We start from the raw sequence: 57,671 nt of genomic DNA on the forward strand, positions 1-57,671 counted from the left end.
CAATCACCGGTTTACCATCCGCTACTGCCAAAATTGTCGGTTTTCCCGGCTTGATGGAGATGCCGTGAACAAATACGCCAGGCTCGCCTAATGACTGAATCACTTCGGTGGTATAATCCTTGGCCCCTACGGAGCTGCCGCCGGACATAATTAAACAGTCAACCTGTTCATACAGTTCACGGGCACGCTGGCTAAATTCCTCATAATCATCCTTGACGATTCCGCCGTAAATGACCTCGACGTTCCAGTCGCTGGCCAATCCGGCAATCGTCAGTCCGTTGATGTCGCGAATTTGGCCCACCCGAAGGGATTCCGTGCTATAAGGAACAATTTCATCCCCGGACGACAAGTAACCGGCTTTGAGTTTTCGATAGACAGTGACATGGGTGATTCCTAAGGAGGCGAGTGCTCCCAACTCCTGGGCGCGCAGCTTCGTCCCCTTTTCGAGAAGAACCTCCCCTTTACGGATATCTTCGCCCGCACGAATCACATTTTCTCCAGGCGCTATCTGCTTATATGTATTCAAAAGACCGTCAACATCCTCGACATGCTCAATCATGATGACGCTGTCACTGCCGGCCGGAAGCATGCCGCCGGTCGGGACGTATACCGCCTGCCCTAAACGGACCGCAACGTCAGGGACCTCGCCCATCTTGACTTCACCGGCCACGTTGAGGAAGCCAGGCATCGACTCGGATGAACCATACGTATCTTTCGCGCGGACTGCATAGCCGTCGACAGTAGACCGGTCAAAGCCCGGGACATTTTCCTTCGCGGTCACCGGTTCGGCGAGAATATAATGGAGGGCTTCCGCAAGCTCCTTCACCTCGGTTCGTTCCAGCGCCGCAACCTGTTCATCTATTAAAGCAAATGTCTCTTCGACTGTTTTTACTTTGAAAAATTGCATGGTTTCCAAGTCCCCCTTACGTTCAGCTTTTTGCCCAGTTCTTCGCGTCCTCGTACTCGTTCGGATGATTCATGTTGAAAAAGACCCGGTCCAAATCCAACTGGTTAAAGCTTCCAAGCTCTGTTTCTGTTAAATATAACACATTTAAGCGGTCGAGCAGGTGTTTCATGCGCAAATTACCTGCTTTAATGCATTTCGCCGCCTCTTCGGCCGCTGATCTTTTAAAAACAGCAAATAGCGGATGCTGTTTGCCGCCTATAACCGGAATGACGGCATCGTATTCCCCGCATTTTTCTGCCATTGCCGCCGCTAGCTCGCCGGAAACAAACGGCATGTCGCAGGCAACGAGAACGTTTACCTCATGGGAGCTTGCCTCCAATCCAGCATGCAGTCCTGCAAGTGGCCCCATTCCCGGATAATGGTCTGAGGCCATTTTTACCCCTAGGAATTGATAGGCAGCCGGGTCATTTGTGACGAGAATCGTTTCGGCAAAATGCTCCGCAAGGATGTCTCGAATTCTTTCAATATTAGTTTTTTCATTTATTTTTAAAAGCGCTTTATTGGTGCCCATCCGGCTGGATTTGCCTCCGGATAATAGAATGGCTGCAGCGTTCATCAACAGCACCTCTTTTTCATATTTTAAAAAGCGATTCCTCTCCAGAACCAAATTGGATACCGGAGCGGAATCGCTGCTTAATTTGGCTGTTTCTTTTCTCCGACTGCCTTGTAGCCGTTTTCCTGAGCGACAAAATCGAGGTGAATCGAATTTAAGTCAAGCAGGGCCGCGCTCGGTTTTTCAATGTATTGTCTTGTATCAATAATTTTAATATAGCCGTTACAGTCTTCGCAAACCTGGATTTGCGAAGTGGCGTCTCCTTCAATCGTAAGAAACTTGATTTTTTCATAATCTTCAGTACCGCAATGCGAGCATTCCAGGCGCTTTGCTCTCCAATGCGCGAGACAGCGCGGACAGTGAAGGACCTTTTTGCCCTCATCCTCGAGGGCAGCCAGCCTGACCGGTTCGCCGCAGACAGGGCAACCAGCGCCAGGAACCCCGCGGTCAAGCTCAGGCTGGATCATTTCTGCGGTTTTCTGCAGATAAGGTCTTAGTGCAGTCTCCGCAAGGAATTGCGGAATCCATGGCTCAAGTCCATGCTCTTCGGCAAAGCTTTCAAAGTAAACATGATTGAAGGAAAAAGCTTCCTCAATCCAGCGAATCGCAGTTTCTTCGTTCAGCAAGCCCTCAATGCCTGAAAGCTTTGCCTCTAGCTCTGGATTGTGGTTGATTAATAATGTGTTTATATCCTCTATCCACTGTTGGAATAGTGAAATTTCAAAGTCAATAGCCGTTAATGCGGCCGCCGGCACCCCTGCAGCCATTGCCGCTTTGTCTAGGTTCGGCTTGATTGTTTCCGGATTAATCATCCCTTTCCACTGTGCCTGAAGCCGGATGAGTTCTTTTTGCAGATTTTGATATTCCTTCGAAACAACGGACTTAATCATGTCGCTTCACCTCGTTTTCTTTTTTTGAAGCCTTTATTAAAGCGGCCATCGGCCGTTCGCCGCTTGCCAATTATCTTCTAGTTTATCATTTGTTAGATAGTGAAAATCTATAATTTTTTGAAAATAGTCTTTTTTTAAAGGGAAAGGCTGTCCGGTAACAGACAGCCATTCCCGTTTATTAAAATTTCAATTGTCTAGTTGCGTTCGCTATTATGCGCCTTTTTTATGCTTTGGATCATCAAGGTTAGGAAAGTTCCCCTTCTTGACTTCTTCATCATACCAGTCGGCATAGTGGCCTTTTGCCCACCAAGCAGGAACCTTGCCGGTTACAACGCCAGACCAGCCTGGACGTGAATGCTTGTGGATGACACTAAGATAAATGTGTCCGACAATAACAGCGATTCCTAATGCGAATCCGATGTTATGAAGAACATAGCCCCATTGAACTAATGCTCTTGGGAAGTACTCAGGAAACCACATTGTAAATCCGGAAAAAATGACCAATATAGCACAGAACATCTGAAGGATTGAGTTAATCTTCTCTCCAGCGTTAAAGAAGGTCTGTCTCACATGATCAAACTTTAAGCCAAACAATTCTTTCACAAAGTTTCCAAAGAACGCTATATCTCGTTTCTTCCATGTGATCAATTCTTTCATCCACAACATGAACCACTTCGGGCTGAAAATCAGCAAAATAAACGTCGGCGTGATGAAAGCTACGGCAAAGATTCTGTGGAGCAACCGTGCATTGGCTGGGCCGCCAAGAACCGGATACAGCCAGTCAAAGAATTCGGTGTACATTGGCAGCGCCGTGATGTAAAGAGCAAAGAATGAAAGACCATTTATAGCGTGGGCCCAAACAAATGCTTTTGGAAAACGTCTGATCTGTTGGTTTGCCTTCGGGTGCTTCTGAACATTACTCATGGCTCTCACCACCATTCTCTTGCTCTGTTTTTTTGCTGAAAAACTTATTCGTTACAAATGCACCGACAAGGGCCATTGTTGTTGCACCAAGCATCAACTTGCCGACTGGCTGGGCATAATCCTTCCATACTACTGCAGAGGTCGGCACTTTTGGATTTTCAGGCAAGCCGTATACAGACGGTTTCTCTGCTAACACGTATACAGTATGCGTTCCGCCAACGCCTTGTGGGTTGTACACTTGGGCGTTAGGGTAACGGTCCTTGATTTCCTGAACGCGTTTCTCCGCTTTTTGAATCATGGCATCTTTATCGCCAAACTCCATGGCACCTGTGTGGCAGGTTGTTACGCAGGCAGGCTGTAACCCTTCTTCCAAACGGTCGGTACACATGGTGCATTTGTGTGCTTTACGGTATTCTTTACCGTTTTTATCTTTGTACTCTTTCAAAGAAATGACTTCGAACGGACAGTTTTGGACGCAATAGCCGCAGCCTACGCACTTGTCGTGGTCAATAACTACAGTTCCAAATTCCGTGTAGCTGATTGCATTCTCCGGGCAAACCTTTTCGCAGGCTGCATCTGTACAATGGAAGCAGGATGAATGGCGGAACAAGTAATCCAGGCCGCCCTTGGAATTCTCGTGCTCGACAAACTGGAGCACGTTCCAAGTATCCGCTGTAGTCTTTGCATGTGACTGAGAACTGCCTAAGAATTCCGTTTGTTCAGCAGGAAGGTCGTTCCAATTTTTACAGGCTACCATACACGCACGGCATCCGTCACATTTTGTTACGTCGACAAATTTTACATATTCTTTCTTAGCCATTAGTCAGCCCTCCTTATATCGCAGAGGAATGCTTTGTATTCTGGAATCTGTGTGTTGGCATCTCCGATATGCGGCGTCAGGCGGTTTGCTGTATCCCCTGTAGCATATCCTTTGAAGCCGAAATGCCATGGCATCCCAACTTGGTGCACTACCTTACCTCTTACTTTGAAAGGCTTATAACGCTTCGTTACCATCGCGTAAGCAGTGATTTCTCCTCGTGCTGTAGAGACTTTAATTTTGTCTTTATTCTTAATGCCTTTTTCCTTAGCCAGCTCTTCGCTAATTTCTACATACATAAAAGCGGAAAGCTCTGACAGCCATTCTTGGTTACGGGTCATCGTGCCGGATTGCCAATGCTCTGATACACGGTAAGTTGTCGCGATAATCGGGTAATCCGCTTTAAAGCCTTTTTTGTTGAAGTCGCCTTCATGAATCACGACAGCCGGGTTTAATTCTACAGATGAGAACGCATTTGGCACTGGGCTTTCAAATGGTTCATAGTGTTCAGGGAACGGACCTTCATTCATGGTAGGTGCGTAAAGCAGTCCTACACCATCTTTGTTCATCATGATTGCGCCTGTTCCGCCTGGTGCTGATGGTGCTATTGTCGCATTAAAGTCCGGTACGTCGGTTCCGACCCATTTATTCTGAATCGCATCCCAATGGATAACTGCTTTTTCTTTGCTGTATGGTACACCATTGGCATCAGCAGATGCACGGTTGTATAGAATCCGGCGGTTCATCGGCCAAGCAAATGACCAGTTCAAGAAGTTGCCGCCGCCTGTATCTTTGTTGTCACGGTTCTTGGAACGGTTCTTGCCTTCTTCCGGATAGAAACCGCTGTAAATCCAGTTGCCGCTTGATGTGGTTCCATCGTCTTTTAAGGCACCGAATCCAGGAAGCAATTTGCCTGTAGTCAGGTCATAACCGTTAATTTCCTTACAAACCAGATCGATATCCGGCTCATGGCCATCGCCATAGTTCCAATCAAGTGCCAAGAACGGTGCAGCAGCCGCACTTGTGTCTCCGGCATACATCTTTTTGAGTCTCAGCGCCAGGTCATGAACCATGTCAAGGTCTGGGCGTGAATCTCCTTTTGGTTCAATCGCTCTCCAGCGGTATTGCATCCAGCGTCCGCTGTTCGATACACTGCCCTCTTTTTCATATGAAGAACATGCTGGAAGGAAGAACACTTCTGTGTTGATCTTAGATGGGTCGCTGCCCGCTTCTTTTTTCCAGAATGCTGCTGTTTCGGTTTCCCAAAGGTCTACAGCTACCAGCCATTTCAGGTTGCCAAGGGCTTCTTTTTCTCTGCCGGCGTTAGGTCCGCCAACAACTGGGTTTGTTCCCCATAGGAAGGCTCCCTCAAGCTCCTTGTTGAACATCGCTTTGAATAAGAAAATGTGCGAGTAGTTCTTTGCACCTGGTTTTGGCAGGAACTGATAGCCAAACTCGTTTTCTGCAGTTGCATTTTGCCCATACCAGGATTTCAATAAGCTGACCACGAATTTTGGTCTGTTGCTCCAATAACCTGATGGAGGTGTTTCTTTTTTCAAATATCCTTCAAGTGTCGCATGCTCAGGTACAGATTGCTTAGGAATCGCTAGGTAACCAGTTAAGTTATCCCAAAGTAATCCGAAGTCAGTAGATCCTTGTACGTTGGACTCACCGCGCATGGCGTTGATTCCTCCGCCAGGGAGACCAATGTTGCCAAGCAGCATTTGGATGATTGCGAAAGCACGTACGTTTTGTGAACCAACCGTATGCTGGGTAGTGCCCATTGCGTACAAAATAGTGCCGGACTTGCCGACTTTTCCTGTTGCGCAGAATGCTTCATACACTTTTAGCAAATCTTCTTTTGGTGTACCTGTTACAGATGAAACTGTATCTACATCATAGCGTGAATAATGCTTCTTCATTAATTGGAACACGGAACGCGGATGCTCCAATGTTGGGTCTTTAACCGGCTGTCCATCCGGACCGACTGCAAGCGCCCATTTTGTTTTATCATAGCTGCGTTTTGCTTCGTCATAGCCAGAGAACAGGCCGTCATTGAAATCATAGCCATCGGCAACAATAAAGGATGCATTTGTATAGTTCACGACATAATCTTTGTGAATGAGATTATTGTCCAAAGCGTATTTAATCATCCCGCCCATAAAGGCAATATCTGTACCGGAACGAAGCGGCGCGTAAATATCAGAGACTGCTGAAGTGCGAGTATAACGCGGGTCAACACTGACGATCTTTCCGCCTTTTTCCTTTGCTTTTGTCAGCCATCTAAAGCTGATTGGGTGATTCTCAGCAGGGTTTGCGCCCATGATGAGAGCACAATCTGTCCACTGAAGGTCATTCCAGTGGTTGGTCATTGCGCCACGACCAAATGTAGGTGCCAGACCGGCAACCGTAGAGCTGTGTCATATTCGTGCCTGGTGTTCCAGGTAAACAACGCCAAGCCCTCTCATTAATTTAGAAACCAAATATGTTTCTTCGTTATCGAGTGCCGCACCGCCAAGGCTGGCAATCTTTTCTGTTCTATTTACAGTGATACCGTTATCTGTTACGACAAATGACTTATCACGAGTTTCCTTAGTTCGTTTGGCAATGGTGTCCATCATCCATTCCCAGTCTTTTTCTTCCCACTTATCGCTGCCTGGGGCACGATAAAGCGGCTTCGTAATACGCTTCTCAGAAGTATAAACTTGTCTGATTGTTGTTCCTTTGCTGCAAAGCTTGCCTTCGTTGATTGGGTTATCCGGGTCCCCTTCCGTATAAACCACAGTGTTGTCTTTTGTATGGACTAAAATTCCACAGCCCACACCGCAAAAGCAGCAAACGGTTGGTGTTACTTTTGATGAGGCAATTTTGAATTCTTTTGATTTCGCATAGGCCTTTTTCTCATTGAAGCCCAGTTCAACAACAGCCAAAGTGGCAGCGGTTGCACCAGACAGCTTTAAAAATTGCCGGCGATTCAGGTTCAATTCAACCATTTTCAATCTCCTTCCCTTTTACATAAATAGAGCATCCCATTTTTTTCTTTTTATCTGCCAACTTCTGCCGGTTGATTCCCCCCTTCAAGGATTGCCTCCAAAGCCGGTTCGACAGTTAAGTCGTTTTCAATTCTTCCTGCCGAGGTATAAATAGTCGCCATTTTCCCTCTTAAATAGCCGACTACATCAATATTCAAGTACCTGGCTAGTTGGACAGCTTGTTTGGTGGCAGCCGTCCGTGAGCCGATGACTGGAAAGCCAAATTTGGCAGCCTTAGAGAGCATTTCATATGAAACCCTTCCGGTCGTAAGCAGCACCAACCGGCCGGGATGTAACCGCTTTCTGATAGCATGGCCAATAATTTTGTCGACCGCATTATGCCGGCCAATGTCCTCACGAATCGTGATATTGCCTGCTTCGTCAACAATACATGCCCCATGCATTCCGCCCGTTTCTAGATAAAAACGGGAATTTTGGGCAAATTCAGCACGCTTTTTTAATAGATAGCTTAGCTGATAGGTTTTATTCGAAGATACCTTATCGAATTGTTTGACATCGGTCATTGAAAAGAATGTTACGCCTCTGCCGCATCCAGCTGTATAATGCTTTTTCTTCGAAAAGATTTGCTCTTCGTCAAAGTCTGAGCGGAGCGAAACATGGATGCTGCCCTGTTCTTCGTTGATCACGATGGAGTCAATATCGGCTGCATCCTGAATAAATCCTTCAGAAAACAAATATCCGTATGTCCAATCCTCGAGGTCGAATTTTGTCAACTGAAAGACTGCTATTTCGTATCCATTGATGATTAAGGAAATCGGATATTCATCGGGACAACCCTTATGAATCATTGTTTGTTCCCTCCTCTAAAGGAATAATCTTGTTTCTATACTTTACATTGTAAAAATGGCAGGTATCCGATACAGCGACATTCATCACACTGTCGAAATTTGTCCCTTATCTCAGTAGGACTATTGGAGGATATCTACCATTTTAAAGCTAAATTAAGTCTTGAAATGGCGCGTTTTTGACAACTTTCTTTCATTCCTGTCACAGAATTTCAACAATTTTGTGAACGCACAACTTTTGTAACGTGGTAGTAGTATTTACCCAGCCTTTTGCGGGTGATTTCACTCATCGAACCAGGCATGACACTTACCTCGCCTATTCCCATCGTACCCCCCTAACCATCAAATGAATGTGACAAAAATCACGTTCACACCCTTCCAAACCCATCAAACACAGAATTGTCATTTTCCTGTCAAAAAAACGTTTACAAACATGAAATTGGTGGTAGTGGTGTTTTTGGTGTCAGGCACCAGCCGTGGACATTTTTGCAATTTTGTCCACCTGGGGCGGACAAAACCACTCCACTCTCAATCCGTTCCTTTCCGAATGAAATTGTTATGCCTGTGATTATGTTATTTTTTTGTTGTTGCATTATAATAAGAAGGTGGATTTGAGGCATATAAGGAGGCTTATATAATGACGATTAAGAAGGTAATGACGATTGCTGGTTCCGATACAAGCGGCGGCGCCGGGATTCAGGCTGATTTAAAGACATTTCAGGAGCTTGGCGTTTATGGCATGAACGCCCTGACTACGATTGTGACAATGGACCCAAAAAACAATTGGTCGCACAGCGTGTTCCCAATTGATGTATCGATACTTGAAAAGCAGCTGGAAACCATCCTATCTGTTGGCATCGACGCGATGAAAACAGGCATGCTTGGCACCGTGGAAATTATTGAGTTAACCGCGAAAACGATCGATGAGAACAAACTCGAGCGTGTAGTGATTGATCCTGTTATGGTGTGCAAGGGCGAGGATGAGGTGCTCAATCCGGAAACGGCCGATGCGATGCGTGAGCTACTGTTACCTCGTGCATTAGTTGTTACTCCGAACTTGTTTGAAGCCGGACAGCTTGCCGGAATGAAGACTCCGAAAACTGTTGAAGAAATGAAACAGGCTGCTGTCAAAATCGTTGATTTAGGTGCCAAAAATGTTGTCATTAAGGGCGGCAGCAAGCTTCAGGCAGAGGAAAATTCCGTTGACCTTCTTTATGATGGGAAAGAGTTTAGGATTTATGAAACACCGAAGTTTAATACAACCTATACGCACGGCGCAGGCTGTACCCATTCGTCTGCGATTACAGCCGGTCTGGCCAAAGGCCAATCCGTCTATGAGGCAGTTGAAGTCGCCAAAGAATTCGTTGCTGCCGCCATCTCTGAGGGCTTCCGCTTGAACGAATTTGTCGGCCCAACCTGGCATGGCGCTTACCGCAGCGGCAAGTCTGTCACCGAGTATTGTGAAGATTGCGAAGCATAACTTTTAAGATAGAGTCGATCCTTTTGATCGGCTCTTTCCTTTGGTATGGGGTTATGCGCAAATAAAACCTCTATTTTCGTAAATAAAATAGGGATATTGACAAATAAAATCGCTAAATCCGCAAATAGAATCAGAAAAAGCGCAAATTATAGCGGCCACTCTTTTTCAGGCACGATTTTAGCATTTTTTTACTTATTTTAGTATGATAAGTACATTATTAATAAAATTAAAGCGAATCCTAAATTGCTTTTAACTTTATTGGAAGGGAAGGGAGTCAGGTTTGGAGTCTGTTGATATTAAAAAGGTTCAAGAAATCATCAACCATTTTGCTGGAAAAGATGTCTACATCTATCTCGAAACGACGAATGGCGCCTACGCATCTCATCATAATCAACAATTCTTTTCGGCAGGAGCCTACATCCGCAACGCTCTCGTCCGCTACGAATTGGGGAAAATCACTGGCAATGGTCCCTTTCGCGTCGGTCTAAAAATCGATCTTGGCTGGGTGTACGCCGAGGGAATTACCCATTATGAATTCGATGAGTTCGGCCGATTGCTAATGGCCGGCCATGACTATAACGGAAAGCTTGCGGTTGCGCTGGAAATCAGCGAGACACCATTTGAATAGAAAGGAGTGCATATTATATGGAAAAAGAACGTCATGTTCTCGTGGTCTTTCCGCACCCCGATGACGAAGCCTTTGGTGTATCCGGAACGATTGCCACCCATGTGAAAAACGGTACACCGGTCACCTACGCTTGTTTGACTCTCGGAGAAATGGGGCGTAATATGGGAAATCCCCCATTTACCAATCGGGAAAATCTCCCGAAAATCCGCAAACAAGAATTGAAGGAAGCCGCAAGAGTGCTCGGCATCCAAGACCTTCGCATGCTCGGATTCCGCGATAAAACCGTTGAATTTGAAGATGATGAAATGCTATCAAACGTCATTTCCGGACTAATTGAGGAGTTAAATCCATCTCTCGTCATCACGTTTTATCCCGGATATTCCGTTCATCCCGACCATGAGGCCACCGGCGCGGCCGTCGTCCGTGCCGTCGGAAAAATGCCAAAGGCCGTACGGCCAAAGCTGCACTGCGTCGCCTTTTCCAACGACTGCGTCGAAAAGCTTGGCGAGGCGGATATCATCAACAACATCAGCCCTGTTGCCGAAACAAAGCTTGCCGCAATTAAGGCCCATCGGTCACAAACGGAGACAATGTTCAAAGACATGGAGGAAAAACTTAAAAATCAGGACCCGCAAATCATGGTCTGGGTCAATAATGAACGGTTTTGGACATACAAATTTTCCGACTAATAGAAACATGCCATTTGGCGAGTCTAGTAAAACAAAAAGGGGGCAGAACCCGCGTGCTTTGAATACTTTCCAAGCATGTGGATTCTGTCCCCTTCCTTATTAATAATCCCGCTGCATTAACGTGCAAAACTTGCACGTGTCGAGAATGATAATTTTTCTTGACCTGATTTCAATCAGTTCTTCCTTTTTTAATCTCGAAAAAACCCGGATGACACTTTCCCGTGTTGTCCCGACAATCGTAGCAAATTCCTGAACCGTCAACGGAATTTCAATGCCCCATCTTTTGCCTTCATGATTAAATTTTCTGCCAACCCGCTCAAGTGTGCGAACCGTTTTGGCATATTCGTCCAACAGGGCGGTATCCCGCAATTGCGAGGTCATATCGCGCAGCGCAGCGCTCATATAGCTGATCATTTGTATCGCCAGCTCGGGGTGATGGGAGATTTCTTTTTCCAGCTCCAGCTTATCCAAAAAGAACAGCGTTCCGGCTTCAAGCATGGTGGCAGTCGCCGGATAATATTCCTCCTTTTGCGTAAACAAACAAGCCTCGGCAAAGACGGTCTTCTCACCGGATTCCGCAACAGGTTACGGCTTTGACGAGCATTCCAAGAAAATGATGGATGATTATACGTGGGGCGACCTGCACCACCCGGCATTCTCCGAGACAAATGGTGATTATGACGGTAAATGGATGTTCGCTACTGACGTCGGCAACAGCCGTGCCGCTGTTATGGATTTAAAAACGTTTACTGTCAAAGACATTATTAAGGTTCCAAACACAAGCGGCCCACACTGTGCGGCATTTGTAACGGAAAATACCGAGTACATGTTCCTGCCGACACGCTTTGCTGTACCAATTGGACAAAAGTACGAAGATCTTGATGATTACAGCACGAAATACCGCGGCGTCATGTCTGCCGTAACATTTGATGAGAAAAATGTGAAGCTGAACATTGACTATCAGGTTGCCCTGCCGCCATGGTCCTATGACCTGTCCGACGCCGGCAAGAAAGGGTCTGCCGACTGGGCTGTTATGACGACCTATAATACAGAAGAAGCAACAACCAATCTTGAAATCAACGCGTCACAAGCTGACCGTGACTATATTGTCCTGTTCAACTGGAAAGAGCTTGCGCAAATGGTCAAGGACGGAAACTATGAAGATGTCGATGGCCAAAAAATGATTCTCCCTGAAAAACAAAAGGGCGGCATTTACCTGGTGCCTGTAGCCAAATCGCCGCACGGTGTTGACGTTACTCCAGACGGAAAGAATTCGGCAAAGATAAGTTTTGGGCTACAGAGAGGAAGCAATATGAGATGATCGTCCTATCGAAAAAGGTCCAAAGCGACCTCGTTACCAAGGTCAAAAAAGAAAATCCTAGCTACGGCGAGCAGGAAGTTCTTTTCCAAGCGCAAAAACAATACGAAGATCTGCTTGTTTCGCAGGTGAACTCACTCGAGATTGAAATCTTGTAAATTCTAGGATCGCAAATAAAAGTGAGATTTGCGCAAATAAAACGGCTTTTCCCGCAAATAAAACTGGGTTTTCCACAAATAAAATAGCATTTTCCGCAAATAAACCAGCAATCACATGTCGATTGCTGGTTTATTTTAGATTCCGCACCAGCACCCGGTACAGTTTATCGTCCCCCTCGTCGGGATTTCCGCGGCCGTCGGTGTTGTTACTAACGAAGTACAAATACTCGCCGTCGATATACACATCACGGATGCGGCCGAGTCCGGTGATGACCTTCTTTGTCCGGCCCTTCTCAAGATCAAATTCGCGGACAGCATTGCCGCGCAGTGCCGCGACATACAGCTTGCTGTCCTTAGCAGCGGCCATCCCCGACGGCGCCCACGTTTCCTCGCCTGATTGAAACAGCGGTGTTGCCATTCCAGCACGCTTTTTCCAACCCTCAATCTTCGGCCAGCCATAATTGGCCCCCGGCTTGATCAAATTAATCTCATCATGCGCCGATTGCCCGTGCTCGCTGGCATACAGCGTCGAGCCAATCCAGGCCAGCCCCTGGGGATTCCGGTGGCCGTAGCTGTATACATAAGAATTGGGACCAAAGGGATTATCAGCAGGAATACTTCCGTCCAAATTCATCCGCAAGATTTTACCGTTAAACGAATCTCGTTTTTGGGCGGATTTCGGCACGGTGGCGTCGCCTGTCGTTATATACAGCTTGCCGTCAGGGCCGATTTTCAGCCGCCCGCCATGGTGGTACGCTGCACTCGGGATTTTATCCAGAAGGATTTCAGCTTCCCGCCACACTGAACCGTCCGTTTCCAACACGACAACGCGGTTAAATTGGTCGTCCCCTTCCAAATAGGTGTAATATGCGTATGCTTGTTGCGATTCTACAAAATCAGGGGCCGGCACAAACCCCAATAGCCCGGCCTCTGCGGTCTCTGCCAACGGCTTTTTCAACTCCACCGGCTGCCGCTCCACTTGACCATCTGCAATCACTGCGATACTTCCTGTCCGTTCACTGATGTAAAATGCCCCGTTGACCTTATTAATTGACCAAGGCACAGATAAACGATCCGCCACTACTTCCACATCATGCTGCAGGACAATCGCCTCATCCTCAGGCGGTTCCGTCTCTTTTTTTTCAAAAATAGCACAGCCTGACGCAAGCAGCACCATCAGCAACATCGAACACAACCGCAACATCCGCTTAACCCTTACCCCCTTCACAGACTATAATACTTCCAAAATCGCCTGCGCCACGCCGCTGTTTTCATTGGTGTCGGTGATCACATCACACATCGATTTGATGACCGGGCTGGCATTGCCCATCGCCACGGCCCGGCCGACTTTTTCAAACATGGACACATCGTTGAAATTATCGCCAATCGCCATCGTCTCATCCAGACCAATCCCGTTAGCATGGACAAACGCCTCAAGAGCAATTCCCTTTTGGGCATCCTTATGGGTGATTTCAATATTTTCATGGCCTGATTTTGTTACGGTCAATTCCGCAAATCCCGAAAGCGATTCCTGTGCAACAGCCAGATGTTCCTCATCAAACGAGAACGCGAGGAATTTGTAGACTTTGTATTGTTCACTGTCGAACAGCACACCATAGTCGTCCACCGGGTGAATCAGGTTATCGCGCAGTCTCGCCCCCGCAGCATATTCAACAAATTCACGGTCCGCTTCCGGATTGGCTGTCAAAACAATGTCGACCATAATGGAAACAGCCTTGGCGGCATCGATTGTGAACGCGCCTTTATCGGTGTAAACTTCAAAATAGACATCCGTTTCAGCCAGCCTGGCGGCAATATCCCTGGCGGCATCTTTTTCAATCGGCGTAGCCGAAATCATTTCTCCATCTCGCCCGCGAACCTCGGCCCCGTTGACACAAATCAGAGGACAAGTCAGCCCGGCTTCATCAAGCACATAGGTTGCCTCTTGGTAAGCCCGGCCGGTGGCCACGACCACTTCAATCCCGGCAGCCTGCGCCTTCAGGATTGCCTGCTTATTTTCCTCACTGATGGTTTGCATCGCGTTCAATAATGTTCCATCCATGTCTGTTGCAATACATTTAATCATAATGGTCTCCTTTAGTTTCATTCATTAGTGCCATTCTAACAGAAATAATCGTATTACGTCAGATACTTGCTTCCCTCCCTGACGCTCAACGGTGCCAGCCGCTCCCCTGAGATAAACGCCTTGACCGAGGCCGGATTGGATTTTGAATATTCCCGTAACGCCCAGCCAATCGCTTTTTGGATAAAAAATTCCTTGCTGCCTGCATTTTCCCGTATGTATCGATAAAGCAGCTCCTCATCCGTTTGCTGCTTGTATTTTAATTGAAAAAGAATCGCGGCCCGCCGCAGCCACATATTGTCACTGACGGCCCAGCGGTCAATCGTTTCTGTGATCACTTCAGGATATCGGGCAGCTATTTTACCGACCGGTTTGGGTGCAATCGCATCAACACTATCCCACCATGATTTCGTCAGTATTAGTTTTTCCATAAAAGGCAAGTCCGTTTTTTGCAGCTTCTTTAGCGATTTTTCAAGGTATACAAGCGCTGTATATTGATATTCCCGCTCCTCCTTTTGCCAAAGCTCCCAAACAAAATCCTGCTGAAACGGCTCCTTCAAGATCCCCGTCTCTTTAAAAAATTGCTTTTCCAGTTGTGATCGCAGCGGCTTTTTTATCCCGAGAAACGGAAAATGGTCTTTCATATATTTCCGCATTGGACCGGCATTTGCTTCATTTCTATTTTTTTCAAACAGGTTTGTTAAACTTTTCATCGTATCTGACAATGGACTCACTCCCTCTCCTGTTACCTTTTATTGTAAAAAATATCCCGCGCATAAACAATCCCCGTGGCGCCAAACTATTTGTGATAAGGAGGGATTACCAGATGACGAAAAAATACAATAAAGGCAGCCGCAACCAAAACTCGCCGAGAGCAGGGCACGCAGAAGCTGAATTTGCTGCAGAATTTGTCAGCGGCGATAACAGCAAAGGAAACAAACGCAATAAGGACCAGCAAAGCAAGACGAATCCTCATAAATAAAAACACGCTGATTGGCGAGCCCGTTACGTCAAAAAATGCCGGGGGACCTCTCCACCCGGCACTCTTTTTTTAACTATTTGCTTCAGCCAACACCTTAATTTCCTCAGCAATTTTCTCATGAATTTTATCGACGACCGAGAAATCCATCGCTGCAATATAAATTTCCTCAAGCTCGTCATGCAGTTCTTTTGCCTTGGCGAGCCAGCCGGTCGCTTCCTTCATTTTTTGGCGATACTTGGCGGAAATTTTGCTGATGATGTCCGCAAAAATATCATCCGTTCCCGGCTCAATTAAAATTTCATACATATCAATGATTTCATCGCCGTCCCGGCTCGGGAAATATTCATGCGGCGCCGTGCTGTCAAAGATAGCAATCCCGAGCTCCCGGAAAATCAACATATCCAGGCTGTTCGGGTCAAAGCCGCAATGGTAGATTTCTGTGTCGATGCCACGTTCCTCGGCGGCTGCGGCCAATTTTTTCAGCATTGTCGATTTGCCAGAACCGGGGCGACCTTTAATAAAATAGCGTTTTGGGATTTCTTCGGTTAGATTTGGGACAAAATCGACGGCACCCGTTGGTGTTGCCGCCCCGAGGAACCGGTGGCGAATATCCGGCTTCTTATTCAACTTCATCTTTCCAAAAAACGAATCAATCAATTTGTTCGTCAACTGGTCTGCTTTTTTGAAATCCATGCTGTTTATATAAATTTTTTCCCAATCATCATGTACTTCCAGCGCTTCCTTAAAAGTGGCGTAAGCCTTGGCAAAGGCATCGCTGATTCGGGCGGTCAGCTTTTGAATGGTGTTTTTGTGGGCGGCGAGGGTTTTTGCATCCCACGCTTCACCGAGATTAATATATTCCTCAACGGCCCCGGGCGCCTTCGGTTCAATCACATGCGGCGCGGTGCCGTCAACAATCCCCACCTTCAGGGCGGGAATCAGCACCCCATCAATCGAATTGTTGTCAGACGAGCAATGGAGAAATTCAATATTATAGCCCTTTTCCAGCCACTCGTTGCCAATCTTCCTCATGAGCGAGGACTTTCCGGTTCCAGGTCCGCCTTTTAAAATAAACAAGCGGTCAAGCCCCTGCAGATTAGAATCGTACAAACTGTGGAAGCCCTTGGCGGTATTGCCGCCGGCGAAATAGTTTTTCACTTTTCCTGCCATTCATCAACACTCCCTTTATAAACAACCTTGCCGTTCACGGGGCAAAGCTTCATGAGCCACTGCAAAGATTATGGTCACCATATCTTATGCATCGGGTGTTTATAGGTGAATGCCCAAGGAAAAATCTTATTTGATTGGGGTTATCGGCAGTGCTTATTTAATCACGTCAACGAATACCGCCCCGGTTACCTCTTGCAAGTGGGCTGGTTTTAGCACAATTTGCATGCCGATTTTACCAGCGCTTACGACCATAGAATCAAGCGCGTGGCAGCTTTCGTCGAGAAAGGTCTTGTATTGCTTTTTCATGCCGATCGGCGAGCAGCCGCCACGAACGTAGCCGGTCCATTTTTGGATATCTTTCATCGGCAGCATCTCCATGTTTTTTTCTCCGGCCGCTTTGGCCGCTTTTTTCAAATTTAACTCCTCGAGGACGGGAACGACGAACACATACAGAGTTTTGCTGGCACCCTGAGTAACGAGTGTTTTGTAGACTTCCTTCGGGTCTTTGCCGACTTTTCCCGCAACCGACACCCCGTCGATTTTTCCATCCTTATTTTCATAGGTCAGAACCTCATATTGGACCTTTTGTGTGTCAAGAATCCGCATTGCATTCGTTTTGGCATGGGCCATGGGTATCATCCTTCTGATTTTTGTATCTATTTTATCAAAAAGAGGGCCGTTTTTTAATGGCTGTGTGATTTACTAGTCCGTTTTGAGGTTTTATTGGTCGGTTTTATCATTTTATTGGTCGGTTTCCGGATTTTATTGGTCAATTTCCGAATTTATTGGTCAACTTTTACATTTTTCTGGTCAAATGAAAATTTACCGGCGGGTTTTGTCTAGTTTACTGGCACTTTTTGCTACTTTACCGGTCGATTCCACCCTTTTACCGACATCCCCATAAAAAAGAGCCCGCACTACACGTACGAGCCCTCTTTCCTAATCCTATTTCGCCAACACGCTCCCAAAAAAAGCGCGTAACAATTACCTTTTTTAAAAACCAAACATCACCTTGTGAAGCGCATTATAGGCATTCACGTAACCGGCCCCGACTTCCCATGATTCGCAGCCTGGCATGCCGGTGGCGGTATTCTGAAGCACCTGCTTGATCTGGCCAGGTGTCAGCAATGGATTAGCCTCCAGCATGAGGGCGACAATCCCCGCGACGTGCGGCGTGGCCATCGAGGTACCGCTCATCGTAGTATAAAATGGCAGATACTGCGGTTCAACTGAACTAATATCTGTCGTCAGGCCCAGCAACGCCACCGGCCCCAACACACGGGTAGAGATGGTATCGACCCCCGGAGCCGTGATGGCGGGCTCATCCTTCCATATCCAAGTTCGGCCGTCCATTTAGCTTTTCCAACAAAGTCAAATGCGCCTTTGTAGGCGGTCCGTCACCTTCAAAGGTAACAACTACCTGTACAGGCTGGATTGCTGTTTTTAATACTTTCACTAGGTCCAAATCCAGGACAGCAACAGGAACCACCTCTGCCTTGGCCTTTGATAGATTCGGCAGTACCAGCGATAATAATAGAGCAAAAATAAGGAATCCCGATAACCACTTTTTCATCTCCAAAACCCCCTTCAGAATCGGTATACCTATCATTGTCCGAAAATTCAAAAGGGAACACCATTCACCAAAGGTAGTAAATCTCGCAAAACTGGTACTAACTTTCCATCCTACTGAGGTTTTACCCTCCAGAACCAGTCAACCAACCACAAATAAAACCAGGTACAAAAGCACCTGGTTTATCCCTGCAAAAGAGCTTTGTCCACCCCACGTGGACAAAACGGCGGAATTGTCTTTTTGTGGTGCCTGACACCACCCTAGCTCAACGGTACCAACTGGTTCTGTACCGCGTAGATGACGACCTGGGATCGACTTTTGACGCCCAACTTTTTGAAGATGTTGCTGACATGGATTTTGACGGTTTTGTCGCTGATGAACAGGGTTTTGGCGATTTCTTTGTTGTTCATGCCCTGGACCAGGCAAAGCAGGACTTCTTTTTCCCGCTCGGTCAGCATGGAATCGGCCGGCTTCTCTTCTTCCACCTCTTCCACCTTAGGCTGCATGAAGCCCAGAAATTTTTTGGTCATCGACGGGTGAATCACCGACTGGCCATTGGCCACGGAGCGAATCGCATCGACGACATGCTGGGACGGGGCATCCTTCAGCAAATACCCATCGGCCCCTTCGCGAATCGCCGACATAAAATACTCGTCGTGATCAAACATCGTCAAAATTAATATTTTAATAGACGGGTAAAGCTTCTTAATCACGCTAGTGGCTTCAATCCCATTTTTCTCGGGGATATTAATATCCATCAAAATCACATCTGGCATTGCTTCCTTGACCTTGGCAATCGCGTCATTGCCGTTGACCGCTTCGGCGATCACTTCAATATCCGATTCCATATCCAAAATATTTTTCAATCCGTCCCGTAATACAGCGTGATCATCGACTAGCATAAGCTTGATCATGTAGCTCTCTCCCTTCAATTCCCATTCTTGGAACTGTTAACGTAATCTCCGTTCCGGACCCCTCACGGCTGTCGACCTGAAGCATGGCCTGAATCTTTTCTGCCGCTTCATTCATATGAAGAATCCCAAAATGCGGATGCTCCCGCGCTTTTATCATCGCCTGAAACAGCGAAAAGCCGCGGCCATCATCCTTCACCTTTAACAAGACATTCTCTTTCTGAAAGCTTAACAAAATGTCGATTCTTGATGCCTCTGCGTGTTTAATCGCGTTTTGCACGCTTTCCTGGCAAATATCAAAAATAATTTTTTCCACCATTGAGCTCAGGTTGAACTCGGGCCCCCGCGTCTCCAAGCAAATCTCGAGCCGGTGTTCCCGCCGGAGCATGTTAATCTTTACCGTAATCGCCGCCAGCAGTCCGACGCGCTCAGTCGGATACGGCCTTAATGCATAAATGGATTCCCGGACCTCTTTCAGGCTTTTTCTCAGCTTCTCGGTACTCTCGACCATCAAGCGGAACGAATCATCGGGAGCCTTGGTAAATTTCCGCTGCGCCGTTTCCAAATTCATAATCGCACCGGCTAGCGACTGGGCAACCCCGTCATGGATATCACGGGCAATCCGGTTTCGCTCCTCCAAAATCAGCCGTTTCTCCTGCTCGGCAAACAGCCAGCGCGTCTTAATCAGCACCGCCAGCTGATTTCCCAACGTCGCCGCGGAGCGATGGTCCTCTTCGCTGAAGCTTCTCGTCCGGACCCGGCCAAATACAAACATGCCGACCAGCTCGCTTTCAATGATGAGCGGCGCATATAACAAAGACCCGACCTCTTCTGTAAAAAATTGGCCTGCAGGGCCCGCATCTTTTTTGGCATAGTCATAGACAGTGACCCTGGTGATGGAGTCAAACGCGGAAGCAATATCGTATGATAACTGCGGTTTTGTGGCTACCGGGCCGTCGGCAAAGCTCAGCTCCCAGCCGGTCTTTTTCTTTTTCCAGAGAATCCAGGCATCAACATCTATAAATTCCTGGAGATTATCGGCCAAAAAGGTGAGCCAGTCGGTGGCCGCAATCTTTTTATTCAATTCGGAAGAAATGCTGAACAGTGCCTTTTGTTTTGCCTTTTCCCGTTTTAAATTTGCTATAATCGAGCTTAACAGCGCAAAGCATACCAATGGCGAGAAAAAGAAAAAAAACGTAACCACGTCAATTTGCCCGCGGTTTTGACTGCCCAATACATAAAAAAGCACAAGATAGACAGCAGAAATCGAAAAACTGTTGATCTCCTGGACTGTCTTTCGCTTCCAGACGTTAAAGGGATAAACCTGCGGACGAATCCACAGCACCAGGTCAATAATTAGGTTATTCAATGCATAAAACGGGATAATCACCATACTGACGTGAATGAGTCCCTGCAAGACTTTGGACACATCAGCGATCGGCAGCAATGGATAGAACGTCTGGTTAAACAAATGAGCCAAATAAAAGCTGACAATGTGCATGCCAGGGTTAAACAGAATAATCCTCAATGGGCGGCGTTCAATAATGTTGACCGCTGCGACAATGATTCCGTAAAAAACGAGCGTATTGGCAAGTCCGTCGATGACATAGATAGCGTAGACAAGGGAAAACGAAATGGTTACCGTTCCATTCCAAACGGGCAAGGGAAAATACTCAACAATAAATAAGAATAAAACCAGCAGCGCAAAAATCATTGCATCATGGGGGATTGATAATTGCGTCAGTCCGAATTGAAGGAAAATCCACCCGCCAATTAATGTTATCAGCAACAAAAACTGTCGTGACAACTGCTCTCGTTTTTTCAAAAACCCAGAATCACGCATGGCGACGACCCCTTCTATTTTGTTACGGATTACAAAATTTTCAGTTAACTAAAGTTTAATTGATTTAACCGATGAAAACAATCGGGAGATATCTGATCTAACATGCCACTGGCTAATTTTATCAAAATAAAAACCCAGACCGGTCTAATGAATCACACTGACCGAACTGGATTCTCCAAACCGGGGACGGTTTGGTATAAAATATTATGTCATAATCCGTGCCGTTAATTCTATTTGGCAAAAGCATTATTCTTGCCATACTACCTTAGTACTAACATAAAGATTGCCACAAAATCACCCAAAATCTGTCACTCTATTGTCACTCTATCAAACCATAATTATAGTAAACTTAAGTTAACAGAAGATTAACAAATAACATATTAACTTTAACAACAGGGTTTATGTGAAATTCATCACAAAGTAAAATCCTTTCGATATAGACTAATTTTTTGACAAGAGGTGGTCCAAATGAAATACGATTTAGTCCTGCTCCATGCTCCCAGCGTATACGATTTCCGAAAAAACTCCCTGCTTGCCGGCCCGATTAGCGATGTTGTGCCATCATCACCGGTATTCGAGATGTATCCGATCGGCCTGACCAGCATTGCCGACTATTTAGAACAATACGGGCTGCGGGTGAAAATTATCAACATTGCCAACCGGATGTTGATGAGCGATAACTTTGATGTCGAGAAAAAACTGCGAAAAATCAAAACCCGGGCGTTCGGAATTGACCTGCACTGGCTGCCACATGCCCACGGAAGCATCGAGCTTGCCAAAATCGTCAAGACCCTGCATCCGGAGACACCGATTATGTTTGGAGGGTTATCTTCCACCTATTATCATAAGGAACTTATTCAATATCCATTTATCGACTTTGTCATGCGCGGCGATTCTACAGAAAAGCTCACGCTCCTGTTGATGAATAAGCTGGAAACGGGCAATACCCATTACGCCGACATTCCAAACCTGACCTGGAAAAAGGGCAGCGAAATCGGCTATAACCCGATTACCTACGTGCCGAAAGATTTAGATGATATTGATGTTCCTGGCTACCGTTATACGGTCCGTTCCGTGTTCAAGTACCGCAACTTCCTTGATCCGCTGCCATACAACGGCTGGCTGCAATACCCGAACACGGCGCTGTTGACCGCACGCGGCTGTACGCAAAACTGCCTGATTTGCGGCGGGTCGCGTGAGGCTTATGACCAAAACTGCAACCGCAATTCTCTGGCCCTAAGGTCTCCGAAAAAGCTCGTTGAGGACATTCAATTCATTTCCCGGTTCAGCCGGGCGCCGATTTTCATCTTGCATGACCTGCGCCAGGGCGGACGGGAATATGTCGATGAATTTTTCAGCAGACTTAAGCAACTGAATTTGAAAAATGAAATGGTGTTTGAACTGTTCCAGTATGCTGATGAAGACTATTTTAGAAAAATCGAAGACTGTGTTCCGAATTATAGCATCGAGATTACCCTGGAAACGCATGATGAAAAAATCAGGCGCTACAACGGCAAGTTTAACTGCACCAACGCCAAAGTCATCGACACCTTGAACTTTGCCCTCAAGCATAGCTGCAAGAAAATTGACCTGTTTTTCATGGTCGGCATTCCGGATCAGACATATACAAGCTGCATCGAGAATATTGATTTCTGTGAAACGATTCATCTGGCCTGCAACAAAGACCCAAGGATTTTCTACTTTGTCGCACCGCTTGCCCCGTTCCTGGACCCGGCAAGCCCTGCATTTGAGCATCCTGAAATCCATGGCTATAAAAAGTTCTGCTATACGCTCGAGGACCACCGGAAGGCGATTACCCAGCCTTCATGGAAGCATATGCTCAGCTTTGAGACCAAGCACTTGACCCGAGATGATATCGTCAATGCCACCTACGAGTCAGCCTATAAATTAAATGATTTTAAGTTAAAATACGGCCTCATCGACCAGAAAGGCTATGAGGAGATTAAAGCCAAGATTGAAAAATCGCAGGCCTATATTGAAAAAATCGACCACATTCTGGCGCTGCCGGAGGCGGAGCAGGCTGTACCGCTGGCCAACCTGCAAAAGGAAATTGAAGAGCTGAATAAATACAGCATCTGCGGCAAGAACGAGCTGAAATGGGAGGTCCAGAAGAACTATGCCAACTTCTTCTCCCTCGCCATGGTCGGGTTGGAGCAGCTATATGTCGAGTACAAAAATAAGGTGAAACATGCCTTGAGTCCAAAACTGCGCTATCAGTTTAAGCTTGAACCGGAGCGGCAAAAAATAAAGATGTAAAAGAGAAAGAGGCTGTCCTATGCAGCCTCTTTTTTAATGCCCACCCAGGTAAGCTTTTCTAATCTGATCGCTTTGCCCAAGCTCTGCGGAAGTGCCTGCAGCGACTATTTTCCCTGTCTCAATGACATAGGCACGGTTGGCAATCGACAACGCCATATTGGCATTCTGCTCGACCAGCAGGATTGTCGTGCCGGTCTGGTTGTTGATTTCTTCAATGATTCGGAAGATTGTTTTGACGAGCAGCGGAGCCAGACCCATCGACGGCTCATCCAACAGCAGCAATCTCGGGCGGGCCATCAATGCGCGGCCCATGGCAAGCATTTGCTGTTCCCCGCCGGAAAGCGTCCCCGACAGCTGCTTGCGGCGTTCCTGCAGCCTTGGAAACAGCCCATACACTTTTTCAAAGTCCTCACGGATGCCCTGTTTATCCTTGCGCAAATAGGCACCCAGTTCCAAATTCTCTTCGACCGACATATTGGCAAATACGCGGCGGCCTTCGGGAACATGAGAGATGCCCCGTTTGACGATCAACTGCGGCACCTTTGCCGCTATATGCTCACTTTCAAATAATATTTCACCCGTTTTAGGTCTTAACAGCCCTGAAATCGTTTTAAGCAGCGTGCTCTTCCCGGCCCCGTTGGCTCCTATCAAGGTGACAATCTCGCCCGGATTGATGTCGAGGGAAACTCCCTTCAATGCATGAATATTTCCGTAATAGACATTGATATCATTGATTTTAAGCATTTCAAGAGACCTCCTCGCCAAGATACGCTTCGATGACTTTCGGGTTATTTCTGATTTCTTCTGGGGTGCCCTGGGCAATCAATTGACCGTGGTCAAGTACGTAGATTCGTTCGCAAACACCCATGACGAGATTCATATCATGCTCGATTAATAGAATCGTTAACGAGAATTTTTCCCGGATCAGGGCAATCAGATTCATCAACTCATCCGTCTCCTGCGGGTTCATCCCAGCCGCCGGTTCATCTAGCAGCAATAATCTTGGGTTTGCCGCCAGTGCCCGGGCGATTTCGAGGCGGCGCTGCTGGCCGTACGGCAGATTTTTTGCCTGCTCATGCAGCACATTGTCGAGCTTGAAGATTTTTAAAAACTCAATCGCCTTTTCCTCCATTTCCTTTTCTCCCGAGAAGTGGGAAGGAAGGCGGAGAATCGAGCTAAAAATAGAATGCTTGGCCAGTGAATGATAGGCTACCTTTACATTATCCAAAACCGATAAATCACTGAACAGTCGAATATTTTGGAACGTCCGGCTGATGCCCTTTTTGGTAATTCTATAAGGGGGAAGCCCATTTAATTTATCGCCGTCCAGCGAAATGCTTCCTTCCGTCGGAACATAAACTCCGGTTAACAGGTTGAAAAAGGTGGTTTTGCCGGCGCCGTTCGGCCCGATTAATCCGACCAGTTCGCCTTCCAAGAGTTCCAGATTGACTTCGGAAACAGCCTTTAATCCGCCAAATCGGATGCCAGCATTGTCAACTTTAAGCAACGGTGTGTTTGTCGACATCTTGGTTCCCTCCTTTAGCGGCCTTTCCTATTTTTAAGAATGCGGTAATTTCCTTTGTTCCCATCAATCCCTGCGGACGGAACAGCATCATCGTCACGAGCACAAGACTGTAAATGACCATCCGAACCTCCGGATAATTCGACAAGAAGGTGGAGATGATCGTTAATAGAATGGCAGCGATAATGGAACCGGACATACTGCCCAGACCGCCAAGCACAACGAGAATCAAAATATCAAATGACTTCAAAAACCCGAAGTTGGTCGGTTGGATGATATAGAAATTATGGGCGTGCAAAGCTCCGCCTACCCCGGCAAAAAACGCGCCGATTATAAACGCCATTACTTTGTAATAGGTGGTATTGATTCCCATGGCGTCTGCCGCAATTTCATTTTCCCGAATCGAAATACAGGCCCGGCCATGCGTTGAATTGGTGAAGTTGGCAATGACAATGATCGTGATCAGCACGCAGGCAAACAACCATGGCCAGGTAATCAAGTGGGAGACAGTCATCCCGCTCGCGCCGTTAACATAATCCACATTTAAGAAGACAATCCGCATAATCTCCCCAAAACCTAATGTGGCAATGGCAAGATAGTCACCCCTAAGCCTTAAGGTAGGAATCCCGATGACCACACCGGCAATCGCTGCGGCAACACCGGCTGCCAGAATCGCCGCGGCAAACGGCATACCCAATTTCATCGTGACAATCGCCGACATATACGCCCCGACCGCTAGGAAGCCAGCATGTCCAATCGAAAACTGCCCGGTTATCCCGATAATCAAGTGCAGGCTGACAGCCAAAATAATATTAATTCCAATGGAAAACAATGTATTGGTATAGAAGGAGTTCAAGACTGCCCCGTTAATTAAAAACTGGACAACAACGGCAAACACAATGGCCAATACGATGGACGTCCAAAAAAACTTTGCTTGTTTCGCATGTTTCATCGCTGCCACCTCCTACACCTTTTCCCTGATATTTTTGCCAAATAGTCCTGCCGGGCGGAAAATTAAAATTAAAATCAATACAACAAAGGCAACACCGTCGCGCCATAACGAGAAGCCAGCTGCGCTGACAAGTGCCTCAATGACGCCCAATACCAATCCGCCGACCATCGCTCCCGGGATAATTCCAATACCGCCCAATACCGCCGCAACGAATGCTTTAAGACCTGGAATAATCCCCATTAACGGGTCAATTTTTGTATAATACATACCAAAAATAACCCCTGCTGCTCCGGCAAGTGCCGACCCGATTGCAAATGTGGCTGAAATCGTGTTATTGACGTTAATGCCCATCAATCTGGCTGCATCCATATCATGCGACACTGCACGCATTGCTTTGCCGATCTTCGTTTTGTGAACGATAAACTGCAGCAGGATCATCAGTGCGATGGATACCCCAAGGATCAACAGCGATTGGCCGCTGATTTTAACGCCAAACAACTCAATGCTCTTCAGTTGAACAATATTGTTCGGATACGCTTCAGGCTGGGCGCCGCGGATATAAATCGTGCCATACTCGATAAATAACGATACGCCAATCGCCGTTATAAGGGCAGCAATCCTTGTAGCGTTTCTTAGTGGCTTGTAGGCGATCCGTTCAATTAATACCCCGAAAACGGCACAGGCTGTCATTGCCAATAGCAAGCTCGGGAAAAGCCCCAAATCAAGAATCGTAATAGAATAAAAACCGATAAATGCGCCGACCATGAATACGTCCCCATGGGCGAAGTTAATGAGTTTGACAATGCCGTATACCATTGTGTAACCAAGGGCAATCAGCGCATAAATACTGCCCAGGGACACGCCGTTTACTAGCTGCTGTATGATTTGCTCCATGTGCGAAACACTCCTTAAAACGACTTTAAAAACGAAAAGGGAGAACCCGCGCTCTCCCTATTCAAATTAATTATTCAAATTGTCTAGCTGCAGCGCCTAGGGGCTCGGGGTCATAAGCCAATCCGTCAAGAAGGTCAAAGAGCGACCTTCTCGCCGGCTCGTCTTATGCCTGTCGCCCCTGTTCACTAAGGAAAACTCCTTAGATTAATCCTCGCAGGAACAAGCTGTGCTTGTTCCGAAGGCGCTTCCGCTTTTCTCTTTATGGATTAACCTTTGTATTAAATTTCTGCTCGCCGTTCTTGTACTCAAGGATAACCGCAGATTTGATTGGGTTGTGGTCCTTATCAAGCTTCATTTTACCGGTAATTAGCTCAAGACCGTCTGTTTCAGCAAGCGCCTTTTGGATTTTCTTGGAATCGCCGCCGCCAGCACGCTTAATCGCATCTGCAAGGAAATACGCCGTATCATAACCTAAAGCGTTGAACGCGTCAGGTGACTTGCCATCGTATTTTTTCTTGAATGCTTCAACAAATTTTTGAACATTCTTATCAGAATCCCCTGAAGAATAATGGTTAGTGATGAACGTATTGTTCAAAGCGTCCTTGCCAGCAAGGTCAACCAGCGTCGGAGAATCCCAGCCGTCAGCGCCCATCATTGGGACATTTAGGCCCAATGCGCGAGCCTGCTTCACAATTAGACCCACTTCTTCATAATATCCTGGAATAAAGACGAAATCTGGGTTTTTCCCTTTAATATTTGTTAATTGGGCGTTAAAGTCAGTGTCCTTTGCTACATACGCTTCTTCAGAAATAACCTTTCCGCCTTCTTTAGCAAATTGCTTTTTGAAGGAATCGGCCAAGCCCTTTGAATAGTCACTGGAGCTGTCAATGAAGATGGCAGCCGTTTTAACCTTCAATTCCTTCGCGGCAAAGTTCGCTGCTACTGTGCCTTGGAATGGGTCAATAAAGCAGGTACGGAAGACGAAATCATTCAATTTACCGTCCTTCACGGTTACGTCAGCAGCCGTACCAGTTGGCGTAATCAATGGAACCCCATTGCTTTGGGCAATTTCAATTTGTGCTTTTGTGTTACCGCTAGTTGCAGCACCAATAATCGCAACAACCTTGTCTTGGCTGATCAATTTAGTCGCACCGTTAATCGCTTCCGGAGCTTCCGACTTGTTATCGAACGAAACCAGCTTTAACTTCTTGCCGTCAACACCTTCTTTGTTGATTTCCTCGAGAGCCAAATCGATGCCCTGTTTGATCGAAGAACCGTAGGATGCCACACCGCCTGACAATTCAAGGTTTGAGCCGATTAGAATCTCGCCGCCCTTTTCCCCGTCCCCGCCAGTCTCTGATGATCCGCATGCAGCTAACACAGTTGCCGCTACTATGAACGACGCAAAAATTCCAGCCAATTTTTTCTTTCTCATTGCCTTACCCCCCCATTTTTTGAAAAAAATTTCCCAAACATTTGTCTAACTGTTCCCAAAAGGGATAATATTCTGAAAACATTGTACATAATAATTTTGAGTTCGTCTAGTATTTAACTGCGTTATTTTAAAATAATTTAGAAAATAACAAATATCACTCTTTCCGCATACTTTAGTATGCTATACCATTAACGTGAATAAGAATTTACTTTTGTTTTTCAATATAAACTACCCGGCAATTATTTTGTCTAAATATGAATGATTCCCCGCAGCACAAAAAAAGGAACCCCCAAAGCAGGGATCCCTTACCCAAAAATATTATGCCAATTCTTGTCGTTTCGTTTCTTTTCCCAAAATAAATACAGTGAACGCACCGATTAGCACCGCAATGCAGAAAATGGTAAAGATGGTGGAAACGTCCGTTTTCTGGGCCACAAGATAACCGACCAAAAGCGGCCCCAGCACACCACCAACCCGTCCGACAGCAGCGGCCATTCCGGAGCCGGTGCCGCGGATGAGGGTTGGGTACTGCTCGGGCGTATACGCATAAAGCCCGCCCCAGGCACCGAGATTGAAGAACGATAACAGGATGCCCGAGGTCATGAGCAGCGCAGTCGACTCTGCGGTGCCAAAGAAGTAGGCACTGACGGCCGTCCCGATGAGGTAGACCACCAGGACAAACTTGCGGCCAAATTTTTCAATAAACCAGGCGGCCGTAAAGTAGCCTGGCAGCTGCGCCAATGTCATAATCAGCACATATTCAAAGCTTTTAATCAGACTAAAGCCTTTCATGACCATCACGCTCGGCAGCCATAAGAACATCCCATAATAGGAAAAGACGACGCAAAACCAGACAATCCAAAGCGTCGCTGTCTGGCGGCCATACTCTTTGGACCATAGACTGGCAAGGTTCTTAACTACAGAGACCTTTTCTTTGTCTTTGATTGCCGAAAATTTCGGAGAATCCGGCAGCCCGACCCGTAAATACAAAGCATAAAGAGCAGGTGCTGCGCTAATCAACAAGGCGATTTCCCAGCCGTACCTAGGGATGATGAAGTACGAAATGACCGCGGCAATCAACCAGCCACCCGCCCAAAAGCTTTCCAGTAAAACCACCGTCCTACCGCGCTTTTCAGCCGGAACGATTTCTGAGACAAGTGTGGAGGCGACCGGAAGCTCGCCGCCGAGACCCATCCCGACCAAAAACCTTAAGATTAAAAATACGGTCAAGCCGGTGGCAAGGGCAGACGCCCCGCTGCCCAGAGAAAATAATAATAAAGTAATGATAAATACATGCTTGCGGCCAATTTTATCAGCCAGTAACCCGAAAACAAACGCACCGACGGCCATACCGATGGAATTGATGCTGCCAATCCAGCCCATCTGTCCCGGAGTTAAATTCCATTCCTTCTGCAGCGCTGCAATGATGAACGACAGCATGCCGACATCCATCGCATCGAACATCCAGCCCATTCCGGCAATCCCCAGCAGCTTACGTTGCGAAAGCGGCTTACGGCCGGCACCGGTGCCAAAATGGTCCCCGGCTGCAACTCCCTTTGCGTTGTCCATAAAGACACCCCTTTTAAAAAACATATTCACATTATTCCCTATTTTAATGAAAAAATAGTGCCAACTAGTATTCTAACAGGTGTCTTTACACATGTCACTAAAAAAAAGAATGCGGCCTACGCGCCAGCATTCTTAAATTGACTGGAAAACATCTCATAGTACCTGGCTTTCTTCGCCATTAACTCTTTATGGCTCCCTGTTTCGATAATTTCACCATGGTCGATGACCATAATGCAATCAGCATCACGGATTGTATTCAGGCGATGGGCAATGATAAAACTCGTCCGGTCCTTCATCAAGGAAAGCAGCGCCTTTTGAATATGAAGCTCCGTTCTTGTATCAATGCTGCTTGTCGCTTCATCCAAAATCAGCAATGAAGGCTTTGCCAGCATCACCCGGGCAATGGCCAGCAGCTGGCGTTCTCCCTGGCTTAGGTTTCCGCCGTTTTCAGCTAGGACCGTCTCATATTGCTTCGGCAGCCGTTTAATAAACAAATCGGCACCGGCCATCACCGCCGCGGCCTTGACTTCTTCATCTGTCGCATCCGGCTTTCCGTACTTGATGTTTTCTTTGATTGTTCCGGAAAACAAATACGTATCTTGGAGGACAAAGCCGAAGCAGCGGCGCAGACTGTCCCGTGTATAATTGCGGATATCGCGGCCGTCCAAGAGGATTCTTCCACCGGTGACATCATAGAACCTTGTCAGCAGATTGACGATTGTCGTTTTCCCGGCACCGGTCGGGCCTACTAACGCAATGCTCGTGCCAATCGCTGCCTCAAAGCTGACATTTTTTAAAATTGGCACATCGTCGCGGTAGCCAAAGCTGACATTGTCAAACACGACATGGCCTCTTGGATTTACAAGCTGTACCGCATGGGAAACATCCACCGGCTCCTCTTGTTCGTCAATAATGTCAAACACCCGCTCGGCGCCCGCGACACCCGACTGGAGAATGTTGAATATATTGGCGAGATCATTCAACGGCCGGACAAATTGCCGTGAGTAGGTGATAAAGCTGGCGATCGCCCCGACGGTGATATGGCCTTTTACAGCAAGCAATCCGCCGACGATGGCTACTACCGTAAAGCCAAGGTTATTGATGACATTCATGATTGGCATCAAGAATCCAGACCAAATTTGCGCCTTAAGGCCGACCTCACGCAGCTTTGTATTGACCTCTTCAAATTCCTCGATTACTTTGTCCTCATGGTTAAAGGCTTTAACAACCTCAATACCAGATATCGTCTCTTCAATATGTCCATTTAATTTGCCTAATTGCATTTGCTGATTTTTAAACAGGACACTCGTCCGCTTGGCAATGGTCCGGGTCAGTAAAAACACGAGCGGCACGGTTATCATGCTGGCCAGCGTTAAGATCGGACTTAAGATGATCATCATCACCAGGGACCCGGCAATGACAATCACACCCGACATTAACTGCGTTGTCGACTGCGAAATGGAATTGCTGACGTTGTCCACATCATTCGACAAACGGCTCATTAGTTCTCCATGTGTCCGCGAATCAAAAAACGAGACAGGCAGCTTCTGCAGTTTTTTGAACAATGAATCTCTCAAGCCTTTCACAATTCGTTGTGCAACACCAGCCATCAGCCAGCCCTGCAAAAAGTTGAGGACAGCATCGGCTAGATAGGCTGCCCCCAGAATGATAATCATGATCTCTAGGAAGTTAAAATCGACTTTGCCAGGCTTAAGGCTCATCGCATCAACCGCTTTACCGATTAAATACGGGTTCATTAACACAATCACAGAATCTATTAAAATAAACAAAAAGATGAGCGTCAGCATCTTTCGCTCACGGCCGAAATACTCCCACAGCCGCTTTAAGGTTGCTTTAAAATTCCTCGGCTTAACGACCGGACCGCGGTGGTGGGCACCGCCTGGGCGCAACGGGGGCGGACCGGGAGGGGTGGTGGTTCGTTGCTCATTTGCTTTTGTCATTTAAAGCGCCTCCTGTCCCATTTGCGACCGATAGATTTCCTGATAAACCAGGCAGTCGGTAATCAATTCCCCATGGGTGCCAATCCCGGCGATTTCGCCCCGGTCGAGGACGACAATTTTATCGGCATCGATGATCGATGAAATCCGCTGGGCAATGATGATGGTGGTAAGTCCGTTCGCATATTTCTTTAATGCCGCCTTCATTTTTGCCTCAGTAGCGACATCGACAGCGCTCGTACTGTCATCGAGGATCAAGATCTCCGGCTGTTTCACCAAGGCTCGGGCAATCGACAGCCGCTGCTTTTGGCCCCCGGAGAAATTGACCCCGCCCTGGCCAATCCTCGTTTGATAGCCTTCAGGGGACGACTCGATAAAATCGGCGCAGGCCATCGCCGCAGCCGTTTCGATTTCCTCCTGGGTGGCATCTTCTTTGCCCCAGCGAATATTCTCAGCAACCGTGCCTGTAAACAGCACATTGCGCTGCGGTACAAAGGCAATTTTGTCACGGAGTCGTTTTGGATTCACATGCTTTACATCTTCACCGTCGACCTTCATTGTTCCGCCAGTGACATCATAAAAGCGAGGGATGAGCCCGACAAGGGTGGTTTTCCCGGAGCCGGTTGAACCGATGATGCCGACGGTTTCGCCGGGCAAAATCGATAGATGAATATCCTTTAAGACCGGCTCGCCCCCAGCCGCATCATAGGAAAAAGAAACATGTTCAAAGTCAATGCGGCCTTTTTCTTCTGGTTGGCTTTTCACGTCATCTTTCCACGCAAGTTGGTTTTCTTCGGCAAACACCTCGCCAATCCGGCCCGCCGAGGCTTTGGCCCTGACAAACATCGTAAACACCATGGAAATCATCATCAACGAAAACAGTATTTGCGTCATGTAGTTGATAAAGGCAATCACGTGGCCGACTTGAATCGTGCCGTTATTGACCCCAAGGCCGCCGAGCCATAGCACAACCACAATCCCGAGATTCACCGTCAGCATAATCGCCGGACTAAATACCGCCATCAGCCGATTGGCTGCAACCGACTCCTCTTTAAAGTGCTCGTTTTCGGTTGAAAATTTGGCCACTTCAACATCGAAGCGGTTGAACGCCTTAACAACCCGCACTCCTGACAGATACTCGCGCATGACCCCGTTCACCCGGTCCAACGCCTGTTGCACCTTGGTGAATCTCGGAAATCCAAGCTTCAAATTAAATATGATTAGGACGGCAACAATCGGAACGACGACCGCAAGGACAACCGCGAGGTGAAGATTGAGGCGCGTCGCCATGATCAGCCCGCCAATCGCCAGCAGCGGCGCCTTGACGAAAATCCGCATCAGCCCGTTCACAAAAATTTGCACCTGGGTGACATCGTTGGTCATTCTTGTAACTAACGACGCGCGGTCAAACTTATCAAGATTGCGAAACGCTAAGGATTGGATTTTTTTAAACAAATCAGACCTGAGCTCGGTGCCGAAGTTTTGCGACACGATACTGGCCATGATGCTCCGGGTCGATGCTGCCCCCGCGCCGATGGCGGTAATCAGCAGCATCACCCCGCCCATTTTCAGCACATAATCCATATCGCGGTTGGCCACCCCTTTATCGATGATGATTGCTATCACCGTTGGCTGGAGCAGGTCGCAAATGGCCTCGATGGTCAGAAAAAGAACTGCTATGCTAAACGACTTCCAATATGTTTTTATGTATTTTGCTAAAAAGCCCATAAGGATGCCCCCACTTCGAACTGCCTGACAAATTGGATACAACTATTATAATTTCGTTTTCCTGAATTGAATACTTTTTTACTTCGAAAAACGAAAAATCGGTCCGCTCAGGCTTGAACGGACCGACCATCATTATTCTGCTTCACGAAATTCATGGACCCAGACGCGCATTTGTGGCAGCCACGGCATGCCCGGGTGAATTGATAGAATGGATTGCTTATAGTCTTCGACGGTTTCGAAGCCCTCGCGGCGGGCATCATCGTCAGTCAGCTCTCCAAGGCTTTGCGAATACACTTTTTCGACCACAAAACGTCGGTCATCGAGCGTCATCACCTCGCCTGGGTCTGCATAGCGGCCATTGCGGCGTGTTGCCGTTTTTTCACCGGCCAGTACTTTTTTCACATCGTCTTCCAATGTGACCAACCGTTCAATCGAGCATGTTTTCGGCGGCAATGTATTAGATTCATTTTGAGTCGTCATTTATTTCTCCTCCTTACCTAGTTTATTTTTCCATATTACCACTGTTGATATGATTAAATCCAATCCTGAAACCTTCTTTAAACAACCTGCCCGCCGGCATCACGATATTTCAAAATCCCTTCGGCTGCACGGTAAGCTAATGCTCCAACTGTCCCTGTCGGATTATAGCCTGCATTTTGCGGAAAGGCCGAGGCCCCGACAACAAATAGGTTGTCCATCTCCCACATTTGCAGGTAGCTATTCACGGCAGATGTCGATGGATCACTTCCCATAATAACCCCGCCTGTATTGTGAGTCGATTGATAGGAGGCCACATCATAAGGCCCTAATTCCTGCATGTAATCAACTTGATCAGCACCCATTTCTTTTAGGATGTCCGCACATTTACTAGCCAGGAATTTCGCCATATTCCGGTCCTGATCTTCAAAATCATAGGTAATCCGGACCAATGGGTCACCATACTCATCCTTGTAGACCGGGTCTAAGTCCAAAAAGTGATGACGGAAGGCCATCGATGACCCTTCACCGCCGACGGTCAAGACGCTGTTGGCATATTTTAAGGACGTCTTTTTAAATTCTGGCCCCCATGAGGGCGTTCCTTTTGGCACTGTATTATTTTGAATCGGCCTTTGTCCTGTCTGTCCTAAGATAATCATCCCGCCATGGATAAAATCAAGGTCTGTATGGTCAAAATTATCGCCATTATAATCATCTAAAATCATCCCAAGGGCACCTGCACCAGCAAAATTATTAAACTTTTTCTTATCAAAAAAGCCTACGGCATTCCCTTTACGGACCTGGTAAGCATAATTTTTACCAACCGACCCCTTGCCGGTATTCGGGTCATAAGGGGTGCCGATATTTGATAGCAACAACAGCTTGACATTGCTGAACACAAATCCGGTAAGGACCACAATATCCGCCGGCTGTTCAATTTCTTCTCCTGTTGTCTCATCAATATAAATGACGCCAGAGGTCTTATCCCCTGTTTTTAAAATTCTCCTGACATTAGAATGGGTTCGAATCTCAAAGTTACCCGTCTTGAGGGCAACAGGAATCACCGTCACCACAGGATCGCCCTTTGCCCCGTATTCACAGCCAAATCGTTCACAATAACCACAGTATTGGCATGCCGCTCTAGAAATACCGTCAGGATTCGTATAGGATTCCGATAAATTCGCTGCCGGCTGTACATAAGGGTGAAGCTTTAGCTTTTTAGCCGCATCCGTGAACAACTCCATCGCTTTGGTTTTCTTTAATGCCGGGGTGGGGTATTTGCTTGACCGTTTTCCCGCCAAAGGGTTTTCCTCACCGGAAATCCCCGCCATTTTTTCAAACGTATCATAATAAGGCTCAAGCTCATCGTAGGTGATTCCCCAATCTTGGATGGTCATGTCAGCCGGGATTTTATTTGGCCCATATTTTTCAATCGTTTGACTGCGGATTTGAAAGTCATAGGGAAGGAATCGAAAGGTTTGGCCATTCCAGTGAACACCGGAACCGCCCAAGCCATCACCAATGAGAAAGGACCCATATTGTCTCATTGGCAGGGCACGGATTTTTTCATTGCTGCGGAATGTAATGGTTTCCTTTGACAAGTCCTGCATCATCTCATATCTCAGGGCATAGCGCAATTCATCGTGAACCATAAAGTAGTCTTCTGTTTTCCGCTCTTTCCCTTTTTCCAAGCCAACCACTTTCAGTCCCTTTTTAGTTAATTCGGAGGCGATAATTCCTCCTGCCCAACCGACTCCAATAATCACAACGTCTACTTTCGGCAATTTTCTTGCCATGGCCTCCACCTGCTTTCTAATGATTAAACTCCAATTTCTGCTTTGAGACTTTTTAATGATTCATATGTGATTTTAAGCTTTGCGGCTTTACTTCCTGAAAGTCCTTATCAATAATGGTTGTGTACGCCATTTGGCTGCCTGGGTACTTTCTCATCTTCCATCCATCCATATTTCTATTTCCTCCATAGAGTGGATCGCTATATGCGCCTTCGAGCGTGGCGCTTCTGAGCATTTGGAAAAACCCGCTTGGGGAAATGGTCGTTAACTGTATTTTATCTCCCTCAAAATCCTTTAATATCGCATCCTGTTCTTCCCCTTTTAGGTCAGTGAAGTTTTTCTTATAAACAGCCATACTGTGATTCTGAATTTCTCTTAAGCCAATATCGAAAATATTCCTGCGCTTTAAGCGCCCTTGATAGCCTTGAACCTTCTCGCCCACGAAAAAGGGCGCCTGCATATATTCCCTGGCATTAAAGCCCCAATCCCCAGCTAACTGATGGTCAATATAATAAGCGACGCCAAGACCCTTGGCCCCTGGCCCGAGGTCATCCTCCGGGAAAATTCGCTCCGTGATGGCTTCCGTAATCCTAAATTGTTCAGGCGTAAAATACATCAGCGCTTCGTTAAAATTTCCCGCCTCTGCGTGTGTATCCTTTTTACCGTTGTTAGAATCTTTGTCTTGTCTAGTAAGAAGACTGCCCAAGATTCCCCCAACCGCAAGACCCCCAACAGTGAAACCTGTATTTCGGATAAATTTCCTTCTTGAAATAGATTCTGGTGATTCTTTATGCTCTTCGGACATGCTGCACTACCTCCAAAATTATTTCGACAATTTTTTCCATCTTATTATGTTCCCAAAATAAACCATTCATACAAAAAATAAAAACGGGAAAGATAGGACAAAAAAAGGAGGAAAAATTTTTATGTTCAATAAGACGTGGAAGATCTGCGGTGTACCCCTTTTGGGCTTCATACTTCTGTTATCGGCCTGTTCAAGTCAGCAACATCTGGAAGGATCGGCAGAGGACCTTGACTACCATAATCAGTCCATCAATAAAAAGGGCAATGGTGATCATCATGGGAATAAGCACAGTGTAAATGTTATTCCCAGTATCGACCGTGCAAAGAAAGAAACAACCAATGGACAGAATCAGACGACAAGCGGCGTCGGAACCAATGTCTATAGTTTGATTGGCAGCTCGAGTCTCCATGACGGAGGCATTTCCTCTCATTTGGAATCAAGGCTTTCTGGAGAAGGGATACCGGGTATAAAGGTGTTTGTGATGGATGACACGATTATTCTCGCAAGAGCACAACAAGAGGTAACCTCGACCCGTTACGATGAATTACAAAACAAGGTATTAAAAAACACCTCTGGCCAATCTGGCAAAGGTGATTTAGACGGGGTAGATGCTAACAAACTGAATTCGGATGATAATTTGGAGCGCGCAAAAGAGGTAATGAGCAAAGCCTTTAACGGACAGGTTCAAATTTTGACGATTACAAATCCGAAGGCCTTGCCGCTAATCGAGGGGATCAAAACGAACATTAAGTCTCCCACACCTTCATACAGTCAGCTATCAAGCGATATTATTACGCTTGTTAAAATGGCAAACGAGAAATAAAAGCGGAGGCGCCTCGATCAGCCCCGACAAGCTTAAGACGTAACCCGCAGGATGGGCCTGCCCTCCGGAGGGGGACGGCTTAAGACCTCGAGGGGCTAGGCGCCGTAGCTGGATAATAAATAAGGACCGGGCTCAGTGCCTCGGTCCTTTTTTTAAACATTTAAGTCTCGTTTTTTATAAAAAACATAGGTCACCGCCGTCAGGGCTGCAAACAAAATAATGGTTAATACGACAAAGCCGCTGTCAAACCCGCCGCCATACATCATATTTTTCGCTTCAAAGTATTTGAACGGCGTTACATATTTCAGGAATTTGATGCTTTCATTCAAATCGATGGCAACCGATAACACAAACGTCAGCAGCAAGATCCCTGCCGCAAGTGAGCCCGCCGTTTTCGGCCGCTTTTTCAATGCAGAAATGGCACTGCCGATGACCATAAACAAAAGCTGCAAGAAAAGCATGCCGATCATCGTGATGGCAATGTCCCCATTCACTGCTTCTCCTTCGGCGTATTTGCCAACGACCTCTATTGACGAAATCCAGGTCACCAGGTTAAAGATGACAATATTCGTAACTGCCGCCAGCAGCTTGGCGGTAATGATTTTTGTCCGCGATACCGGCTTGACGAATAAGAACTCCGAGGTCTTGTCACGTTCTTCCTTAGCAAGAATCGTAGCCCCGAGCATCGCCGCATGGATGGTCCCCATCAATAATAAATAGATATACAGCAATCCGTAAAAGCCGCTAGCTTTGTTTAAGTCAAACGTCCCAATCCCCATAATGACCTGCAGGGATTTGGGCATATCGGTAAACAGGTCATTTAGCGATTCGCCTGATGAGGATAACCCGGTATACTTGGCCATCCCCGACACCACCATCAGGAAGACACCAATACACCAGAAGATGAGCGATTTCCTGTGCGACCTCAGTTCTTTTACATAAATATTCATGATTTGGCCCCCCTAAACGGCGTGAATATCCTTTTTGGTGTAGAGGATATAGCTGGCTGCCACTGCCAAAATAATGATCACTGCGCCGGCAATCAAAAACGGCGATTCATAGCTTGCATGCTTTAAGATATAGTCATTGTCAAAATACTTGAATGGCGATAAATACCGCTTCACATCATCCTCCGTCGTCGCCGCCAACGCTCCGATAAAGTAAAACGCAAACACCGTCCCGAGAGACACCGTCAGTACGGATTTAATCTTTGGAACGATTACGGAAACGATCATTCCGACTGCAAGGAACATTAGTTGCACGAAAAACATCGTCAGTGACAGCAGGATAAATTCTTTCATACTGAAGTCATCGGTTGTAACCTGGGTGGCGATGCCGACCGCTGCTGCCAGGTAAATTACATTTGTAATTACCAGTGACGCGAAGGCCGCCGCCAGCTTGCCGGTCATCACCTGTGTCCGGGTGACCGGCTTGGTTAACAGGAAGTCGGCTGTTTTTTCCCGTACCTCCTTGCTAATGATCGACGTCCCGAGATTCATTGCCTGAATTGCCCCGCACAAAACGATAAACGTCAAGGCATAACTATAGAATCCGAGAATCGTAAATAAAGTGTCCAAGTTGACCCCAAGCGCTTTTCTTAAAGCCAGCGGATAACCCTCGAGCAGCTTTTTGAATTCGTCTGCATCCTTGGCGAAGGACGGAAACATTGACATGAACAGGGCAAAGATCGCAATCAGCGAAACCGTCCAGATGATGGTTGACTTTCGGTTGGCCTTTAGTTCATGAATGAATATATTCATAGCTTCCTAGGCTCCTTTTCATAATAATGCATAAAGATCTCTTCCAGATCCGGTTCCTCAATCCATAGGTTGGTGATGTCAATCGCGGCGATTTTCTTCATGATTGTATTGATATCACCTTTGAACAGGAAGCTCGTGGTGTTGTCTTTTACAGCCACGTTGTTGACTCCGCTTAAGTTGAAATATTCCTTGTTGAGCGGCACTTTTGTTTCTACCTTGAACTTTTTATAATTGTTTTCTTTTAACGTACTAATCTTTTCAACTGTTACAATTTTGCCCTCTTTAATGATGGCTACCCTATTACACAGTCGCTGCACCTCGCTGAGTATGTGCGATGAAAACAGTATGGTCGCACCTTTTTTGTTCTCCTCTTCAAGCAGCTCAAAGAATTTTTGCTGCATTAGCGGATCAAGACCGCTCGTCGGTTCGTCTAGGATAATCAGCTTTGGCTCGTGCAACAGTCCCTGGACAATCCCGACCTTCTTTTTATTTCCCAAGGAAAGGTCATCAATTTTTTTATTGAGATCGAGGTCCATAATCTCCGCCAATTCCTTCATGCGCTTGCTGCAGTCCTTTTTGTAAAAACTCGCCGAATACTTCAGGAGGTCCTTGACCTTCATATTGTCGTAGTAGAACACCTCAGATGGCAGATAGCCGATTTCCCTTTTTATTTCCGGGGCAAATTGGATGCAGTCCTTGCCAAAAATCGTCGCACTGCCGCTCGTCGGGTAAATCAGCGACAGCAACGTGCGGATGGTCGTCGATTTCCCGGCGCCGTTTGGCCCGATGAACCCAAAAATCTCGCCTTCTTCGACGTTAAAGCTGATATCGGAAATCCCTCTGGACTTGCCGTAGGTTTTCGTCAGGTTTTTAATTTCAATGACGTTCATTTATGGTGCCCCCTTATTTGTAAAAGCACGTTTTTAGGATCTCAAAATATTCTTCAACCTCGTTATAGATTTTTTTATAATCCATTTCATGCCCCGGGATGAGCTTCGCTTTTGTCAGCTCCTCATCGCTCATTTTTTCAAACGTCCAGGTAATGATCTTTAGGATTTTTTGAAGATCGACGTCATCCCTGAATTTGGAATAATCAACGCCCTCATATATCTTGTTGACGTTAAGGTCGGTCATCTCCCGCAGCTTCTTTTCCATCTCCGGTTTTATCTCCGCGGCATCATCCATAAACGCCTCCTGGATAAACTTAAAAATATCCGGGTACCTTTCTGATAACTCCATTTTGATGATAACCGACTGCCGCATTCTATTGAAAAAGTCAACCTCGTCAAAGGGGAACTTTTGATAAAACTCCTCGGCAATCGTTTCGTAGCAATAGTCCACCAAAAACAAGAACAGCTGCTTTTTATTTTTAAAATAATGAAACAGCAGCCCCTTAGAAATCTCCGCTTCCTTCACGATTTCATTTGTCGAAGCTTTATCATATCCCTTCTGGGCAAATTCCTTTATCGCTGCATTAATGATTCTGTCTTGTTTCTCCGGTTCCACATTAAAAAATTTGGTATACAAATAGTGGCACCTCCTTCTCTTGACCACTACGGTCAATAACAGTATATTCCAATTGACCATGGTGGTCAACTAATATATTTGTCAAAAATATGAAATCTTTTGTTGAAGATAGTATGGGGTTGCGGGGTGTGATACGATGCGAGTGGTAGGCAAATTTTTATGGAGGTGGATGGTTATTAATATTAAAGAGAGAGATCCTTCCTTGAAGTTGGATGGATTGATTTACGCGCAAAGCCGGTTGTCTCCTGGCCACCCGATGCTGCCTGTATTGGCAGGAAAGCAGGCTGCTGTTGAGGCTGGTATTGGAGGGGAGGAAAGGGTTGCTGAAGTATTTCGGAAGAATTCCTTTCCATTTCCGCATCACGTTTTTCACGATTTATCACCCACGGCTGACGGAAAATTTCAAACTGACAACGTTGTGTTAACTCCCTGGTTTGGCAATGTGTTAGAGGTCAAAAATATTGGCGGCATCCTTGAGTTTAAAGAAAATCCACCGCAACTAATTCGAACGCGAGAGGACGGGCGTAAGGACGGCTTTGAAAGCCCGATTGTCCAATTAGAAAAAAATTGCAATTTATTGCATGAATGGTTTCAGCGGCGCAACATCCAACTGCCGATTTTCGGAGCGGTAGTGTTGGCTTACCCTAAGCAAATTGTTGCAGTACCCCCTGCAAAAACAAGGCTCTTATTCCCCAACTTGATTCCACCCTACCTTCGAGGTATTCCACAACCAGCGCAAAAGTTGGACATAGACACCTTCAATAGGCTTTCCACTGAATTGCTTCACAGCCATCACTCATTTTTTCCAGATCCCATTTCAGAGGGCTATGGCATTCCGATTAGCGATTTTCGCCCTGGGGTGAGGTGTGCGCCGTGCGGACGGATCGGCATGGTGAAGGAGACCCGGACCTGGCGCTGCCCTTGGTGTGGGTCTGTGGATCATTTGGCGCACGTAGGGACACTGTTTGAGTGGTTCTTACTATGTAAAAGGACGATTACCAATCGGGAATGTCGGTGGTTTTTGGGGGTGGATGACATTTACCTGGCTAATCGAATTCTGCAAAGTATGAATTTACCTAGTAAAGGGGCGTTTCGTTATCGAACCTATTTAATGGATATCTGCCATTTTAAGGAGAATAATCTCATTCATAAGTAGACTGGGATTTCTTTTGCAAGTTGGCTGACGCTTCGCAAGTTGATTCGCCTTATCCGCAGTTGGAGCGACTTATATACAAGTTGGAGACCCTTATACGCAAGTTGGCTAACGCTTCGCAAGTTGATTCGCCTTATCCGCAAGTTGGAGCGACTCATATACAAGTTGGAAACCCTTATACGCAAGTTGGAGCAGCTTATACGCAAGTTGGCTAACGCTTCGCAAGTTGATTCGCCTTATCCGCAAGTTGGAGCGACTCATATACAAGTTGGAAACCCTTATACGCAAGTTGGAGCAGCTTATACGCAAGTTGGCTGACGCTTCGCAAATAGATTCGCCTTATCCGCAAGTTGGAGCGACTCATATACAAGTTGGAGACCCTTATACGCAAGTTGAAGCAGCTTATACGCAAGTTGGCTGACACTTCGCAAATAAATTTGCCTTATCCGCAAGTTGGAGCGACTCATATACAAGTTGGAGACCCTTATACGCAAGTTGAGTAGCTCATTTCCTTAAAATGTGTACCCGTCCCCCGAAAGTGATATTATATGGATGTACATAATTCAAAAAAAAGGGAGTGCAGCGATTTTGAGAGAAGAATTGATTCAACGATTTACTTCCTATGTAAAGGTGGATACGCAATCCAACGAAGCCAGCGAGACATGCCCGTCAACGGAAGGGCAGTGGACGCTGCTCCGCATGCTGGAAGCGGAACTTAAGGAAATCGGGATGCAAGAGGTTACACTTGATGAGAATGGGTATCTGATGGCGACCCTGCCTTCCAACACCGACAAAGATGTGCCGACGATCGGCTTCCTTGCCCACGTCGATACAGCGACTGATTTTACTGGGAAAGACGTGAAGCCGCAGCTAGTCGAAAACTACGACGGCGGCGACATTACCTTAAACGAATCCCTAAAGGTCATCATGACAACAAAGGATTTTCCAAATCTCGCCGACTACAAAGGCCACACGCTGATCACAACCGACGGCACGACGCTGCTTGGCGCCGACAACAAGGCTGGCGTTACCGAAATCATGACGGCGATGGCTTACCTGATCAAGCATCCGGAAATTAAGCACGGCAAGGTCCGCGTTGCGTTCACACCGGATGAGGAAATCGGCCGCGGCCCGCATAAGTTTGACGTTGAAGCCTTCAATGCAAAATACGCATACACGGTTGACGGCGGTCCATTAGGGGAGCTTGAATATGAAAGCTTCAACGCCGCTGCAGCCAAAATCACCATAAAAGGGAATAATATTCATCCTGGCTCTGCGAAGGACAAAATGGTCAACTCGATGAAAATTGCGATGGAGCTTAACAGCAAGCTGCCAGCACAAGAGGCGCCCGAGCACACCGAAGGCTACGAAGGCTTCTACCACCTCATTTCCTTCACAGGCGAAGTCGAGCAAACCAAACTTTATTACATTATCCGCGACCATGACAGAGAGATTTTTAACAACAGAAAAGCAACAATGGAAAAAATCGTCGCACAGTTAAACGAAAAATATGGCGAAGGTACACTTCAACTTGAACTGAACGACCAATATTACAACATGAAGGAAAAAATCGTACCGGTGTTTGAAATTGTGGAAATCGCCAAGGAGGCAATGGAAAGCCTCGATATTAAACCATTGATTAAACCGATCCGCGGCGGCACTGATGGCTCCCAATTATCCTACATGGGACTGCCGACGCCGAATATCTTTACAGGCGGCGAAAATTTCCACGGTAAATTTGAGTTTATTTCCGTTGATAACATGATCCAAGCGACTAATACGATCGTTGAAATTACCAAGCTTTTTGAACAAAGAGCTTAATTTTAAAAAAGCTAACCCTACAAAGGTTAGCTTTTTTCAATAATCGACATATTTCCCGGGGCATATTCGACAAACTCTTCAAACAAGGAACTGAGCACATTCCCGCAGGCTCAACACAGTCTCATTCAATTGTCTCTCCAACTGCGCCTTCGACCATTTGCCATTATCAGCGCTCAAATCCTTCACAATCAGCAAGATCATCCAAATTGAGAATACACAAGAAAACAGGTGATACTCTCTTATAAACGCCCCAGCATCCAACTCCAATTCAACCTGTTCAAGATAGTACCGTAATGCTCGCTCACGAAACTCAGCTCCAATCTTTTTGGGAAAAATCGGATGCGACATATCGAGCAAGTGGTACAGGTCCCAGAAGGGGGTATTGGTGTGGGCGTGCTCCCAGTCCAAAATCACAATCCGGCCAGCGGCCAATGCATAATTCCCCACATGCAGGTCACCATGTGAGAGGACAAGCGTCTTTGAAAATATGAAACTATCAAGGAATTCGTAAACACGCTCAATCGATTGTTCCTCCAACATCAAATCCGGAAGCAATGCCATAAACTTTCCCTTATCCCTGCGAATGTCTGAAATCAACTGGTCCAGCTTCGGCTTCAGTCCGGATACCGGAACATCAGGAAACGACTCGAGGGGGAGGGAATGCCACCATGCCATCCACTTAACTACACCGAGCACACTTTCTTCAGTAAACTCATGTAATAGCGGGCCAAGGTCTTCGAGAATCATCCAGCTAAACTCAGGATGATCGTGTTTCGAATAAGAAATGATTTTTGGAAAAATCGCCGGGAACACATGAAGGACATGTTCATTGATCCAGGCTTCCTTGCCCAACTGGTCGTTGTTCGTCAACGGTTTAAAAATATAGCTTTCCGTCTCTGATAAATAAAACCGTTCAACAAATTTGCCGTTCATCCCTTGATAGAGCGGTTCTTTTTTTAAAATTAACTGGTCATTTAAAGTTCCATCCACGAGAACGATTTCCTCAGGCAACCCCATAGTCCCACAACCTTTAAGTAGGTTTTTACTACGACTATAATTCAAACCTAAAATACTAAGCAAGTTATCCGCCCAAAATCGATCTTCGACAATATTCCTACCGTCCGCCGCCTCACCATCCTCAAAAAAAGTGTCTATTTAATTGTATGGCGTAATAGGATATTAATTCTGATAGCGGTCAAGGATGCTGAAAAATTCACTTAGGAACTCGTAAAAAAGCAATTCCGTCGGCAGCAGTTCACGTTCGGTTGGGATGATGACGCCGACCGTGCGGGTGACGTTAGGCTCCACCAACGGAATTTTGACGGTTGCCCGCGGCAGGCTGTCAATCAGGGTGATTTCAGGGATGAGCGTCACGCCAAGGCCCGCAGAAACCAACCCTTTTATGGCATCAATGTCTTTGCCCTCGAAGGCAACACTTGGCTCAAATCCGAGCTGAGCGCAGGCATTGACGATGATTTCCCGCAAAATATAGCCATTGGGGAACAAGATAAATGGATCCTCCCGTAGATCGCTTATTTTTATTAATTTCTTATCCGCCAGCGGATGATTTAGCGGCAGCAACGCGACGATGTTTTCGGTAAATAACGTCTTTCCGGTAATCTTTTTTGTCTTTTTCGGGACTGGACCGATAATGGCCATATTAAAATCGCCCTTAATGACACCATCAATTAAATAGGTATAGGAACCTTGGTTCAATTGAAACTTTACTTCAGGATAGCGCTCCCGGAAGGCGGAGATGGCCGTCGGCAGTGTATAGCCGGCGAGGCTGGAGGGAAACCCGATATGAACCGTTCCTTTTTCGGGGTCAAGATATTCCTCGACCTTGCGCTTGGCATTATCAATCAGCTTTACTGCCTGTTCCATTTGCTGCAAAAACATTTCGCCAATCGGGGTCAGCTTGACACTGCGGCCCTCACGAATAAACAGGTTGACCCCAAGTTCTTCCTCGAGGTTAAAAATCTGCCGGCTCACCGCCGATTGCGCCACATGCATGGCGTCGGCCGCCTCTGTCACATGCTCGCGTTTGGCCACTTCAATAAAATATTTAATCTGCCTTAACTCCATTTTCCCCGGCCTCCTTTTGCCTTCATCTCATTTTGGCATTAATTATATCTATTATTCATATTGCTTAGATTATTTTTCAATTATAGAATAAGTAAATGACAATAAAAAGAATTTTCAGTTAACAAATGGATAATTTTATATTATTTTTCAATAAATAAGGGGTGATTTCATGCAAACCATTGAGCATGTTAAACAGTCAGGATCTAAGGCAGCAAGGGACTACGTCAACGAGGTATTTGCCACCGTGCAAACCCGTAACCCACATGAATATGAATTTCATCAGGCCGTTAAGGAAATATTCGATTCCCTCGTGCCCGTTTTTGCAAAATACCCGAAATATATGCAACAGGGCATTCTTGAAAGAATCGTTGAACCGGAACGGGTTATCAGCTTCCGCGTTCCTTGGGTAGATGATAACGGCAAAGTTCAGGTAAACCGCGGTTTCCGTGTCCAGTATAATAGCGCTATCGGTCCTTACAAAGGTGGTTTGCGCTTTCATCCTTCCGTAAACGCCAGCATTATTAAGTTTTTGGGCTTTGAGCAAATTTTTAAAAACTCATTAACAGGCCAGCCAATCGGCGGCGGCAAGGGCGGCTCCGACTTCGATCCGAAAGGAAAATCAGACGGCGAAATCATGCGTTTCTGCCAAAGCTTTATGGCAGAGCTTTACCGCCATATCGGGCCCGATGTCGACGTTCCAGCAGGGGATATCGGCGTTGGCGCCAGAGAAATCGGGTATATGTTCGGTATGTATAAAAAGCTCCGCGGCGGCTACGAGGCCGGCGTATTCACCGGCAAAGGGATCGGTTACGGCGGCAGCTTAACGCGGACTGAGGCAACTGGCTATGGCACCGTGTATTTTGTTGAGGAAATGCTGAAAGACAAGGGCCTAAGCTTTGACGGCAGCACAGTGGTTGTTTCCGGTTCGGGCAACGTTTCCATTTATGCGATTGAAAAAGCGACTCAACTTGGGGCTAAGGTTGTTGCATGCAGCGACTCTTGCGGCTATATTTACGACGAGAACGGAATTAACCTCGAAACCGTTAAGCAAATTAAAGAGGTAGATCGCCAGCGGATCAGCGAGTACGTCAACTACCATCCTGAAGCCCAATATTTTGAGGGCTGCACAGGCATTTGGTCGATTCCATGCGATATCGCCCTTCCTTGTGCGACGCAGAATGAAATTGACGAATGCTCAGCTAAAATTTTGGTGAACAATGGCGTGAAAGCTGTCGGTGAGGGCGCCAACATGCCATCGACACTTGAAGCTGTTGATTTGTTCTTAAATAGTGATGTATTGTTTGGCCCTGGCAAGGCGGCCAATGCCGGCGGTGTAGCCGTTTCTGCCCTGGAAATGGCCCAAAACAGCCAGCGCCTGTCCTGGACGTTTGAAGAAGTCGATGCCAAACTGCATCAAATTATGATTAACATCTACCAAAACGCTGTGAATGCCTCCGAAGAGTACGGGTTCCCTGGCAACCTGGTTGTCGGTGCCAACATCGCCGGCTTTACCAAAGTCGCCGATGCGATGATCGTGCAGGGTATCATATAAAATTAATTCCCCCGAACTTATATCGGGGGTTTTTTCATGCACGCATGATTTCCGGGCTGATTGGTTACATTAACCATTGTCAATCAATAAGGAGGTTAAGCGCATGGATAAAAATCTTCAAGGCGACACCCATGAATATGTCGAAAACTTGCATGAGCGTCAGGAAAAGGACCGCAAAAATCGACAAAGACAAGGGAAAAATACACCTAGTGAGCATATGCCTAATAAGGAACATTAAAAAAGTTGAGAACGAAGCCAAGATCTTAGGCGATCATGGCTTTTTTATTATTTTGCGCCATTCGTTCTATATATTAACCTCCTTCTTCCGCGATGCTCAATCAAAAGGGCTGATTTTCGATCAATAGAAAATCAAGGATTTCCTTAACCGGCAGTTGCAAGTGAAAGTGCTCAAACTAAACGATGAAGCAGAACGAATTTCCTACCCGAAATAATGCAAAAGGCACCCAAAAAGGTGCCTTCCCACTGCTCTACTTATTCATACTCGCCAAAAACCCGCCCAGCAGGTCGTCAAGGTCTGGTTCCTCTTCCAATCCAGCCTTCTCAAGAGGGGACTCTTGTTGAACCTTAGCTCGATCCCAATCAAACGTTTCAAGGTCATCTTCACTTTCGACCCCAGCAGCAATCTCATCTTCAAAGTCACGGGCTTGCTCGTCCGGGATTACCTCAAACGCCACTTCCTCCTGCAAATACAGCGCCTCATCGATATCCACCGAATTGCTGTTCAACGAGGCCAGCAGTGCGGTCGACCTTACGGGGTCGGAAATCAGCTGATAAAGAATGCTTCCGAGCAACGCTTCCGAATGCTCGTGCTTCAGCCAGTCGCGCTGTGCCTTGGTTAAGCTCTTTGGAAGGGGGACCGTAATTGTTTCCTTCTCGCGGGCTGCAGAACGCCCGACCCCATCCAAAACGAACTGTGCGATTTGGCTCGAAAAATTCCGCCGCTCCGTTTCCTTCAATTTTTGGAGGTGCTTCAGGATATGGTCCGATGTATCCGAGGGGACCCGGAACGAAATGGCCTGCCCCCTCTTAATCTCGTTACCCGACGCTTTTTTCATAAAATCACCCTAGATCAACTTTTTACAGGGGCTTTATCAGCCTTTTGCTTCTCGGCCTTGCGGACAAAATCGGTAATCAGCTTATAATAGGCGTTGGCCATCATCCAAATGCTTTCCTTTTCATCCTCGAAGAAATCGATATTGAAACCATCCAAACCATTATTTAATGCTTTCAGATAGTCTTTTAAAATAATGGAGCCGCCGCCGACAAAATAGCAGATTTCCGTCTGCGAGTTCTTTGCCCACACATTACGCAGCAGGCGATATTGCTTTTTAGCCAGGTCCAGCAGGATTCGGTCGGTGATATCGTGGACGCTCGTCCGGCTGCCTTTCACCATGATATGGTTACGGTCATTTTTCTTCGTGATGATTTCAACGACATCACGTCGGCTGTCCAGTTCCACGCCGTGCTTTTTGCGGATTTCCTCACGAATGGCCTCCAGAGATTCCGAAACCCCGAGGTTAAAGCCCTGCGCTTTATCATCATCGACATTCCTGTTCTTGATGACGGCGATATCGGTTGAGAGCCCGCCGATATCCTGAATTAAAATCCGCTTATCGATTAAATCCTTGTTGATAATTTTTAAATTATTGTCCATCACAAGGTTAATATAGGCCGCAAAGCCTTCCGGATACACCTTCACCTCATTGAATTTAATATTGACCTTGATGCCCTGGTATCGCGGTGTCACCAAAAATTCCACCTGATGCACGGAACCTAGCAGCTTTGAGCGGTAACCCGCATCCTTGCCTTCCTTCACCTCGCGCAGCGGCAGGCCTGTTCCTAATGTATAGTTGGCATCAATAATGTTTTTCGAACGTGGAAACTCTGCCTTTACGGCATCGAGTGCCAATGTCGTAAACAGCATGATTAATGTTTGGTCTTCCTCCGACTTGCTGCTGCCGGGATCGAGTTCTGTGGCATTATTGCTCTTGGTCGCCAAATTCCCGACTCGATAAATGATATTGTTTTCCTTCAGCGCAGGGGAGTGGACTTTAATATGTATCCCGTCCAACGGGTCCTTGGAGTCTAACTCTTCAATGCCGATTACGGGCCGGTCTTCTGTGTCTCTTGCAATTATGTTAGGGATATTCAATTCATGCTCTATTTCCCCGAAAATGGCCTTAATGGAGTCGTTGCCTACATCCACAGCTGCAATTCTAGATTTGGTCATATAGATCATTCCTCTCCACTTAATAGATTTGTTTCTATTAAGGTTATAGAAGATTACTAGATTCTTCAATGACACCAGAGCAAAAGAAACATAAACGTAAAAATGTAAACATGACGTAAACATGGAGAAAAGTGTAAACATATTTGTATACAAAACAAACAAAATCGTAAACATAGCGCCACCAAAGGATGTAAACAGATTTGTAAACATGTAAACAAATACGTAAACATCAAGTAGACAAAAAGTAAACAAGTATACATAAACGTAAACGCGCAACCGATGTTACAAATATTTCATTACGGCAAAAAAGAAGGCCCCAAAAGGAAACCTTCTATTGTATCCATAAAATCCGGCAGTGCCAGTCGCCGACGTAAATAAACTCGATTGCCTCGGGTCCATACTGGGGAAGCCATTTTCATATTTAAATCAACATTCTACAAAATTACTGCCAGATCCGCACCAACATACATGTAATACCAGTTATTATTGTATTTCAACAGGGAGGTTTCTACTGGTTTGGTTAAATGAAAGTTATACTTAATTCCGGACATATCCAATAAACCGGTCTTCGGTTGATCCGGATTTTCAAAGTAATCCTGACTGCTGATCAATGAGGCGGTTTGTAATCCACCAGTTGAATCGGTAAAATACCATTTTCCTTTATAGTTAACCCAGCCGGTTACCATTGAGCCAGTTTCATCCAGATAGCGCCAAGTCGAATTGTCCTGAACCCAGCCGGTTTGCATCGCTCCTGCGGCATCAAAATAGTACTTTTTTCCGCCTTCGTCCAGCCAGCCGGTTTGCATGACACCTTTAGTGTCAAAATAATATCTCGTTCCATTATCCCAGAGCCAGCCCGTCTTCATGACTCCATTCTGATCAATATAATGCTTTTGCCCGGCATCCTCCAGCCAGCCCGTCTTCAACGCACCGGCAGCGTCAAAGTAGAATTTTTGCCCGTTTTCTTCATGCCAGCCAATTTTGGCTTTCCCTTCGTTATCGAGAAAATAACGTTGTCCGCCGTCATCAAGCCAGCCGGTTTGCATGGCACCATTGCCGTCGAAATAATATTTGCCGGCTTGAAGCTCTAGCCATCCCGTACGGATAACACCGTTTTTGTCAAAGAAGTATTTTTTCCCGCCTTCATTCAGCCAACCGGTCTTCATGACACCGGAGCGTTCAAAGAAATATTTTTTGTCATTGATGGTTTGCCAGCCGGTTCTCATCACGCCATTGTCGTAATAAAATTTTTTGCCGCTGACATTTACCCATCCGTTTTGGATTGGGACAATCGCGCTTCCCGCGTCCGCACTTGCCGGAGCGGTAACGACATACCCATTTGCTGCTGCAATCGCATCGAATCCGGCATCTGAATGTGTAATCACAACCTCCGTATATAGCTTGATTTGATCAAATAACCAGCGCACCTCGGCATTATGCATTCTTACACAGCCCGCACTTACATATCTTCCGATGGACCCTTCATTGGCATTACCGTGAATCGCATAAGTTGTTCCATACGTGCCTCTAGCCTCAAGACCCATCCAGCGGTTGCCTAAAGGGTTGCGTGGGTCTCCACCGGGGATGTTATCTTTATAATAAGGGCGATTGACAATCTTATTCACAATCTTAAACTTCCCTTCCGGAGTTAACGACCGTGACCTCCCCGTTCCTACCTTAAATGTTTTGACCAAAGTGCCGCCGTTATAATAGGCTAGTGTATTTGTCTTTTTATTAATTATGATGAACTGGGAACCGTCGCTGGCTTCTACCGGGCCAGCAAAGGTGAAAAAAGTGAAAAGCAGTAAAAAAGCTAATAGGAATTTCTTCATCTCTCTATCTCCCCAATATGTTTCTTTTCTTTAAAATAACATGTTATGCAGGAAATATTTGTCTTATGGTAGTGAAAATTTTGTAGAATTTTGATATTTTAACAGAAACATTTAGGTGATTTTTCATATGTTGATCTAAAGAAAACATACCGTTGACCTATAATTTTGGTATCTATTTCCGAATCAAAAACTATTCCGAACACCCTAAAGATTGATACAATTATAAAAAAGCTATTGGTGTCAGGCACCAAAAGGAGTATTTCCATGTTGGAATTGTTGATTACAATGGTGGAGCGGTTGGGGATTTTGGTGACGATTGCGTTTATTTTGACACGGATTCCGTTTTTTCGGGGGATGGTTTATCAGGAGGAGTTGAACCGCAGGCAGCGGTTGACGGCGATTGTGTTTTTTGGATTTTTCGGTATTATCGGCACATATTCCGGATTGACGCTTAGTACGGACAGTCTTCAATTTAACCGCTGGACCTCGGGATTGAATAGCGATGAGGCAATCGCCAATTCAAGGGTTATCGGTGTCGTGCTGGCTGGGCTGTTCGGGGGCTGGAGGGTTGGTCTTGGTGCCGGATTGATTGCAGGGATCCACCGGTTTACATTAGGGGGATTCACGGCCATCTCCTGCGGCTCCGCCACAATTTTGGCCGGAATCCTTGCTGGCATGTTTCACCGCAAGAACAAGCACGTAAGTTTAAAATCCGCTTTTCTAATTGGATCCCTCGCTGAAACGATTCAGATGGCGATTATTCTATTAATCTCCCGGCCATTTGAAAAGGCATGGGCCTTGGTGGAAATCATCGGTCTGCCGATGATTATCGCAAACGGGCTTGGCTGTACTCTGTTTCTTCTTATAATTAAGAGTGTCATAAATGAGGAAGAAAAGGCCGGTGCGCTTCAGGCGCAAAAAACGTTGAGGATTGCCGACAAAACGCTTGTCTACTTACGAAATGGGCTGACCGCAGAAACAGCACAGGCTGTCTGCCGCATTCTCCATAATGAAATCAATACTAGCGCGGTGGCAATGACCAATGAAACAGAAATATTGGCTCACGTAGGGGTTGGCGATGACCATCATCATGCAAATGTCCCAATCCAGACTCAAATTACCCTTGAGACAATCAAACGGGGGCAAATACTCGTAGCCAATCAACAATCGATTCATTGCCGGGTGGACAATTGTCCCCTAGATGCGGTTATCGTGGCTCCGTTGAAACAGCGGGGACAAACCATTGGCACATTAAAATTTTATTTTCGTTCGGAAAAGGAAATCAATCCGGTCATCATGGAACTGATTTCCGGCCTTAGCCTATTATTAAGTAACCAATTGGAGATTGCCGACGCTGACAGGGCCTATCAGCTGGCAAGAGAAGCCGAAATTAAGGCACTTCAGGCGCAAATCAGCCCCCATTTTCTGTTTAATTCACTTAACACCATCCTTTCGCTGGTTCGCATCGACCCGGCCAAGGCGCGGAGGCTGCTGGTGTCGTTATCACATTTTTTACGGCAGAATCTTTCGGCTACAACACAAAACATGACGTTGCTCGAACAGGAATTAAGACATGTAAAAGCCTACCTGGCAATTGAAGAAACCAGATTCATCAATAAACTGACGGTTATTTATGACATTGAAGAGGATGCCCTGACCCGGTGCATTCCACCGTTGACCTTGCAGCCTATCGTGGAAAATGCGATTAAGCATGGGTTTAAAGACAAAGACAGCAACTGTCTCGTAAAAATCACGATTCAAAAGCGGCACGATTCCGTTTACGTTGAAGTAGAAGACAACGGACAGGGGATGACGGAAGATCGGGCTAATCAAATTTGTAAATCCCCAATCGATTCCAAAGCCGGAAATGGTGTGGCGCTATACAATGTCAACCGACGGCTATCGATTATGTTCGGAGAAGCGGCAGCCCTAAATATTAAAAGTGAACAAAACAAGGGTACGGTAATCTCGTTTTCAGTTCCATTTGTGGAGGTGGAGAATTTTGGAGCAATCCATCAGAACGTTAATTGTGGATGATGAATTATATAGCCGTGATGAACTGAAGCATTTGCTGGAAGCCTTCCCGGAGATCGAAATTGTCGGTGAAGCGGAATCAGGGGAATCCGCGATTTTGAAGGCGCTTCAGCTCCAGCCTGACGTGGTGTTTCTTGATGTGGAAATGCCGAAGCTGAACGGTATGAATGCCGCAAAGGCGTTTATGGAATTAAAAAAGCCTCCATTGGTTGTATTTGCAACCGCTTATCCGCAATTTGCCGTGGAGGCCTTTCGTTATGAAACGGTTGATTATTTGCTAAAACCCTATGATGAGGAGTTATTGCGGGAAACCATCAACCGCATCATAAAAATTATCGAAACTGCTAAGGAATTGGATACCGGCAAACCCGCAGGGAAGCTAGCGATTGAAGCGGATGGCGAAATTTTTTACATTGAGCCAAAAGAAATTCAATACATTTATCGGGATGAGAAATGGACCAAGGTGATCACCAAGACCGGCGAATTTGAAACAAAAACGCCATTAAAGGATTTGGAAACCAGGCTATTAAACTATGGATTTTTTCGAATCCACAAAGGTTTTCTCGTCAATCTTGAATATGTAACGAAACTGACTCCATGGTTTAATGGTGCCTATCAGCTGCAAATTGAAGGCAGGAAGGAAATGTTATCAGTAAGCAGAAACTACGTGAAGGCTTTAAGAACACGATTGGAGATATAGATAATTTCTAATTTTCTGCATTTGATTCCTTATTTAAAACATGTTAACCCTATTTTTCTACCTTTTAAGCGCAAAACCCCATGAACCTGTTTCTTCTTTTTTATAATAATAATATGTAACCGCATTCATTTTCTTGAAAAAGGAGGAACTAGTTTGTATACGTTTTTAGGTGGAATTGCACTTTTAATTATTGGTTATTTTACGTATGGCAAATTCGTTGAAAAAGTTTTTGGGGTAAAGGAAGAACGGGCAACACCTGCCTATGTCAATAGCGATGGTGTTGACTACGTACCAATGAACACAGCGAAAAACTCAATGATCCAATTGTTAAATATCGCTGGAACTGGCCCTGTCTTCGGTCCAATCATGGGTGCGCTTTACGGACCGGTTGCATTTATCTGGATTGTTGTTGGCTGTATTTTCGCTGGTGCTGTTCACGATTATTTAACTGGGATGATTTCGATTCGTAACCGCGGTGCCCACTTGCCAGAGCTTGCCAGCAAATTCTTGGGAAAAATTATGCGACATGTCGTGAATGCCTTTGCTGTTTTGCTGCTGCTTTTAGTAGGTACGGTATTTGTTTCTACACCAGCTAGCTTATTACATGTTTTAATGGATGGAAAAATTGCCCTTGGAATCATCATTGCTGCAATTTTCGTGTATTATATTTTGGCAACGCTTCTGCCGGTTGATAAAATTATTGGCCGCTTTTACCCATATTTCGGAGCATTGCTTGTGATCAGTGCAGTTGGAATCGGGGTCGGCTTAATCGTTAAGGGATCGCCCATTCCTGAATTATCATTAACTAATTTCCATCCTGCTAATGCACCAATTTTCCCGTTATTGTTCTTTACAATCACTTGTGGTGCACTATCTGGATTCCATGCAACGCAAACACCTATTATTTCTCGTACAACGCAAAAGGAAAATCAAGGCCGGAAAATTTTCTACGGCATGATGATTGCCGAAGGTGTTATCGCGATGATTTGGGCTGCTGCCGGAATGAGCTTATTCGACGGTTATACTGGGCTGCAAGAAGTGCTTGCTGCAGGCGGACCTGGCGCTGTTGTCAGCGAAGTTTCTACCACAATGTTAGGCGCCATTGGCGGAACACTTGCCGTTCTTGGAGTTGTTGTCCTGCCGATTACTTCCGGGGATACTGCCTTCCGCAGTGCCCGGATGATTATTGCTGAATACTTAAACATTGCGCAAAAGAAATTATCAAGCCGTTTATGGATCGCTGTCCCGTTATTCGCGATTTCCGTTGTGTTAACGCAAATCGACTTTAACCTTCTATGGCGTTACTTTAGCTGGGCCAACCAAGCTACAGCTGTGATTGCCTTATTTGTCGGCGCGATGTATTTGTACATTGCCAGAAAAAATTACTGGATTTCACTTGTTCCAGGATCATTCATGCTAGTGATGGTGATTACCTATATTCTGAATGCCCAGATTGGCTTCGGATTATCCATGACCGTTTCCTGGTATGGAGGCTTCATAGGAGCTGCCATCCTGATTGCACTATTCTTTAATGCTGCGAAGAAAGCACGGGCAAACGGGCTTCCGCTCGAAGAAGATATCTCCGGCTGGAATAAGGTGGCCTAAATGAGCTGCTGCAGTCCGAACTACCGGGAGACTGTTAACGAGCACGAGGAAAAAATCAATCAAAACGAGAAAGACCGCCTGCCGCTTTTAGCAAAAATAATGATCGTTGTTATAACAGCAGGAGCGGTCGGCGCTGCTTTCCTTCTCTAACTCAATTTTGTGCACGCGAGATGCGTGCACTTTTTTTTGTGAAGCAGGATCCGTCCCCTGCCAAACACTGGCACACAGGAAATATTTTCTATACAATTTAACTGAGAATTATAAAGAAATGTGGTGAAATCTGATGTTTAAGCTGTTGCTGATCGAGGATGACGCAACTTTATTTAATGAGATACGAGACAGGCTTGCCGGCTGGTCGTATGATGTATACGGGATAACCGACTTTGGCAAAGTCTTGCAGGAATTTACTGCCGTCAAACCGGACCTGGTGATTATTGATATCCAGCTCCCGAAATTTGACGGGTTCCATTGGTGCCGGATGATTCGCTCTCATTCGAATGTACCAATTTTATTTCTATCCTCTCGTGACCACCCAACCGATATGGTGATGGCGATGCAGCTTGGTGCCGATGATTTTATACAAAAGCCATTCCACTTCGACGTGCTGATTGTCAAAATCCAGGCCATTCTCCGCCGCGTGCACAATTATAATACGGAGCAAATCGAGCTAAAAACCTGGTGCGGGGCAACGATTGATTACCCAAAAAACACTGTTTCCAACGACAACGGAACCATTGAGCTAACGAAAAATGAAATGTTTATCCTTAGGGAATTGACCCAGCGAAAAAATAAAATCGTAAGCCGCGAAGACCTAATCAAAAGCCTGTGGGAGGATGAGCGGTTTGTCAGTGACAATACCCTGACCGTCAACGTTAATCGCCTGCGGAAGAAGCTTGATGGGATTGGGCTCGGCCAATATATTGAAACAAAGGTCGGCCAAGGCTATATCGCCGTGGAAGAAGCGGGAACATTATGATTAAAAATTATCTCATCGAAAGGCGAAGCTGGATCCTGCTAATTTTAGTCTTGGAAGCCTTGGTTTTGTTTGTCTCGTTTCTTGATGCAGCGGTTCCCTTCGCATCCCTTCTCTATATTGTTTTCTTATCGCTGCTGATTTTTGCCGTTTTTTTCATCATTCGCTATCAAAAGGAAACCAAATTCTATAAAAGTATGGTAGAGTGGGAAAACAATTATGATCTGTCGGGGCTTGCCGAGGCAGAAACCCCTTTTGAAAAAATCATAGCCGACAGTGTCTCGGGTCAAACAGAGCGCTTGAGGCTAGAAGCCTCACAAAACCTGTTGACCTTGGAACAGGAAAAGGATGAACTGCTGGCCTGGATCCATGAGGTAAAAACACCATTAACCGCCATGTCCTTAATGATTGATCGCCTTAATGACGAAAAGGCCAAGGCCAGCCTGACATATGAATGGCTGCGAGTCCACCACCTGCTTGACCAACAGCTCCATCAACGGCGCATACCGTTTATGGAGAATGATTTATATATCGAAAAAACTAACTTAAAGCCGTTAATTTTTAAAGAAATAAAAACGCTGCAATCATGGTGCATGCAAAAGGGGATTGGCTTTGAGGTCGACCTTGAGGTGACACAGGTGCTGACGGATGCCAAATGGCTGGGGTTTATTATTAGGCAACTGATGACAAATGCCGTCAAATATAGCCATGAGGCCGACATCAACATCAAATCATACCTTAAGGAGGAGCAGGCTATTCTCGAGATTCAGGACTTTGGCCGTGGAATTTCCCCGCAGGACCTGCCGCGAATCTTTGACAAGGGCTTTACCTCCACGACAGTTCACCAAGAAAGCGCCGCCACCGGCATGGGATTATTTTTGGCAAAAAAAGCAGCCCAACCGTTATTGATTAACATCGAAGTCCAGTCAAAGCTTGGAGAGGGGACAACGTTCACCTTAACCTTCCCGAGACGGAATGATTTTCTACATATAACACTGTCCAGCTCCAGCGCCTAGGCGCTTCCGTTTTTCTTGGCATGTGACAAAAACGTCACATGCTTTTATGATTTGTTCGCTCAATCGAAGGATTTGAACGGCCGGCTTTTTTATAATAAAGCTATCGAATCAAGGAGTGTGTGAAAGATGAATATTTTAGAAGCCGCAAAAATTAATAAAAGCTACGGCAATAAGTTCAATAAACAGGAAGTGCTGAAAGGGCTTGATATCAGCATCGAAAAAGGCGAATTCGTCAGCATCATGGGTGCATCGGGTTCCGGTAAAACTACCTTGCTCAACGTGCTTTCCTCGATTGATACCGTCAGTCA

The 57,671-nt window shown here is 46.2% G+C and carries 55 protein-coding genes and 2 pseudogenes (2 of these 57 cut by a window edge); 19 read left to right on the forward strand and 38 right to left on the reverse strand.

Going from position 1 to position 57,671, the window contains the following annotated elements; translation table 11 throughout:
- The 8 genes and pseudogenes from M3234_RS03870 to fdhD form a co-directional block, all read right to left on the reverse strand.
- Positions 1-907: the 5' portion of a molybdopterin molybdotransferase MoeA gene (locus M3234_RS03870; RefSeq protein WP_262303405.1), read on the reverse strand. The gene continues 326 nt to the left of window position 1, outside the view; only the first 907 of its 1,233 coding nucleotides appear in the window; its start codon is at positions 905-907; its stop codon lies off the left edge, out of view.
- A 22-nt stretch (positions 908-929) separates the two neighbouring features.
- Entirely contained in the window at positions 930-1,523 is a 594-nt protein-coding gene (gene mobA / locus M3234_RS03875; protein ID WP_262303406.1) for a molybdenum cofactor guanylyltransferase, read from the reverse strand.
- Positions 1,524-1,600: 77 nt separating this feature from the next.
- Positions 1,601-2,410, reverse strand: a complete 810-nt coding sequence (locus M3234_RS03880) for a formate dehydrogenase accessory protein FdhE (RefSeq protein ID WP_262303407.1) — start codon at positions 2,408-2,410, stop codon at positions 1,601-1,603.
- Positions 2,411-2,620: 210 nt separating this feature from the next.
- The gene (locus M3234_RS03885) at positions 2,621-3,334 is read right to left on the reverse strand and encodes a formate dehydrogenase subunit gamma (protein ID WP_262303408.1); all 714 of its coding nucleotides are present in this window, start codon (positions 3,332-3,334) and stop codon (positions 2,621-2,623) included.
- Positions 3,327-4,154, reverse strand: a complete 828-nt coding sequence (locus tag M3234_RS03890; protein ID WP_262303409.1) for a 4Fe-4S dicluster domain-containing protein — start codon at positions 4,152-4,154, stop codon at positions 3,327-3,329. The genes M3234_RS03885 and M3234_RS03890 overlap by 8 nt, the downstream gene beginning before the upstream one ends.
- Positions 4,154-6,559, reverse strand: a pseudogene (gene fdnG / locus M3234_RS03895) (formate dehydrogenase-N subunit alpha); the annotation flags it as partial. The pseudogene fdnG and the gene M3234_RS03890, both read right to left, overlap by 1 nt.
- A gap of 12 nt (positions 6,560-6,571) precedes the next feature.
- Positions 6,572-7,144, reverse strand: a complete 573-nt coding sequence (locus tag M3234_RS29890) for a twin-arginine translocation signal domain-containing protein (protein WP_464514587.1) — start codon at positions 7,142-7,144, stop codon at positions 6,572-6,574.
- A 50-nt stretch (positions 7,145-7,194) separates the two neighbouring features.
- Positions 7,195-7,992, reverse strand: a complete 798-nt coding sequence (fdhD, locus tag M3234_RS03900) for a formate dehydrogenase accessory sulfurtransferase FdhD (protein ID WP_262303410.1) — start codon at positions 7,990-7,992, stop codon at positions 7,195-7,197.
- A gap of 634 nt (positions 7,993-8,626) precedes the next feature.
- Between fdhD and pdxK the strand changes: the two genes are divergently transcribed.
- The 3 genes from pdxK to bshB2 all read left to right on the forward strand — a co-directional run bounded on the left by pdxK (position 8,627) and on the right by bshB2 (position 10,786).
- Complete coding sequence (pdxK, locus tag M3234_RS03905; protein WP_262303411.1) at positions 8,627-9,469, forward strand: pyridoxine/pyridoxal/pyridoxamine kinase; 843 nt, start codon at positions 8,627-8,629, stop codon at positions 9,467-9,469.
- 280 nt (positions 9,470-9,749) lie between these two features.
- The gene (locus M3234_RS03910; protein ID WP_262303412.1) at positions 9,750-10,097 is read left to right on the forward strand and encodes a YojF family protein; all 348 of its coding nucleotides are present in this window, start codon (positions 9,750-9,752) and stop codon (positions 10,095-10,097) included.
- A 17-nt stretch (positions 10,098-10,114) separates the two neighbouring features.
- Positions 10,115-10,786 carry a bacillithiol biosynthesis deacetylase BshB2 gene (gene bshB2, locus M3234_RS03915; protein ID WP_262303413.1) on the forward strand — a complete coding sequence of 224 codons (672 nt, stop codon included), beginning with the start codon at positions 10,115-10,117 and terminating at the stop codon, positions 10,784-10,786.
- A gap of 99 nt (positions 10,787-10,885) precedes the next feature.
- Here the strand turns inward: bshB2 and M3234_RS03920 are convergent, their stop codons facing one another.
- Positions 10,886-11,326, reverse strand: a complete 441-nt coding sequence (locus tag M3234_RS03920) for a Crp/Fnr family transcriptional regulator (protein ID WP_262303414.1) — start codon at positions 11,324-11,326, stop codon at positions 10,886-10,888.
- A 19-nt stretch (positions 11,327-11,345) separates the two neighbouring features.
- Here M3234_RS03920 and M3234_RS03925 point away from each other — a divergent pair.
- Together M3234_RS03925 and M3234_RS03930 are read left to right on the forward strand one after the other, a co-directional pair.
- Positions 11,346-12,056, forward strand: a pseudogene (locus M3234_RS03925) (Sec-dependent nitrous-oxide reductase); the annotation flags it as partial.
- A gap of 47 nt (positions 12,057-12,103) precedes the next feature.
- Complete coding sequence (locus tag M3234_RS03930) at positions 12,104-12,262, forward strand: hypothetical protein (protein WP_262303416.1); 159 nt, start codon at positions 12,104-12,106, stop codon at positions 12,260-12,262.
- A gap of 130 nt (positions 12,263-12,392) precedes the next feature.
- On the opposite strand, the gene M3234_RS03935 is transcribed toward M3234_RS03930, so the two are convergent.
- The 3 genes from M3234_RS03935 to M3234_RS03945 are packed head-to-tail and all read right to left on the reverse strand — an operon-like array spanning position 12,393 to position 15,058.
- A complete protein-coding gene (locus M3234_RS03935) occupies positions 12,393-13,448 on the reverse strand; it encodes a PQQ-dependent sugar dehydrogenase (protein WP_262303417.1) in 1,056 nt (351 codons plus the stop codon).
- 45 nt (positions 13,449-13,493) lie between these two features.
- Positions 13,494-14,348 (reverse strand): Cof-type HAD-IIB family hydrolase, encoded by an 855-nt coding sequence (locus M3234_RS03940; RefSeq protein WP_262303418.1) that lies wholly within the window; start codon positions 14,346-14,348, stop codon positions 13,494-13,496.
- 53 nt (positions 14,349-14,401) lie between these two features.
- Positions 14,402-15,058 (reverse strand): DNA alkylation repair protein, encoded by a 657-nt coding sequence (locus M3234_RS03945; RefSeq protein WP_262303575.1) that lies wholly within the window; start codon positions 15,056-15,058, stop codon positions 14,402-14,404.
- A 113-nt stretch (positions 15,059-15,171) separates the two neighbouring features.
- On the opposite strand from M3234_RS03945, the gene M3234_RS03950 reads away from it, so the two are divergent.
- Positions 15,172-15,327: a hypothetical protein gene (locus tag M3234_RS03950; RefSeq protein WP_262303419.1), complete on the forward strand. Its 156-nt coding sequence runs from the start codon at positions 15,172-15,174 to the stop codon at positions 15,325-15,327.
- A 69-nt stretch (positions 15,328-15,396) separates the two neighbouring features.
- Here the strand turns inward: M3234_RS03950 and M3234_RS03955 are convergent, their stop codons facing one another.
- From M3234_RS03955 to M3234_RS03980, 6 genes are all read right to left on the reverse strand, one after another.
- Complete coding sequence (locus M3234_RS03955; protein WP_262303420.1) at positions 15,397-16,497, reverse strand: PRK06851 family protein; 1,101 nt, start codon at positions 16,495-16,497, stop codon at positions 15,397-15,399.
- Between the two features lie 153 nt (positions 16,498-16,650).
- Positions 16,651-17,127, reverse strand: coding sequence for a Cys-tRNA(Pro) deacylase (ybaK, locus tag M3234_RS03960; protein ID WP_262303421.1), 477 nt, complete (start codon positions 17,125-17,127; stop codon positions 16,651-16,653).
- A gap of 363 nt (positions 17,128-17,490) precedes the next feature.
- The gene (locus M3234_RS03965; protein WP_262303422.1) at positions 17,491-17,850 is read right to left on the reverse strand and encodes a S8 family serine peptidase; all 360 of its coding nucleotides are present in this window, start codon (positions 17,848-17,850) and stop codon (positions 17,491-17,493) included.
- Positions 17,819-18,070: a hypothetical protein gene (locus tag M3234_RS03970; RefSeq protein ID WP_262303423.1), complete on the reverse strand. Its 252-nt coding sequence runs from the start codon at positions 18,068-18,070 to the stop codon at positions 17,819-17,821. The genes M3234_RS03965 and M3234_RS03970 overlap by 32 nt, the downstream gene beginning before the upstream one ends.
- Positions 18,071-18,327: 257 nt before the next feature.
- On the reverse strand, positions 18,328-18,981 hold the full coding sequence (locus M3234_RS03975; RefSeq protein WP_262303424.1) for a response regulator: 654 nt from the start codon (positions 18,979-18,981) through the stop codon (positions 18,328-18,330).
- Positions 18,956-20,821, reverse strand: coding sequence for a GAF domain-containing sensor histidine kinase (locus tag M3234_RS03980; RefSeq protein ID WP_262303425.1), 1,866 nt, complete (start codon positions 20,819-20,821; stop codon positions 18,956-18,958). The genes M3234_RS03975 and M3234_RS03980 overlap by 26 nt, the downstream gene beginning before the upstream one ends.
- A gap of 468 nt (positions 20,822-21,289) precedes the next feature.
- Between M3234_RS03980 and M3234_RS03985 the strand changes: the two genes are divergently transcribed.
- The gene (locus M3234_RS03985; protein ID WP_262303426.1) at positions 21,290-23,098 is read left to right on the forward strand and encodes a TIGR04190 family B12-binding domain/radical SAM domain protein; all 1,809 of its coding nucleotides are present in this window, start codon (positions 21,290-21,292) and stop codon (positions 23,096-23,098) included.
- Positions 23,099-23,131: 33 nt separating this feature from the next.
- Here the strand turns inward: M3234_RS03985 and M3234_RS03990 are convergent, their stop codons facing one another.
- The 11 genes from M3234_RS03990 to M3234_RS04040 form a co-directional block, all read right to left on the reverse strand.
- A complete protein-coding gene (locus tag M3234_RS03990) occupies positions 23,132-23,842 on the reverse strand; it encodes an ABC transporter ATP-binding protein (RefSeq protein WP_262303427.1) in 711 nt (236 codons plus the stop codon).
- Position 23,843: 1 nt separating this feature from the next.
- On the reverse strand, positions 23,844-24,623 hold the full coding sequence (locus M3234_RS03995) for an ABC transporter ATP-binding protein (RefSeq protein ID WP_066310345.1): 780 nt from the start codon (positions 24,621-24,623) through the stop codon (positions 23,844-23,846).
- Complete coding sequence (locus M3234_RS04000; protein WP_262303428.1) at positions 24,598-25,572, reverse strand: branched-chain amino acid ABC transporter permease; 975 nt, start codon at positions 25,570-25,572, stop codon at positions 24,598-24,600. The genes M3234_RS03995 and M3234_RS04000 overlap by 26 nt, the downstream gene beginning before the upstream one ends.
- 12 nt (positions 25,573-25,584) lie before the next feature.
- On the reverse strand, positions 25,585-26,466 hold the full coding sequence (locus M3234_RS04005; protein WP_262303429.1) for a branched-chain amino acid ABC transporter permease: 882 nt from the start codon (positions 26,464-26,466) through the stop codon (positions 25,585-25,587).
- A gap of 259 nt (positions 26,467-26,725) precedes the next feature.
- Positions 26,726-27,901 (reverse strand): ABC transporter substrate-binding protein, encoded by a 1,176-nt coding sequence (locus M3234_RS04010; RefSeq protein ID WP_262303430.1) that lies wholly within the window; start codon positions 27,899-27,901, stop codon positions 26,726-26,728.
- 318 nt (positions 27,902-28,219) lie between these two features.
- Entirely contained in the window at positions 28,220-29,374 is a 1,155-nt protein-coding gene (locus M3234_RS04015; RefSeq protein ID WP_262303576.1) for an MFS transporter, read from the reverse strand.
- Between the two features lie 212 nt (positions 29,375-29,586).
- Entirely contained in the window at positions 29,587-31,431 is a 1,845-nt protein-coding gene (locus tag M3234_RS04020; protein ID WP_262303431.1) for an ABC transporter ATP-binding protein, read from the reverse strand.
- Complete coding sequence (locus M3234_RS04025; protein WP_262303432.1) at positions 31,432-33,156, reverse strand: ABC transporter ATP-binding protein; 1,725 nt, start codon at positions 33,154-33,156, stop codon at positions 31,432-31,434.
- A 132-nt stretch (positions 33,157-33,288) separates the two neighbouring features.
- Positions 33,289-33,636: an ASCH domain-containing protein gene (locus M3234_RS04030; protein WP_262303433.1), complete on the reverse strand. Its 348-nt coding sequence runs from the start codon at positions 33,634-33,636 to the stop codon at positions 33,289-33,291.
- Between the two features lie 77 nt (positions 33,637-33,713).
- Positions 33,714-35,429 carry a GMC family oxidoreductase gene (locus M3234_RS04035; protein WP_262303434.1) on the reverse strand — a complete coding sequence of 572 codons (1,716 nt, stop codon included), beginning with the start codon at positions 35,427-35,429 and terminating at the stop codon, positions 33,714-33,716.
- A gap of 52 nt (positions 35,430-35,481) precedes the next feature.
- Positions 35,482-36,231 (reverse strand): gluconate 2-dehydrogenase subunit 3 family protein, encoded by a 750-nt coding sequence (locus M3234_RS04040; RefSeq protein WP_262303435.1) that lies wholly within the window; start codon positions 36,229-36,231, stop codon positions 35,482-35,484.
- 121 nt (positions 36,232-36,352) lie between these two features.
- Here M3234_RS04040 and M3234_RS04045 point away from each other — a divergent pair, with 121 nt between their 5' ends.
- A complete protein-coding gene (locus tag M3234_RS04045; RefSeq protein ID WP_262303436.1) occupies positions 36,353-37,054 on the forward strand; it encodes a hypothetical protein in 702 nt (233 codons plus the stop codon).
- A 152-nt stretch (positions 37,055-37,206) separates the two neighbouring features.
- On the opposite strand, the gene M3234_RS04050 is transcribed toward M3234_RS04045, so the two are convergent.
- The 4 genes from M3234_RS04050 to M3234_RS04065 are packed head-to-tail and all read right to left on the reverse strand — an operon-like array spanning position 37,207 to position 40,341.
- The gene (locus M3234_RS04050; RefSeq protein WP_262303437.1) at positions 37,207-38,004 is read right to left on the reverse strand and encodes an ABC transporter permease; all 798 of its coding nucleotides are present in this window, start codon (positions 38,002-38,004) and stop codon (positions 37,207-37,209) included.
- Between the two features lie 12 nt (positions 38,005-38,016).
- Positions 38,017-38,814 carry an ABC transporter permease gene (locus M3234_RS04055; protein WP_262303438.1) on the reverse strand — a complete coding sequence of 266 codons (798 nt, stop codon included), beginning with the start codon at positions 38,812-38,814 and terminating at the stop codon, positions 38,017-38,019.
- Positions 38,811-39,704, reverse strand: coding sequence for an ABC transporter ATP-binding protein (locus M3234_RS04060; RefSeq protein WP_262303439.1), 894 nt, complete (start codon positions 39,702-39,704; stop codon positions 38,811-38,813). Before M3234_RS04060 ends, M3234_RS04055 begins: the two co-directional genes overlap by 4 nt.
- 13 nt (positions 39,705-39,717) lie before the next feature.
- On the reverse strand, positions 39,718-40,341 hold the full coding sequence (locus M3234_RS04065; RefSeq protein ID WP_262303440.1) for a TetR/AcrR family transcriptional regulator: 624 nt from the start codon (positions 40,339-40,341) through the stop codon (positions 39,718-39,720).
- A 169-nt stretch (positions 40,342-40,510) separates the two neighbouring features.
- Here M3234_RS04065 and M3234_RS04070 point away from each other — a divergent pair, with 169 nt between their 5' ends.
- A complete protein-coding gene (locus tag M3234_RS04070; RefSeq protein ID WP_262303441.1) occupies positions 40,511-41,497 on the forward strand; it encodes a nuclease-related domain-containing protein in 987 nt (328 codons plus the stop codon).
- 585 nt (positions 41,498-42,082) lie between these two features.
- Positions 42,083-43,315 carry a peptidase T gene (pepT, locus tag M3234_RS04075; RefSeq protein WP_262303442.1) on the forward strand — a complete coding sequence of 411 codons (1,233 nt, stop codon included), beginning with the start codon at positions 42,083-42,085 and terminating at the stop codon, positions 43,313-43,315.
- Between the two features lie 78 nt (positions 43,316-43,393).
- Here the strand turns inward: pepT and M3234_RS04080 are convergent, their stop codons facing one another.
- Both M3234_RS04080 and M3234_RS04085 read right to left on the reverse strand, forming a co-directional pair.
- A complete protein-coding gene (locus M3234_RS04080) occupies positions 43,394-44,332 on the reverse strand; it encodes an aminoglycoside phosphotransferase family protein (RefSeq protein WP_262303443.1) in 939 nt (312 codons plus the stop codon).
- A gap of 162 nt (positions 44,333-44,494) precedes the next feature.
- On the reverse strand, positions 44,495-45,400 hold the full coding sequence (locus tag M3234_RS04085; RefSeq protein WP_262303444.1) for a LysR family transcriptional regulator: 906 nt from the start codon (positions 45,398-45,400) through the stop codon (positions 44,495-44,497).
- A gap of 169 nt (positions 45,401-45,569) precedes the next feature.
- Here M3234_RS04085 and gdhA point away from each other — a divergent pair, with 169 nt between their 5' ends.
- Entirely contained in the window at positions 45,570-46,952 is a 1,383-nt protein-coding gene (gdhA, locus tag M3234_RS04090; RefSeq protein ID WP_262303445.1) for an NADP-specific glutamate dehydrogenase, read from the forward strand.
- Between the two features lie 103 nt (positions 46,953-47,055).
- The gene (locus M3234_RS04095) at positions 47,056-47,190 is read left to right on the forward strand and encodes a DUF4023 domain-containing protein (protein WP_082692925.1); all 135 of its coding nucleotides are present in this window, start codon (positions 47,056-47,058) and stop codon (positions 47,188-47,190) included.
- A gap of 250 nt (positions 47,191-47,440) precedes the next feature.
- On the opposite strand, the gene M3234_RS04100 is transcribed toward M3234_RS04095, so the two are convergent.
- The 3 genes from M3234_RS04100 to M3234_RS04110 all read right to left on the reverse strand — a co-directional run bounded on the left by M3234_RS04100 (position 47,441) and on the right by M3234_RS04110 (position 51,035).
- A complete protein-coding gene (locus M3234_RS04100; RefSeq protein ID WP_262303446.1) occupies positions 47,441-48,028 on the reverse strand; it encodes a hypothetical protein in 588 nt (195 codons plus the stop codon).
- A 14-nt stretch (positions 48,029-48,042) separates the two neighbouring features.
- Positions 48,043-49,203 carry a ParM/StbA family protein gene (locus M3234_RS04105; protein ID WP_262303447.1) on the reverse strand — a complete coding sequence of 387 codons (1,161 nt, stop codon included), beginning with the start codon at positions 49,201-49,203 and terminating at the stop codon, positions 48,043-48,045.
- 434 nt (positions 49,204-49,637) lie between these two features.
- Positions 49,638-51,035 carry a L,D-transpeptidase family protein gene (locus tag M3234_RS04110; RefSeq protein WP_262303448.1) on the reverse strand — a complete coding sequence of 466 codons (1,398 nt, stop codon included), beginning with the start codon at positions 51,033-51,035 and terminating at the stop codon, positions 49,638-49,640.
- 264 nt (positions 51,036-51,299) lie between these two features.
- Here M3234_RS04110 and M3234_RS04115 point away from each other — a divergent pair, with 264 nt between their 5' ends.
- The 7 genes from M3234_RS04115 to M3234_RS04145 form a co-directional block, all read left to right on the forward strand.
- Entirely contained in the window at positions 51,300-53,072 is a 1,773-nt protein-coding gene (locus tag M3234_RS04115; RefSeq protein ID WP_262303449.1) for a sensor histidine kinase, read from the forward strand.
- The gene (locus M3234_RS04120; protein ID WP_262303450.1) at positions 53,038-53,769 is read left to right on the forward strand and encodes a LytR/AlgR family response regulator transcription factor; all 732 of its coding nucleotides are present in this window, start codon (positions 53,038-53,040) and stop codon (positions 53,767-53,769) included. The genes M3234_RS04115 and M3234_RS04120 overlap by 35 nt, the downstream gene beginning before the upstream one ends.
- A gap of 153 nt (positions 53,770-53,922) precedes the next feature.
- A complete protein-coding gene (locus M3234_RS04125) occupies positions 53,923-55,374 on the forward strand; it encodes a carbon starvation CstA family protein (protein ID WP_262303451.1) in 1,452 nt (483 codons plus the stop codon).
- On the forward strand, positions 55,375-55,524 hold the full coding sequence (locus M3234_RS04130; protein ID WP_262303452.1) for a hypothetical protein: 150 nt from the start codon (positions 55,375-55,377) through the stop codon (positions 55,522-55,524). It begins immediately after the preceding gene.
- A 133-nt stretch (positions 55,525-55,657) separates the two neighbouring features.
- Positions 55,658-56,350 (forward strand): response regulator transcription factor, encoded by a 693-nt coding sequence (locus tag M3234_RS04135; RefSeq protein ID WP_262303453.1) that lies wholly within the window; start codon positions 55,658-55,660, stop codon positions 56,348-56,350.
- The gene (locus M3234_RS04140) at positions 56,347-57,363 is read left to right on the forward strand and encodes a sensor histidine kinase (protein ID WP_262303454.1); all 1,017 of its coding nucleotides are present in this window, start codon (positions 56,347-56,349) and stop codon (positions 57,361-57,363) included. Before M3234_RS04135 ends, M3234_RS04140 begins: the two co-directional genes overlap by 4 nt.
- Positions 57,364-57,489: 126 nt before the next feature.
- A protein-coding gene (locus M3234_RS04145; RefSeq protein ID WP_262303455.1) for an ABC transporter ATP-binding protein crosses the window boundary here: on the forward strand, positions 57,490-57,671 show its 5' end (the start). It continues 583 nt past the right edge of the window; the window shows 182 of its 765 coding nt (coding positions 1-182); it begins with the start codon at positions 57,490-57,492; the stop codon falls past the right edge of the window.

It is taken from the genome of Neobacillus niacini (assembly GCF_023715785.1).
Taxonomy (GTDB): domain Bacteria; phylum Bacillota; class Bacilli; order Bacillales; family Cytobacillaceae; genus Neobacillus; species Neobacillus niacini_E.

What these genes read in the sequence shown, in the direction of transcription:
- M3234_RS03890 (WP_262303409.1), bottom strand. Translation starts at nt 4,154, where the DNA reads ATGGCTAAGAAAGAATATGTAAAATTTGTCGACGTAACAAAATGTGAC.
- M3234_RS04085 (WP_262303444.1), bottom strand. Translation starts at nt 45,400, where the DNA reads ATGGAGTTAAGGCAGATTAAATATTTTATTGAAGTGGCCAAACGCGAG.
- bshB2 (WP_262303413.1), top strand. Translation starts at nt 10,115, where the DNA reads ATGGAAAAAGAACGTCATGTTCTCGTGGTCTTTCCGCACCCCGATGAC.
- M3234_RS04080 (WP_262303443.1), bottom strand. Translation starts at nt 44,332, where the DNA reads ATGGGGTTGCCTGAGGAAATCGTTCTCGTGGATGGAACTTTAAATGAC.
- M3234_RS03975 (WP_262303424.1), bottom strand. Translation starts at nt 18,981, where the DNA reads ATGATCAAGCTTATGCTAGTCGATGATCACGCTGTATTACGGGACGGA.
- M3234_RS03940 (WP_262303418.1), bottom strand. Translation starts at nt 14,348, where the DNA reads ATGATTAAATGTATTGCAACAGACATGGATGGAACATTATTGAACGCG.
- M3234_RS04055 (WP_262303438.1), bottom strand. Translation starts at nt 38,814, where the DNA reads ATGAATATATTCATTCATGAACTAAAGGCCAACCGAAAGTCAACCATC.
- M3234_RS04070 (WP_262303441.1), top strand. Translation starts at nt 40,511, where the DNA reads ATGGTTATTAATATTAAAGAGAGAGATCCTTCCTTGAAGTTGGATGGA.
- M3234_RS04050 (WP_262303437.1), bottom strand. Translation starts at nt 38,004, where the DNA reads ATGAATATTTATGTAAAAGAACTGAGGTCGCACAGGAAATCGCTCATC.
- M3234_RS03945 (WP_262303575.1), bottom strand. Translation starts at nt 15,058, where the DNA reads ATGAAAAGTTTAACAAACCTGTTTGAAAAAAATAGAAATGAAGCAAAT.
- M3234_RS04000 (WP_262303428.1), bottom strand. Translation starts at nt 25,572, where the DNA reads ATGAAACATGCGAAACAAGCAAAGTTTTTTTGGACGTCCATCGTATTG.
- M3234_RS04105 (WP_262303447.1), bottom strand. Translation starts at nt 49,203, where the DNA reads ATGACCAAATCTAGAATTGCAGCTGTGGATGTAGGCAACGACTCCATT.
- M3234_RS04130 (WP_262303452.1), top strand. Translation starts at nt 55,375, where the DNA reads ATGAGCTGCTGCAGTCCGAACTACCGGGAGACTGTTAACGAGCACGAG.
- M3234_RS04020 (WP_262303431.1), bottom strand. Translation starts at nt 31,431, where the DNA reads ATGACAAAAGCAAATGAGCAACGAACCACCACCCCTCCCGGTCCGCCC.
- M3234_RS03970 (WP_262303423.1), bottom strand. Translation starts at nt 18,070, where the DNA reads ATGAAAAAGTGGTTATCGGGATTCCTTATTTTTGCTCTATTATTATCG.
- M3234_RS03985 (WP_262303426.1), top strand. Translation starts at nt 21,290, where the DNA reads ATGAAATACGATTTAGTCCTGCTCCATGCTCCCAGCGTATACGATTTC.
- M3234_RS04030 (WP_262303433.1), bottom strand. Translation starts at nt 33,636, where the DNA reads ATGACGACTCAAAATGAATCTAATACATTGCCGCCGAAAACATGCTCG.
- M3234_RS04035 (WP_262303434.1), bottom strand. Translation starts at nt 35,429, where the DNA reads ATGGCAAGAAAATTGCCGAAAGTAGACGTTGTGATTATTGGAGTCGGT.
- M3234_RS04110 (WP_262303448.1), bottom strand. Translation starts at nt 51,035, where the DNA reads ATGAAGAAATTCCTATTAGCTTTTTTACTGCTTTTCACTTTTTTCACC.
- M3234_RS03880 (WP_262303407.1), bottom strand. Translation starts at nt 2,410, where the DNA reads ATGATTAAGTCCGTTGTTTCGAAGGAATATCAAAATCTGCAAAAAGAA.
- M3234_RS03995 (WP_066310345.1), bottom strand. Translation starts at nt 24,623, where the DNA reads ATGTCGACAAACACACCGTTGCTTAAAGTTGACAATGCTGGCATCCGA.
- M3234_RS04005 (WP_262303429.1), bottom strand. Translation starts at nt 26,466, where the DNA reads ATGGAGCAAATCATACAGCAGCTAGTAAACGGCGTGTCCCTGGGCAGT.
- M3234_RS03990 (WP_262303427.1), bottom strand. Translation starts at nt 23,842, where the DNA reads ATGCTTAAAATCAATGATATCAATGTCTATTACGGAAATATTCATGCA.
- M3234_RS04040 (WP_262303435.1), bottom strand. Translation starts at nt 36,231, where the DNA reads ATGTCCGAAGAGCATAAAGAATCACCAGAATCTATTTCAAGAAGGAAA.
- ybaK (WP_262303421.1), bottom strand. Translation starts at nt 17,127, where the DNA reads ATGGCCCATGCCAAAACGAATGCAATGCGGATTCTTGACACACAAAAG.
- pdxK (WP_262303411.1), top strand. Translation starts at nt 8,627, where the DNA reads ATGACGATTAAGAAGGTAATGACGATTGCTGGTTCCGATACAAGCGGC.
- gdhA (WP_262303445.1), top strand. Translation starts at nt 45,570, where the DNA reads ATGCAAACCATTGAGCATGTTAAACAGTCAGGATCTAAGGCAGCAAGG.
- fdhD (WP_262303410.1), bottom strand. Translation starts at nt 7,992, where the DNA reads ATGATTCATAAGGGTTGTCCCGATGAATATCCGATTTCCTTAATCATC.
- M3234_RS29890 (WP_464514587.1), bottom strand. Translation starts at nt 7,144, where the DNA reads ATGGTTGAATTGAACCTGAATCGCCGGCAATTTTTAAAGCTGTCTGGT.
- M3234_RS03935 (WP_262303417.1), bottom strand. Translation starts at nt 13,448, where the DNA reads ATGTTGCTGATGGTGCTGCTTGCGTCAGGCTGTGCTATTTTTGAAAAA.
- M3234_RS04140 (WP_262303454.1), top strand. Translation starts at nt 56,347, where the DNA reads ATGATTAAAAATTATCTCATCGAAAGGCGAAGCTGGATCCTGCTAATT.
- M3234_RS04115 (WP_262303449.1), top strand. Translation starts at nt 51,300, where the DNA reads ATGTTGGAATTGTTGATTACAATGGTGGAGCGGTTGGGGATTTTGGTG.
- M3234_RS04025 (WP_262303432.1), bottom strand. Translation starts at nt 33,156, where the DNA reads ATGGGCTTTTTAGCAAAATACATAAAAACATATTGGAAGTCGTTTAGC.
- M3234_RS04095 (WP_082692925.1), top strand. Translation starts at nt 47,056, where the DNA reads ATGGATAAAAATCTTCAAGGCGACACCCATGAATATGTCGAAAACTTG.
- M3234_RS04100 (WP_262303446.1), bottom strand. Translation starts at nt 48,028, where the DNA reads ATGAAAAAAGCGTCGGGTAACGAGATTAAGAGGGGGCAGGCCATTTCG.
- M3234_RS04060 (WP_262303439.1), bottom strand. Translation starts at nt 39,704, where the DNA reads ATGAACGTCATTGAAATTAAAAACCTGACGAAAACCTACGGCAAGTCC.
- M3234_RS04010 (WP_262303430.1), bottom strand. Translation starts at nt 27,901, where the DNA reads ATGAGAAAGAAAAAATTGGCTGGAATTTTTGCGTCGTTCATAGTAGCG.
- M3234_RS03950 (WP_262303419.1), top strand. Translation starts at nt 15,172, where the DNA reads ATGACGAAAAAATACAATAAAGGCAGCCGCAACCAAAACTCGCCGAGA.
- M3234_RS04135 (WP_262303453.1), top strand. Translation starts at nt 55,658, where the DNA reads ATGTTTAAGCTGTTGCTGATCGAGGATGACGCAACTTTATTTAATGAG.
- M3234_RS03955 (WP_262303420.1), bottom strand. Translation starts at nt 16,497, where the DNA reads ATGGCAGGAAAAGTGAAAAACTATTTCGCCGGCGGCAATACCGCCAAG.
- mobA (WP_262303406.1), bottom strand. Translation starts at nt 1,523, where the DNA reads ATGAACGCTGCAGCCATTCTATTATCCGGAGGCAAATCCAGCCGGATG.
- M3234_RS03885 (WP_262303408.1), bottom strand. Translation starts at nt 3,334, where the DNA reads ATGAGTAATGTTCAGAAGCACCCGAAGGCAAACCAACAGATCAGACGT.
- M3234_RS04015 (WP_262303576.1), bottom strand. Translation starts at nt 29,374, where the DNA reads ATGGGCTGGATGTTCGATGCGATGGATGTCGGCATGCTGTCGTTCATC.
- M3234_RS03980 (WP_262303425.1), bottom strand. Translation starts at nt 20,821, where the DNA reads ATGCGTGATTCTGGGTTTTTGAAAAAACGAGAGCAGTTGTCACGACAG.
- M3234_RS04045 (WP_262303436.1), top strand. Translation starts at nt 36,353, where the DNA reads ATGTTCAATAAGACGTGGAAGATCTGCGGTGTACCCCTTTTGGGCTTC.
- M3234_RS03965 (WP_262303422.1), bottom strand. Translation starts at nt 17,850, where the DNA reads ATGGACGGCCGAACTTGGATATGGAAGGATGAGCCCGCCATCACGGCT.
- M3234_RS03930 (WP_262303416.1), top strand. Translation starts at nt 12,104, where the DNA reads ATGATCGTCCTATCGAAAAAGGTCCAAAGCGACCTCGTTACCAAGGTC.